At 38.2% G+C, this 57,671-nt stretch carries 59 protein-coding genes, 1 pseudogene and 2 riboswitches (2 of these 62 running past the window's edge); of the genes and pseudogenes, 9 read left to right on the forward strand and 51 right to left on the reverse strand.

Annotated features, from left to right (window positions below; genetic code table 11):
* The 4 genes in view from KJS36_RS04065 to truA are tightly spaced (at most 13 nt apart) and all read right to left on the reverse strand, a layout consistent with a single transcriptional unit that may run on beyond the window.
* Nucleotides 1-140, reverse strand: partial view of a TIGR01440 family protein gene (locus KJS36_RS04065; protein WP_213534587.1) — the beginning only. The gene continues 409 nt to the left of window position 1, outside the view; 140 of the gene's 549 nt are visible here — the first part of the coding sequence; it begins with the start codon at nucleotides 138-140; its stop codon lies off the left edge, out of view.
* Nucleotides 121-615, reverse strand: a complete 495-nt coding sequence (locus KJS36_RS04070) for an ECF transporter S component (RefSeq protein WP_213534589.1) — start codon at nucleotides 613-615, stop codon at nucleotides 121-123. The genes KJS36_RS04065 and KJS36_RS04070 overlap by 20 nt, the downstream gene beginning before the upstream one ends.
* A gap of 13 nt (nucleotides 616-628) precedes the next feature.
* Nucleotides 629-1,450 (reverse strand): pyridoxamine kinase, encoded by an 822-nt coding sequence (locus tag KJS36_RS04075; RefSeq protein ID WP_213534591.1) that lies wholly within the window; start codon nucleotides 1,448-1,450, stop codon nucleotides 629-631.
* Nucleotides 1,443-2,189 (reverse strand): tRNA pseudouridine(38-40) synthase TruA, encoded by a 747-nt coding sequence (gene truA, locus KJS36_RS04080; protein WP_213534593.1) that lies wholly within the window; start codon nucleotides 2,187-2,189, stop codon nucleotides 1,443-1,445. The genes KJS36_RS04075 and truA overlap by 8 nt, the downstream gene beginning before the upstream one ends.
* Before the next feature lie 154 nt (nucleotides 2,190-2,343).
* Between truA and recQ the strand changes: the two genes are divergently transcribed.
* Nucleotides 2,344-4,152, forward strand: coding sequence for a DNA helicase RecQ (recQ, locus tag KJS36_RS04085; protein WP_213534595.1), 1,809 nt, complete (start codon nucleotides 2,344-2,346; stop codon nucleotides 4,150-4,152).
* A 179-nt stretch (nucleotides 4,153-4,331) separates the two neighbouring features.
* Here recQ and pepT read toward each other — a convergent pair whose 3' ends face one another.
* The 7 genes from pepT to KJS36_RS04120 form a co-directional block, all read right to left on the reverse strand.
* Complete coding sequence (gene pepT / locus KJS36_RS04090; protein ID WP_213534597.1) at nucleotides 4,332-5,573, reverse strand: peptidase T; 1,242 nt, start codon at nucleotides 5,571-5,573, stop codon at nucleotides 4,332-4,334.
* A gap of 32 nt (nucleotides 5,574-5,605) precedes the next feature.
* A complete protein-coding gene (locus KJS36_RS04095; RefSeq protein ID WP_213534599.1) occupies nucleotides 5,606-6,364 on the reverse strand; it encodes a DUF1803 domain-containing protein in 759 nt (252 codons plus the stop codon).
* Nucleotides 6,364-7,308: a manganese-dependent inorganic pyrophosphatase gene (locus KJS36_RS04100; RefSeq protein WP_213534601.1), complete on the reverse strand. Its 945-nt coding sequence runs from the start codon at nucleotides 7,306-7,308 to the stop codon at nucleotides 6,364-6,366. Before KJS36_RS04100 ends, KJS36_RS04095 begins: the two co-directional genes overlap by 1 nt.
* 109 nt (nucleotides 7,309-7,417) lie before the next feature.
* Nucleotides 7,418-7,744 carry a hypothetical protein gene (locus tag KJS36_RS04105; RefSeq protein WP_213534603.1) on the reverse strand — a complete coding sequence of 109 codons (327 nt, stop codon included), beginning with the start codon at nucleotides 7,742-7,744 and terminating at the stop codon, nucleotides 7,418-7,420.
* A 107-nt stretch (nucleotides 7,745-7,851) separates the two neighbouring features.
* Entirely contained in the window at nucleotides 7,852-8,634 is a 783-nt protein-coding gene (gene pflA / locus KJS36_RS04110; RefSeq protein ID WP_213534605.1) for a pyruvate formate-lyase-activating protein, read from the reverse strand.
* Between the two features lie 178 nt (nucleotides 8,635-8,812).
* On the reverse strand, nucleotides 8,813-10,156 hold the full coding sequence (locus KJS36_RS04115) for a hemolysin family protein (RefSeq protein ID WP_213534607.1): 1,344 nt from the start codon (nucleotides 10,154-10,156) through the stop codon (nucleotides 8,813-8,815).
* A 105-nt stretch (nucleotides 10,157-10,261) separates the two neighbouring features.
* A complete protein-coding gene (locus KJS36_RS04120) occupies nucleotides 10,262-11,371 on the reverse strand; it encodes an AI-2E family transporter (protein WP_213534609.1) in 1,110 nt (369 codons plus the stop codon).
* 111 nt (nucleotides 11,372-11,482) lie between these two features.
* On the opposite strand from KJS36_RS04120, the gene KJS36_RS04125 reads away from it, so the two are divergent.
* The 3 genes from KJS36_RS04125 (at nucleotide 11,483) to KJS36_RS04135 (ending at nucleotide 13,674) form a co-directional block, all read left to right on the forward strand.
* Nucleotides 11,483-11,926, forward strand: coding sequence for a GNAT family N-acetyltransferase (locus KJS36_RS04125; protein WP_213534611.1), 444 nt, complete (start codon nucleotides 11,483-11,485; stop codon nucleotides 11,924-11,926).
* A 168-nt stretch (nucleotides 11,927-12,094) separates the two neighbouring features.
* Complete coding sequence (locus KJS36_RS04130) at nucleotides 12,095-13,276, forward strand: cysteine desulfurase family protein (RefSeq protein ID WP_213534727.1); 1,182 nt, start codon at nucleotides 12,095-12,097, stop codon at nucleotides 13,274-13,276.
* 53 nt (nucleotides 13,277-13,329) lie between these two features.
* Nucleotides 13,330-13,674: a DUF1831 domain-containing protein gene (locus KJS36_RS04135; protein ID WP_213534613.1), complete on the forward strand. Its 345-nt coding sequence runs from the start codon at nucleotides 13,330-13,332 to the stop codon at nucleotides 13,672-13,674.
* Between the two features lie 131 nt (nucleotides 13,675-13,805).
* Here KJS36_RS04135 and tuf read toward each other — a convergent pair whose 3' ends face one another.
* Nucleotides 13,806-15,002, reverse strand: coding sequence for an elongation factor Tu (gene tuf, locus KJS36_RS04140; RefSeq protein ID WP_213534615.1), 1,197 nt, complete (start codon nucleotides 15,000-15,002; stop codon nucleotides 13,806-13,808).
* A gap of 329 nt (nucleotides 15,003-15,331) precedes the next feature.
* Here tuf and KJS36_RS04145 point away from each other — a divergent pair, with 329 nt between their 5' ends.
* Together KJS36_RS04145 and KJS36_RS04150 are read left to right on the forward strand one after the other, a co-directional pair.
* Nucleotides 15,332-15,526, forward strand: a complete 195-nt coding sequence (locus KJS36_RS04145) for an SPJ_0845 family protein (protein WP_213534617.1) — start codon at nucleotides 15,332-15,334, stop codon at nucleotides 15,524-15,526.
* A gap of 71 nt (nucleotides 15,527-15,597) precedes the next feature.
* A complete protein-coding gene (locus KJS36_RS04150; protein ID WP_213534618.1) occupies nucleotides 15,598-15,714 on the forward strand; it encodes a DUF4044 domain-containing protein in 117 nt (38 codons plus the stop codon).
* A gap of 163 nt (nucleotides 15,715-15,877) precedes the next feature.
* On the opposite strand, the gene ileS is transcribed toward KJS36_RS04150, so the two are convergent.
* From ileS to glmU, 22 genes are all read right to left on the reverse strand, one after another.
* On the reverse strand, nucleotides 15,878-18,679 hold the full coding sequence (gene ileS / locus KJS36_RS04155) for an isoleucine--tRNA ligase (protein ID WP_213534619.1): 2,802 nt from the start codon (nucleotides 18,677-18,679) through the stop codon (nucleotides 15,878-15,880).
* Nucleotides 18,680-19,148: 469 nt separating this feature from the next.
* Nucleotides 19,149-20,006 (reverse strand): DivIVA domain-containing protein, encoded by an 858-nt coding sequence (locus KJS36_RS04160; RefSeq protein ID WP_213534620.1) that lies wholly within the window; start codon nucleotides 20,004-20,006, stop codon nucleotides 19,149-19,151.
* Nucleotides 20,007-20,027: 21 nt separating this feature from the next.
* Nucleotides 20,028-20,822, reverse strand: a complete 795-nt coding sequence (locus tag KJS36_RS04165) for a YlmH family RNA-binding protein (RefSeq protein ID WP_213534621.1) — start codon at nucleotides 20,820-20,822, stop codon at nucleotides 20,028-20,030.
* A complete protein-coding gene (locus tag KJS36_RS04170; RefSeq protein WP_213534622.1) occupies nucleotides 20,819-21,100 on the reverse strand; it encodes a YggT family protein in 282 nt (93 codons plus the stop codon). Before KJS36_RS04170 ends, KJS36_RS04165 begins: the two co-directional genes overlap by 4 nt.
* Entirely contained in the window at nucleotides 21,100-21,684 is a 585-nt protein-coding gene (locus KJS36_RS04175) for a cell division protein SepF (protein ID WP_213534623.1), read from the reverse strand. Before KJS36_RS04175 ends, KJS36_RS04170 begins: the two co-directional genes overlap by 1 nt.
* A 130-nt stretch (nucleotides 21,685-21,814) precedes the next feature.
* On the reverse strand, nucleotides 21,815-22,495 hold the full coding sequence (locus tag KJS36_RS04180) for a YggS family pyridoxal phosphate-dependent enzyme (RefSeq protein ID WP_213534624.1): 681 nt from the start codon (nucleotides 22,493-22,495) through the stop codon (nucleotides 21,815-21,817).
* A gap of 3 nt (nucleotides 22,496-22,498) precedes the next feature.
* Nucleotides 22,499-23,779 (reverse strand): cell division protein FtsZ, encoded by a 1,281-nt coding sequence (gene ftsZ, locus KJS36_RS04185; protein ID WP_213534626.1) that lies wholly within the window; start codon nucleotides 23,777-23,779, stop codon nucleotides 22,499-22,501.
* A 30-nt stretch (nucleotides 23,780-23,809) separates the two neighbouring features.
* A complete protein-coding gene (ftsA, locus tag KJS36_RS04190) occupies nucleotides 23,810-25,186 on the reverse strand; it encodes a cell division protein FtsA (protein ID WP_213534628.1) in 1,377 nt (458 codons plus the stop codon).
* Between the two features lie 145 nt (nucleotides 25,187-25,331).
* Nucleotides 25,332-26,198 (reverse strand): DegV family protein, encoded by an 867-nt coding sequence (locus KJS36_RS04195; RefSeq protein WP_213534629.1) that lies wholly within the window; start codon nucleotides 26,196-26,198, stop codon nucleotides 25,332-25,334.
* Between the two features lie 24 nt (nucleotides 26,199-26,222).
* Nucleotides 26,223-26,951: a 23S rRNA (guanosine(2251)-2'-O)-methyltransferase RlmB gene (gene rlmB / locus KJS36_RS04200; protein WP_213534630.1), complete on the reverse strand. Its 729-nt coding sequence runs from the start codon at nucleotides 26,949-26,951 to the stop codon at nucleotides 26,223-26,225.
* A 67-nt stretch (nucleotides 26,952-27,018) separates the two neighbouring features.
* A complete protein-coding gene (locus tag KJS36_RS04205; protein ID WP_244842630.1) occupies nucleotides 27,019-28,326 on the reverse strand; it encodes an LCP family protein in 1,308 nt (435 codons plus the stop codon).
* 199 nt (nucleotides 28,327-28,525) lie between these two features.
* Nucleotides 28,526-29,251, reverse strand: a complete 726-nt coding sequence (locus KJS36_RS04210) for an ABC transporter permease (RefSeq protein ID WP_213534631.1) — start codon at nucleotides 29,249-29,251, stop codon at nucleotides 28,526-28,528.
* Complete coding sequence (locus KJS36_RS04215) at nucleotides 29,248-30,057, reverse strand: ABC transporter ATP-binding protein (protein ID WP_213534632.1); 810 nt, start codon at nucleotides 30,055-30,057, stop codon at nucleotides 29,248-29,250. Before KJS36_RS04215 ends, KJS36_RS04210 begins: the two co-directional genes overlap by 4 nt.
* Nucleotides 30,054-30,428, reverse strand: coding sequence for a DUF3021 family protein (locus KJS36_RS04220; protein WP_213534633.1), 375 nt, complete (start codon nucleotides 30,426-30,428; stop codon nucleotides 30,054-30,056). Before KJS36_RS04220 ends, KJS36_RS04215 begins: the two co-directional genes overlap by 4 nt.
* Nucleotides 30,425-30,859: a LytR/AlgR family response regulator transcription factor gene (locus tag KJS36_RS04225; protein WP_213534635.1), complete on the reverse strand. Its 435-nt coding sequence runs from the start codon at nucleotides 30,857-30,859 to the stop codon at nucleotides 30,425-30,427. The genes KJS36_RS04220 and KJS36_RS04225 overlap by 4 nt, the downstream gene beginning before the upstream one ends.
* A 135-nt stretch (nucleotides 30,860-30,994) precedes the next feature.
* Nucleotides 30,995-31,348, reverse strand: a complete 354-nt coding sequence (locus KJS36_RS04230; protein WP_213534637.1) for a DUF1304 domain-containing protein — start codon at nucleotides 31,346-31,348, stop codon at nucleotides 30,995-30,997.
* Between the two features lie 92 nt (nucleotides 31,349-31,440).
* Nucleotides 31,441-32,754, reverse strand: a complete 1,314-nt coding sequence (gene pepC, locus KJS36_RS04235; RefSeq protein WP_213534639.1) for an aminopeptidase C — start codon at nucleotides 32,752-32,754, stop codon at nucleotides 31,441-31,443.
* An 82-nt stretch (nucleotides 32,755-32,836) separates the two neighbouring features.
* Nucleotides 32,837-33,502 carry a M50 family metallopeptidase gene (locus tag KJS36_RS04240; protein WP_213534641.1) on the reverse strand — a complete coding sequence of 222 codons (666 nt, stop codon included), beginning with the start codon at nucleotides 33,500-33,502 and terminating at the stop codon, nucleotides 32,837-32,839.
* 101 nt (nucleotides 33,503-33,603) lie between these two features.
* On the reverse strand, nucleotides 33,604-34,284 hold the full coding sequence (locus KJS36_RS04245) for a 5'-methylthioadenosine/adenosylhomocysteine nucleosidase (protein ID WP_213534643.1): 681 nt from the start codon (nucleotides 34,282-34,284) through the stop codon (nucleotides 33,604-33,606).
* A 65-nt stretch (nucleotides 34,285-34,349) separates the two neighbouring features.
* On the reverse strand, nucleotides 34,350-34,628 hold the full coding sequence (macP, locus tag KJS36_RS04250) for a cell wall synthase accessory phosphoprotein MacP (protein WP_213534646.1): 279 nt from the start codon (nucleotides 34,626-34,628) through the stop codon (nucleotides 34,350-34,352).
* The gene (locus tag KJS36_RS04255; protein WP_213534731.1) at nucleotides 34,621-35,202 is read right to left on the reverse strand and encodes an NUDIX hydrolase; all 582 of its coding nucleotides are present in this window, start codon (nucleotides 35,200-35,202) and stop codon (nucleotides 34,621-34,623) included. The genes macP and KJS36_RS04255 overlap by 8 nt, the downstream gene beginning before the upstream one ends.
* Before the next feature lie 30 nt (nucleotides 35,203-35,232).
* Nucleotides 35,233-36,609, reverse strand: coding sequence for a bifunctional UDP-N-acetylglucosamine diphosphorylase/glucosamine-1-phosphate N-acetyltransferase GlmU (gene glmU / locus KJS36_RS04260; protein WP_213534648.1), 1,377 nt, complete (start codon nucleotides 36,607-36,609; stop codon nucleotides 35,233-35,235).
* 176 nt (nucleotides 36,610-36,785) lie between these two features.
* Between glmU and proC the strand changes: the two genes are divergently transcribed.
* Nucleotides 36,786-37,577, forward strand: coding sequence for a pyrroline-5-carboxylate reductase (gene proC / locus KJS36_RS04265; RefSeq protein ID WP_213534650.1), 792 nt, complete (start codon nucleotides 36,786-36,788; stop codon nucleotides 37,575-37,577).
* A gap of 45 nt (nucleotides 37,578-37,622) precedes the next feature.
* Here the strand turns inward: proC and KJS36_RS04270 are convergent, their stop codons facing one another.
* The 12 genes and pseudogenes from KJS36_RS04270 to KJS36_RS04325 form a co-directional block, all read right to left on the reverse strand.
* Nucleotides 37,623-38,168, reverse strand: a complete 546-nt coding sequence (locus KJS36_RS04270) for a folate family ECF transporter S component (protein ID WP_213534652.1) — start codon at nucleotides 38,166-38,168, stop codon at nucleotides 37,623-37,625.
* Nucleotides 38,169-38,219: 51 nt separating this feature from the next.
* Nucleotides 38,220-38,311: riboswitch (THF riboswitch) on the reverse strand.
* Between the two features lie 154 nt (nucleotides 38,312-38,465).
* Nucleotides 38,466-38,735, reverse strand: coding sequence for a 30S ribosomal protein S15 (gene rpsO / locus KJS36_RS04275; protein WP_213534654.1), 270 nt, complete (start codon nucleotides 38,733-38,735; stop codon nucleotides 38,466-38,468).
* A 162-nt stretch (nucleotides 38,736-38,897) separates the two neighbouring features.
* Nucleotides 38,898-40,799 carry a Stk1 family PASTA domain-containing Ser/Thr kinase gene (gene pknB, locus KJS36_RS04280; protein ID WP_213534733.1) on the reverse strand — a complete coding sequence of 634 codons (1,902 nt, stop codon included), beginning with the start codon at nucleotides 40,797-40,799 and terminating at the stop codon, nucleotides 38,898-38,900.
* A complete protein-coding gene (locus tag KJS36_RS04285) occupies nucleotides 40,799-41,578 on the reverse strand; it encodes a Stp1/IreP family PP2C-type Ser/Thr phosphatase (RefSeq protein WP_213534656.1) in 780 nt (259 codons plus the stop codon). Before KJS36_RS04285 ends, pknB begins: the two co-directional genes overlap by 1 nt.
* Nucleotides 41,579-41,632: 54 nt before the next feature.
* Nucleotides 41,633-42,937: a 16S rRNA (cytosine(967)-C(5))-methyltransferase RsmB gene (rsmB, locus tag KJS36_RS04290; RefSeq protein ID WP_213534658.1), complete on the reverse strand. Its 1,305-nt coding sequence runs from the start codon at nucleotides 42,935-42,937 to the stop codon at nucleotides 41,633-41,635.
* A complete protein-coding gene (gene fmt / locus KJS36_RS04295; protein WP_213534660.1) occupies nucleotides 42,927-43,877 on the reverse strand; it encodes a methionyl-tRNA formyltransferase in 951 nt (316 codons plus the stop codon). The genes rsmB and fmt overlap by 11 nt, the downstream gene beginning before the upstream one ends.
* Nucleotides 43,878-43,906: 29 nt before the next feature.
* On the reverse strand, nucleotides 43,907-44,281 hold the full coding sequence (locus tag KJS36_RS04300) for a nuclear transport factor 2 family protein (protein ID WP_213534662.1): 375 nt from the start codon (nucleotides 44,279-44,281) through the stop codon (nucleotides 43,907-43,909).
* Between the two features lie 5 nt (nucleotides 44,282-44,286).
* Entirely contained in the window at nucleotides 44,287-46,668 is a 2,382-nt protein-coding gene (locus KJS36_RS04305) for a primosomal protein N' (RefSeq protein ID WP_213534665.1), read from the reverse strand.
* Nucleotides 46,669-46,952: 284 nt separating this feature from the next.
* A pseudogene (rpoZ, locus tag KJS36_RS04310) lies at nucleotides 46,953-47,264 on the reverse strand (DNA-directed RNA polymerase subunit omega); the annotation flags it as partial.
* 34 nt (nucleotides 47,265-47,298) lie between these two features.
* Nucleotides 47,299-47,907, reverse strand: coding sequence for a guanylate kinase (gmk, locus tag KJS36_RS04315; protein ID WP_213534738.1), 609 nt, complete (start codon nucleotides 47,905-47,907; stop codon nucleotides 47,299-47,301).
* A gap of 155 nt (nucleotides 47,908-48,062) precedes the next feature.
* Nucleotides 48,063-48,884, reverse strand: coding sequence for an ABC transporter permease (locus KJS36_RS04320; RefSeq protein WP_213534667.1), 822 nt, complete (start codon nucleotides 48,882-48,884; stop codon nucleotides 48,063-48,065).
* A 1-nt stretch (nucleotide 48,885) separates the two neighbouring features.
* Nucleotides 48,886-49,842 (reverse strand): ATP-binding cassette domain-containing protein, encoded by a 957-nt coding sequence (locus KJS36_RS04325; RefSeq protein ID WP_213534669.1) that lies wholly within the window; start codon nucleotides 49,840-49,842, stop codon nucleotides 48,886-48,888.
* 174 nt (nucleotides 49,843-50,016) lie between these two features.
* Between KJS36_RS04325 and KJS36_RS04330 the strand changes: the two genes are divergently transcribed.
* Nucleotides 50,017-50,658: a TetR family transcriptional regulator gene (locus tag KJS36_RS04330; protein WP_213534671.1), complete on the forward strand. Its 642-nt coding sequence runs from the start codon at nucleotides 50,017-50,019 to the stop codon at nucleotides 50,656-50,658.
* A gap of 152 nt (nucleotides 50,659-50,810) precedes the next feature.
* Here the strand turns inward: KJS36_RS04330 and rny are convergent, their stop codons facing one another.
* The 3 genes from rny to KJS36_RS04345 form a co-directional block, all read right to left on the reverse strand.
* Nucleotides 50,811-52,406, reverse strand: a complete 1,596-nt coding sequence (gene rny, locus KJS36_RS04335; protein WP_213534673.1) for a ribonuclease Y — start codon at nucleotides 52,404-52,406, stop codon at nucleotides 50,811-50,813.
* Nucleotides 52,407-52,714: 308 nt separating this feature from the next.
* Entirely contained in the window at nucleotides 52,715-53,908 is a 1,194-nt protein-coding gene (gene metK / locus KJS36_RS04340; protein ID WP_213534675.1) for a methionine adenosyltransferase, read from the reverse strand.
* Nucleotides 53,906-53,991: riboswitch (SMK box riboswitch) on the reverse strand. (Overlaps the previous gene by 3 nt.)
* A gap of 89 nt (nucleotides 53,992-54,080) precedes the next feature.
* Nucleotides 54,081-55,268 carry an SAM-dependent methyltransferase gene (locus KJS36_RS04345; protein ID WP_213534678.1) on the reverse strand — a complete coding sequence of 396 codons (1,188 nt, stop codon included), beginning with the start codon at nucleotides 55,266-55,268 and terminating at the stop codon, nucleotides 54,081-54,083.
* A 129-nt stretch (nucleotides 55,269-55,397) separates the two neighbouring features.
* On the opposite strand from KJS36_RS04345, the gene KJS36_RS04350 reads away from it, so the two are divergent.
* Complete coding sequence (locus KJS36_RS04350) at nucleotides 55,398-56,147, forward strand: biotin--[acetyl-CoA-carboxylase] ligase (protein WP_213534680.1); 750 nt, start codon at nucleotides 55,398-55,400, stop codon at nucleotides 56,145-56,147.
* Between the two features lie 171 nt (nucleotides 56,148-56,318).
* On the opposite strand, the gene KJS36_RS04355 is transcribed toward KJS36_RS04350, so the two are convergent.
* Both KJS36_RS04355 and KJS36_RS04360 read right to left on the reverse strand, forming a co-directional pair.
* Nucleotides 56,319-56,771 (reverse strand): PspC domain-containing protein, encoded by a 453-nt coding sequence (locus KJS36_RS04355; protein ID WP_213534682.1) that lies wholly within the window; start codon nucleotides 56,769-56,771, stop codon nucleotides 56,319-56,321.
* A 147-nt stretch (nucleotides 56,772-56,918) separates the two neighbouring features.
* A protein-coding gene (locus KJS36_RS04360; RefSeq protein WP_213534684.1) for a DUF4097 family beta strand repeat-containing protein crosses the window boundary here: on the reverse strand, nucleotides 56,919-57,671 show its 3' portion. Its footprint extends 357 nt past the window's final position; the window shows 753 of its 1,110 coding nt (coding positions 358-1,110); its start codon lies beyond the right edge, outside the window; its stop codon occupies nucleotides 56,919-56,921.

The raw sequence follows: 57,671 nt of genomic DNA on the forward strand, positions 1-57,671 counted from the left end.
CTATTTTTCCCAATAATCCCACCATTGACCTCCGAACTTGAAAGCCCCAGCACGAAAATCTGCCCCGCTTTAATTCCCGATTGTGTAATCACATCATCAATAATTATTTGAGTATCACTTTTAATTTTTTGCAAGTCCATGAAGAATACCTGTTCTTTCCAATAATTTTGCAATCAAAGCACCAACGATATATCCCACCGTTGTCTGGATGATATTCGGAATATTTGTCAAAGGATTGATTGCCGCTACAAAGCCATAAAGCAACCAAGTCGCCAAGAAATATCCTCCTACCATAATAACACCAGAAACAGACCAATTCAAGACACGATATTTAAAAAATGCCCCAAAATAACCCTGCAACCCATGAATCACCAGTGAAAATAACATCCATTGCGGATAACCACTTGTCAAATCCGAAAGAAAAGCAGCAAGACCACCAACAATCGCACCCTCTTTCTTACCAAAAGAAAGTGCCACAGTAAATATCCCAGCATCAAGCAAGGTCACATAACCATTTACCGCCGGAATAGGTATCTGTAAAAATCTGCCCAAAACAAATGTCGCAGCCGCCAACAATCCCAATAAAGCAATTTTCTGCGTTGTATATTTTTTCATATCATCTTCTCACTTAAAATTTCTTACTTGCCAGCACCTGTTCAAACTCAACGCCATAACGTTTATCCGCAGTTTCAGGTGTTGCCTTGATACTTTCAATCACAAAAGCCACAGCCGTCTTAGCTGCCTCAAAAAGTTCTTCTCCTGCGACTAACTTCGCTGTAAGAACCGAACCAAAAACATCTCCCGTTCCATGATAACTTCCAGAAATCTGCCGAGCAAAATAAGTTTTAATCTCTGCATTTTCTTCGCTCACAGCAATACCAACTTCTCCCGCAACATAAGTCACTCCAGTCAAAACAACAGATTTTGCACCTTTTTCTCGCAGTTTTCCAATAAGTTCAGCAATAAATTCTGCATCTTGCACTTCTCGATAAGCAGTATCCGTCAACAGACAAGCTTCCGTAATATTCGGTGTCAATACATCTGCAAAAGGAATTAACTCCGCCATTTTCTTCACAAAATCTGCATCAAAAACACCATAAAGTTCACCATTGTCCGCCATTACCGGGTCAACAACACTCACATTTTTTTTCGTCTTATACTCACGAATAATTCCTTTTAACACATCAATCTGCTCAGCAGATGCCATAAAACCACTATAAATACTATCAAAACTCAATTTCAAAGGTTCCCAAGCCTCCAAAATCTTCCGCATCTCATCTGTCAAATCAAGATAAGTAAAACCTGTAAACCCTCCCGTATGAGTTGACAAAAGTGCCGTTGGTAGCAAACGTGTTTCCACACCAAAACTACTAATAATAGGCAAAGCTACCGTCAAACTACAACGTCCAATACACGAAATATCATGTACCGCCAAAACATTTTTACTCAAAATAAATTACCTCCTTCAAAAATAAGCCCTCTGGTGCAGCCGTTGGACCTGCCAATCTACGATTTCCCGTCGCAAATATCTCATCAATTCTCTGAACAGGCATTCGCTCATTGCCAATTTTAATCAGCGTTCCCACCATATTTCTCACTTGTTTATACAGAAAACCATTGCCACGAAAAATAAACTTATAATGTTCCGCATCCAATTGCACAAGTTCCGCCTGAGAAATTACACGTACCTTATCATCAACCGTCGAGCCAGCTGCCGTAAAACCTGTATAATCATGTGTTCCCACAAGTAATTTAATTGCTTCCTGCATTTTTTCAACATCAAGATGATAGCGAAAATAAGCCCAATATAAACGATTAAATGGCGCACGCACCTGAGAATTTTCCAAATAATACTCATAAATTTTCTCATGAGGAGCAAAACGTGAATGCCAATCATCAGCAACAACATCCACAGATTTCACAGCAATATCTGCCGGACTTTGTGTATCCAAAGCAAAACGCAATTTCTCCAAATCACGCTGTCCATCCAAATCAAAATGAACCACCTGTCCCAAAGCATGAACCCCTGAGTCCGTCCGTCCTGAACCATGCAAAGTCACAAACTTGTGTGAGTTCAGTTTAGTCAGCACTTTTTCTAATTCTTCCTGAACTGTTCGTTGCTTTTCTTGCACCTGAAATCCCGAAAAATTCGTCCCATCATAAGCAATTATCGCTCTATATCTAGTCATAGCTATTATTATACCAAATTTTCAGTCACTTGACCTTTTCATTTTTTCATAGAGACTTTCAAAAATACAAAATACAAAATCATTTTACTTCCCTCTAAATTTTTGTAGACCAAAGCGTGATTTTTTGTCTTTTAAAACGTATAATAGAATGAGTATGAATTTAGAAAAAAATCTCAAAGAAATTTTTGGTTATGAGCATTTTCGCAAGGGACAAGAATCAATTATTCAGCAAGTCTTAGCACACACGGATACGCTGGGTATTTTGCCAACAGGTGCTGGAAAATCTATCTGTTATCAACTTCCTGCTCTTTTGCAGTCTGGTGTGACTTTGGTAATTTCCCCTTTGATTTCCCTCATGAAAGACCAAGTTGATGCTCTCAATGTTGCTGGTATTCCTGCAACCTTTCTCAACTCCACGATTGATGAGAGTGAAGCCAGTTTTCGGATGCAGCAGGTGGAAAATGGTACTACAAAACTTCTTTTCGTTGCGCCTGAACGTTTTGAGTCTGAAGATTTTATTTATTTTTTGCGACATTTACCACTGGAGTTGATTGCGATTGACGAAGCACATTGTATCTCGCAATGGGGACATGATTTTCGTCCCAGCTATGTGACTTTTGCCCAGTATTTGCACACTTTCCCAAGCTCTCCAACTATTCTCGCCCTGACAGCGACGGCGACACCGAAAGTCATGGCAGATATCCAACAACTTCTTAATATTTCCCCTGAAAATACTGTCACTACGGGTTTTCTTCGTGAAAATTTGTCTTTTGAAGTCATCAAAGGAATGGATAAGCATGATTTTCTAAAAAATTATCTGCGCCAACATCCTGAGCAGTCAGGTATTATCTATGCTAGTACCCGCAAGGAAGTTGAGGAAGTGACCGACTTTCTCAATAAAAATAATTTCCCAGCAACGCGCTATCATGCAGGACTTTCAGAAAGTGAACGCCAGCGCAATCAGGAAGCTTTTCTTTATGATTTCACACCGATTATGGTGGCGACAAATGCTTTTGGAATGGGCATTAACAAGAGTAATGTGCGATTCGTCATTCATTACAGTATGCCAGCAACGATTGAGAGTTATTATCAAGAAGCTGGGCGCGCTGGACGTGATGGATTAGATTCTGATGCGATTTTGCTCTATGCGCCTAACGATTTGCGGATTCGCAATTTTCTGATTGAGCAGAGTGAAGGCGATGAGACTTATAAAGCGCATGAGTACGAAAAACTCCGGCAAATGCAGGCTTACACGAGTTCTGAGACCTGCTTGCAACGCTATATTTTGCAGTATTTTGGCGATGAGGGTGACGATTGCGGAAAATGTAGCAACTGTTTGGATACGCGTGAACGAATAGATGTCACTATTGACACACAAAAAGTGCTTTCCTGCGTTATTCGTATGGGTGAACGCTTCGGGAAAACAGCTGTCGCACAAGTTCTCATTGGTTCAAAAAATAAAAATCTGACACGCTGGCATTTTGAGAAGCTCTCAACTTTTGGCATTATGAGTCGCCAAACACAAAAACAAGTTGGAGAATTGATTGACTTCCTCACGGCAGAAAATTATCTCAATGTTACGTCTGGAAAATTTCCTTTGCTTAGCGTTTCGCAGACTGGTAGCAGAGTGTTAAAAGGTCTTGACAAAGTCTATCGGCGCACTACACTGCTTACAGAAGCAAAAACAAGCACTTCGTCCGAACAAACAGCTGTGAATATGGCACTTTTTGAAGAATTACGATTATTACGTATGGAATTTGCAAAAACTGAAAATGTCCCACCTTTTATGATTTTTTCAGATGCCGCTCTCAAAGATATGACACGGATCATGCCAAACAACGCAGACGAATTTCTTCAAGTTTCTGGTGTCGGACCTGTCAAAGTCCAAAAATACGGTAGCGCCTTTATTGACAAGATTATTGACTATCAAAAAATAGCTGAAAACAGCACTAATACTTTATAAATAATTTTTGACGGTTTTGTCAAAAAAAATTGTGATGAAAAAATGAATTCTAAAAGTGAATTCATTTTTTCTTTCTATCAAAATATGGATAAATTGACTGAAATAATTTTTGACAGAACTAGGTCAAACTAGCCTATCCGTAAGTGAGCAAGCTCACAACGGCTTCGCTATGTCAAAAATTATTTTTCAACATTTTGGTTCAAACGCAAAATCTCAAGTAACACATCGACCCCTTTTTCCATAGATTGCAAGCTGACAAACTCATAACGACCGTGCATATTCTCGCCACCGGCAAAAAGATTTGGCGTTGGCAATCCCATAAATGAAATCTTAGAGCCATCTGTTCCACCGCGCACAGGCTCAATCACAGGTGTAATCCCGAGATTTTCCATCGCTTCTTTGGCAATGTCAATAATGCTCATATCTTTTTCAATAATCTGCGCCATGTTGTAATACTGGTCTTTCAGCGTCACTTTGACGCGTTCGCTACCCAGTTCAGCATTCATTTTCTCAGCAATTTCAAGCATTTTTGCTTTACGCGCTGCAAATTTCGCCTCATCATGGTCGCGGATAATGTACTGAACACGTGCATTTTCAACACTCGCTTCCATTTTTTCCAGATGATAGAAGCCTTCACGCCCCTCAGTCAATTCTGGACGTTCAGCAGCTGGTAACTCTGCTTGAAATGCCATTGCCAACAAAGCTGCATTAACCATCTGATTTTTCGCTGTTCCTGGGTGGACATTTTTCCCTTGAAATTCAACCACAGCTCCCGCCGCAGAAAATGTTTCATATTCCAATTCCCCCAAAGGACCGCCATCTACCGTATAAGCAAAATCCACATCAAAATCAGGCACATCAAACTTATCTGCACCTACACCGATTTCCTCATCTGGTCCAAAACCAATACGAATTTCGCCGTGTTCCAGCTCAGGATGCAAATTAATCAGAAAATCAGCCAGCGTGATAATCTCAGCGACACCCGACTTATCATCAGAGCCAAGCAAGGTTGTCCCATCCGTATGAATCAACGTTTGTCCCTGATAATTTTTCAAATGCGGAAATTCAGCAGGGTCAAGCACAAATTCTGTCTCTCCAAGTGAAATCACACTTTTGCCATCATAATTTTCTAAAACCTGCGGATTCACACCTTCGGCATTGAAATCCGCCGTATCCATGTGCGCGAGAAAGCCAATTTTGCGAACATTCTTCGTTGTTGTCGCAGGAATGGTTCCAATCAGATAACCGTTTTTTTCCAAATAATGAATATCCTGCACACCAATTTCGCGAAGTTCTGCTTCCAACTTGTGCGCAAAAGCAACTTGTGTCGCCGTCGATGGCGTTGTTGTACTATATTCATCAGAGCGCGTATTGACTTTCACATAGTCCAAAAATCGTGCTAATAATTTTTCGTATTTCATAAAATCTCCTCTTTTTTATTATTGTAAATTATTCATTCTCCCAAAGAAATAAAAGGAGCAATAGCGTTTTGTTGTTGAATTTGAGCCAAAACAAAATCTTCCGCTGTCTCAAATGTAACCTCAGGAATTTCCTGCTGAGAAAAATTCAGCAAACATCTATATTCCTGCTCAGAAATTTTTTCAATAACACCATATTTTTCAAGAACCATTACAAAAATATCTGAACGATTTTTAACAACTTCTTTTTTCAGAAATTTCAACAAGAAAGTAGTCATATATTTGAGCGCATATTCAATATCAACATCGCCCATCAACTGATAAATCTCCGTTTCCAACTCTGACAATTCCAAACCCTCAGCCACTTTATAAAAATAATTTGCCAAAGTCTCAGATTTTCTATCATAAGTCGAACAAAAATTCAATATCACAGCATTTGTATGATTTGCCAAGCTTTGAAAACGATAAGAATAGTCTAATGTCTCTGCCAATGTACTTTCTTTCAAAACAAAAAATGGCTGTGTATATTGATTGTGAGTTGCTTGTGCAGCTTTTTCATCCGTCAACAAGTCATCTGAAAGCACAGGTAAAGCAAGCATATAGCGCTTTTCTTGCCTTTTAACCAAACCAGCAGCAATAAAAATATCCAGTTGCCGGTCAAGATTTGCCACATCCGGAAAATCCCGATGAATTTCCCGCAATTTCACGTCCTCATGACTGAAAAGATAGTCAATCAACATTTTGAAAAAAGGCTGACGCGTCAGCCGATTTTCATTATACACTTTGATTGTCATTATTTAGAAAATTCTTCAGTAAGTTGAGGAACGACCTGTTTCTTACGTGATACAGCGCCAGCAAGGAAAGCATGGTCATCTTCAAGGCTAAAGTGGAAAGCCGCTTCAACCTTATCTGCGTGACTACCAATTTCGACAATTTCTGAGTTTGAATTGACAATATCTGTAATCATAAAGACGAAATCATCAAATCCACCCGCAGTCATATAGCTCTTGATTGCTTCTTTGACATCTGTCAAACGACCAAGCACATCATTGATATCTACAGTATTTACTTGAGCAATACGCACTTTTGAACCATTCAACTCAAAAGTTTTCGCATCAATATCAATCAATTCGTCTGCAGATTTAGAATCAAGATTTGTTCCAGCTTTCAACATTGCCATGCCGTATTCTTCAAGATTAACACCAGCAATTTTTGCCAAATCTTCAGCTACTTTAAAATCTGTTGGATGTGTCGTTGGAGATTTCAAAAGCAAAGTATCAGAAATCAAACCAGAAAGCAAAAGTCCGGCAATTTCTTTAGGAATTTCAACACCAGCTTCAAGGAATTTACGATAAACAATAGATGATGCAGAACCAACAGGTTCAACCGTCATAAACAAAGGTGCAGCCGTATTAAAATTTGCCACACGATGGTGATCTACCACACCAAAGATTGTCACATCTTCAATATCAGAAATTGACTGTTGGAATTCATTATGGTCTGTCAAGATAACAGTATCTACACCTTCTTCTTTGGCAGAAGTGACGATACGTGGCATTTTCACACCAAAATAATCAAGCACAAATTGTGTTTCTTCATTAGGTTCACCAAGTGCTACGACTTCCGTATTCAAAGCACCAACAGGACGATGATTGCTCAAATAAGAAAAACCATAAGATGAACCAATCGCATCAGTATCAGGTTTTTGATGACCAAAAACAAGAATTTTATCAGACATTTTTTTACCTCTTTTATTTTATATTCTCCCAAATTATACCAAAAAAAGCGTAAAAATTCACGCTTTCATCTTATTAACTTTTTTGACAAAACTGTCAAAATAAACAAATTTACAAAATACTATATTCTTTCTCAAATTTTTTCTCTGATACTGTCAAAAATTCGCCATCAACTTCTCGACGAATAAAATAATCTCCGACATAAGCTTTAATAAAAGTAGAAAATGCTGCACCACCGCTCTTAGATACCAAAATTTGAGAAACCAGTCCCAACTTTTCAAGATTATTACTTGGCTGAAGCGAAATTCTTCCCAAACTATCTTTTTTCCAAACCAACCGCTTCTTGTCCAATAATTCTTGAACCCAATCTTCTGGTTTCTCATCTCTCGTTACTTTCCAGACATCGCAATACACATCCATACCATATTTCGCTTTCATAAAAAGCACCTCCTTTTTCTGTTATATCTATTATAACCCGCTTTTTACTGGTTTTCCTTTTTGTTCCAAGCTTGAAACAAAAAAATCTGCTAATAGCAGATTTTTCATTATTTAATCCGTTCCAGATATTCCTGATAACTTTCCGTATCCATAATTTCTTTTGCATTATGCACACGGTCTTTTGTAGGAGGCTTAACTCCTTCAAGCTGATATTTCCAGCCCAATTCGCGCCATTTAAATTCTCCCATTGTGTGATAAGGCAGGATTTCAAACTTCAATACATTTTTCAGCGTTTTAACAAATTCCCCAAGTTCGACCAAATCCTCATCAAAATCACTTTCTCCGGGAACTAGGACATGGCGCACCCACATGGCATTGCCACGCTCAGAGAGATACTGAGCAAATTCAAGAATATTATCAACTTTATTTGCCGTCAACTCTCTATGACGTTCAGGATTGATTTCTTTCAAGTCGAGCAGCACTAAGTCTGTTACATCAAGCAATTCATCAATATGTTCGGTAACATAAGCATCTGTCTTATAAGGTTGCGCCGCTGTATCAAGCGTTGTATGAATACCTAACTCATGTGCATACTTAAATAACGCCGTTACAAAGTCAATTTGCAACATTGCTTCTCCACCAGAAACAGTAATGCCGCCTTTTTCACCCCAAAATCCTTGGAAACGTAAGGCTTCTTGCATCACATCTTCAACCGTGCGCTCCTCAGCTTTATCACTTTTCATTGCCCAAGTATCCGGATTATGACAATATTTACAACGCATCCGACATCCCTGCATGAATATAACAAAACGTACACCAGGACCATCAACTGTTCCAAAAGTCTCCGTGGAATGTATCAAGCCTTTTACTTGCTTATAATCTTCGACCATTTTAGTCTCCGTCTCTATTAAATTCTACTTTTAACAAAGCAAAACTTCAAAAAAATTTTAGTATTTTACACCTATATCATACCATAAATAGCTCATTTTATAAACTCTCATTCCTTTAAATTTTTCATTCAAAAAGAAAAAGCTATGTCATATAACAAATAGCTTTTTCATCGAAATATTAGTTTTTTGTATCTTCTTCTTTTTCTTTATTTTCAAATTCCACACGTAACTTCACAATTCGTTTTCCATCAATTTCCAGACTTGTCAAAGAGAAATGGTCTTCCTCATTATCTACATCACAAACAACTTGTTGTCCCCTTTCTGGAATTTTACCCGTTGTTGCTAAGAAATACCCCGCAATCGTATCTACATCATTACTTTCAAGATGGGTTTCAAATTCTTCATTGAAATCATTCAAAGTCATCTTGCCTTGAACAACATACATATTGTCGCCAATCTTATACACTTCTTTTTCAGCGACATCTGTTTCGTCTTCGATTTCACCAACGATTTCTTCAAGCATATCTTCAAGAGTTACAATACCAACCACACCACCGTATTCATCAAGTAAAACTGCCATTTGGTTGTGCGTTTTGCGTAGTTGGCGGATTAAATCATCGACGTTGATTGTTTCTGGAACAAAGAGTGGTTCTCGCAACATTTCATGAATATCAATATTTTCAAAACCATGCTCAAAACCAAATTTCAACAATTTTTTCGTATGTAAAATTCCGAGAATATTGTCTTTATCATCTTCATAAACCGGAACGCGCGAATAGGCTTCATTTAAAATGGCTGTGATATTTTCCTGTGTATCATCGTCAATATCAATCATAAACGCATCTGTACGTGGAACCATGATTTCACGTGCCAACAAATCATCAAGACTGAAAATACCTGCCATCATACTACGTTCTTCTTCATCGAGCGCTGTTTCATCTGTACTTACGAGATATTCCATCTCATCTCGTGTCATATTTTCATCTGAATTATCAAAGCGAATAGGCGTCAACTTCATCAATCCGTTGATAGAAGCTGTGAGCAACCAAATAAATGGTCGCAAAATAATACCAACTGTCTGTAAAGGACGTACTAAACGTAAAGCAGCTTTTTCTTTCAATCCTTGCGCAATTCGTTTTGGAAAAAGTTCGCCAAAGACAATCGTAAAGAAAGTTAGAATAACTAAAATAAGGATTTTCCCAACTGTTTGGGCAGCAGCAGTATGTCCGATAATGGGCGAAAGTTCTGCCGCTAAACTATCTGCAAGACTAGCACCAGCAACGATATTTAAGAAAGTTATTCCAACTTGTACAGTTGATAAGAAACGTGTGGGATTTTCAATAACGTTCAATAAATTTATATATTTCTTATCGCCTTCACTCGCTCTTTGTTCAATACGTGAGTGATTGAGTGACACTAATGCCATCTCACTTGCTGAGAAAAAGGCATTTAAAGCTGTAAGAAAGATAAGTAATAAAATCTGCGAAAGTACCTCAATACTTTCGGGATCAGGGTTTGACATTTTTACTCCTATGATTATTTTTAATTCAATTAGAATATTTCTGAATGTATCTTTTCAGAGATAAGTTAAAATTCAGCTATATGCTATTATATCACATTTTTCTACTTATTTTAATATCTCTTTTTGTTTGCGATGATTACGATAAAGTCCCGTTGCAAATTTGACAATTTCTTTGATGAGTGAATAGGCTGGAACGGCAATAATCATTCCGATAATTCCGTACAGACTTCCTGTAATCAACATCAAAATCATAACTGTTACTGGATGGATTTTTACTGCTGTTCCAATGATTTTAGGATAAATCACATTGCCATCTATTTGTTGAAGAACCAATACATAAATCACAGCAATCAGAGCTGTAATTGGATGATTAAAGGCTACTGCAAGTACCATCGGAAGAACACCAATATATGGACCTGCATAAGGAATAATATTGGTTATTCCGGCAAATAAGGCAAATAAGAACGCATAAGGAATGCCCATAATCGTATAGCCAATAAAAACTGTGACAAATACAAAACTTGCATCTATCGCAACTCCACTAATGTAACGCGAAATTGTTTTATTCATATTTTCTAATAAATCGAAAAGTCCCAAACGATCCTCAACAATAACGTGTTCACGCAAAAATGGAATAACTTTTTCGCCATCTTTGAGCATATAGTACAGCAAAATAGGCACTAAAATCATGACCATCACAATGCTCGAAATCACGCTCACAATGCTTCCAATACTTATCGTAATGCTGTTGAGTAAGTTGTGCAAAACATCTGTGTAAGAGATGTTTAAACGATTGATAAGGCTGTTTACGTCAATCTGCTCATAAATCGTATGGAATCTTGGATTTTTTGACATTTCTTCAATCCAGCGCCGGAGTTCTGGGAAAAGTTTTGCTGTTGTATTTATAAGACCTGTCAACTGTGAAATAATACTTGGGATAATCGAAGCAACGATTAAAACAATCGCTCCTAACAAGATAACAATAATGATTAAAGCACCGAAAACTCGCTTAATTTTTAACTTTTTTTCCATAAATAGAACAATCGGATGGAAAATATAATATAAAAATCCTGCAATAATAAAGGGAATAAATAGTAAAGTAAGTAGGGTTCGCAAGGGTTGAAAAATAAAGCCAATTTTTGTCAGTAAAAATACCAACAAGGCTACTGCTAAAATCTCTATTGTCCAGAAAAATAATTTACTATTTTTAAACATATATATTCCATTCTATTATTTACAAACTTTTGATAGTCCATTATTTAAATTTTGACTTGTTTATATTATAATAAAAACAAGGCGTTTAAGCAAACTTACGTTGGAGGAAGAATGGAAATAAAAATTACACGTGATACAATGTCAGATATTTATTTTGATGCACTAAAAATTCGCAATCAAGTTTTTGTCAAAGAGCAAGGTGTTCCTTATGAGCTAGAAGTCGGAAATTCTGTTGAGGAAGCGAGTTCTGTTCATTTTGTACTTTATGATGATGGGAAAGCAAGAGGAACTGTTCGTCTGCTTGCCGATATGAATAAACATTCAGCGCTAGTTCAACGAATGGCTGTTTTTGCCGAGGACCGTCATAAAGGTTATGCCAAAAGTTTGTTTAATGAACTCCTTCTTTTTTCAGAAAAATCTTACTTTACTACACTCACTCTCCATGCGCAGCTTAGTGCGCGCGGTTTCTATGCTCAATTTGGCTTTGAGGAAGTTGGGGAAATCTTTGAAGAAGCTGGAATTCAGCATATTGGCATGGAAAAAAAGTTTAATTGAGTTTTGAAATTATGTTGCTCATTCCTTTTTAAATTGAAAAGGGTAGAAATTGCAGACAAAATATGCAAAAGATGATAAAATAGACATAATCGGTGCTTATAATAAGTTATGAGTACAAATAATTTTGATATAAAAGATTAGAAAATATGTGAAAGGGAGAAAACGAATATTATTTATTTAGATAATGCGGCGACAACGGCGGTTTTGCCTGAGGTTGTGGCTGCTATGAGTGAAAGTTTGGCGACTACTTTCGGTAATCCATCAAGTTTGCATACAATAGGGCGCAAGGCGAGTCAAGTGTTGCGTGAAAGTCGCGAAACTGTGGCGAAAGCACTCAATGTCATGCCACGCGAGATTGTCTTTACATCTGGTGCGAGTGAAGCAAATAATACGGCAATCATTGGTTATGCTCTGGCAAATCGTTCCAAGGGAAATCATATTTTGACGACGGCGATTGAACATCCATCTGTATTGAATGCTGTGAAATATTTGCATGAACGTCATGGTTTTGATGTGACTTTTGTCAAACCTTTGGCAAATGGAAATTTTCCTGCAGAACTGATTTCACAAAATTTACGTGAGGATACGATTTTGGTCAGTATGATGGCTGCCAATAATGAAACTGGACAACTTCTTCCTGTGGCTGAGGTGGGTGAGATGTTGCAAGCCCACAAAGCTGTTTTTCATGTAGATGCTACGCAAATTATGGGGAAAATCCCTGCTCATCCTAAAGAAATCGGGGCTGATTTTTTGTCGGCAAGTGCGCATAAATTTCATGGTCCAAAAGGTGTTGGTTTTCTTTATCATGATGCTCTCAAATTTGATAGTTTAATTCATGGTGGTGAGCAAGAAGAAAAACGGCGCGCAGGCACGGAAAATCTGCATTCTTTAGTTGGTATGGCAAAGGCTCTGGAAATTTCATTGGAAAATATGGATGATAATTTTCATCATGTTGAAAATTTGAAAAAAACACTTTTGACAGAACTAGGTGAACAAACTAGCCTATCCGTAAGTGAGCAAGCTCACAACGGCTTTGCTATATCAAAAAATACTGCGCTTGATTTTTACCAAAATGAATTTGGAAAATCTATGCCTCATGTGGTAAATCTTGCTTTTCCTGGTCAAAATCATGATTTACTGCTGACAAAATTGGACATGGCAGGTATTGCGATTTCGACTGGTTCTGCTTGTACTGCGGGAACTGTTGAGCCTTCGCACGTGCTTGAAGCTGTCTATGGTACAGCTGCTCCACAGTTAAAAGAAAATATCCGTGTTTCATTTTCTGAGTTGAACACTTTTGACGAAGTTGTCAAATTTGCTGAAACTCTCAAAAATATTTTGATGAACTAAAAATATTTTTTGACAGTTCTGTCAAAAAATATTAAGATAAAAAAGGAGAAAAAATGGCTTTTGTGACTGAAAAACATCTTGACGATAGTAAATATGCTTATCGTCTGGCACCAACGGTGAAAAAATTCACTTTGAAAGACACGACATTTATACAGACGAAAGTTGGAAATTTTGAATTTAATCGTTTGTTGGAAGAAGTTCCAAATTCTGGAAATGGTTTTTTATTGAAAATCATTGTTGCTCCAGATTTATCAGGTTTTAAAATGTCAATCACTGATAAATCAGGCTTGCGCGCGGTTAATATTTTCAAGAATGCAAGTGATATTATCCAAGAAAAATTTTATTTTCAAATGAATGCGCTAGTTGACCGCGGTGTCTTTGTTGAAGTAAAAATTTAAAGTTCTCATATTTGAGAGCTTTTTTTATTTGACATTTTCCCTAAGAACAAAAAAGACTGTCAGTTTTGACAGTCTTTAGAGGTAATATTTTGTCCGACCTTTAGATCATATTACCTTAAAATTCTTTCGAATTATTTATCGATTGTAGCTACGATACCTGAACCAACAGTACGTCCACCTTCACGGATAGAGAATGTAGTTCCTTCTTCGATAGCAACTGGGTGGATAAGGTCAACTTCGATGTGGACGTTATCACCAGGCATTACCATTTCGATACCTTCTGGCAATTTAACTGAACCAGTTACGTCAGTTGTATGGAAGTAGAATTGAGGACGGTAGTTGTCGAAGAATGGAGTGTGACGTCCGCCTTCTTCTTTTGTCAATACATAAACTTCGCCTTCAAATTGTGTATGAGGAGTGATTGAACCTGGTTTAGCAAGAACTTGTCCACGTTCGATTTCTTCACGTTGAACACCACGAAGCAATACACCAACGTTATCGCCGGCTTGACCTTCTGTAAGAGTCTTACGGAACATTTCAACACCAGTAACGATAGCTTTTTTAGTTTCTTCTTTAATACCAACGATTTCAACTTCATCATTGATTTTAACAGTACCACGTTCGATACGTCCTGAAGCAACAGTACCACGACCAGTGATTGAGAATACATCTTCGACTGGAAGAAGCAAAGGTTTGTCAAGGTCACGAACTGGAGTTGGGATATATGTATCAACGATATCCATAAGTTCAAGGATAGCATCAACATATTTTTGTTCGCCGTTCAAAGCACCAAGTGCTGAACCAGTTACGAATGGGATATTGTCGCCATCGAAGTCGTATTCTGTCAAAAGATCACGAACTTCCATTTCAACAAGTTCCAACAATTCATCATCATCAACAAGGTCAGCCTTGTTAAGGAAGACGATAAGATATTTAACACCAACTTGACGTGAAAGCAAGATGTGTTCACGTGTTTGAGGCATTGGTCCATCAGTTGCAGCAACAACGAGGATAGCACCGTCCATTTGGGCAGCACCAGTAATCATGTTTTTAACGTAGTCCGCGTGACCTGGTGCGTCGATATGCGCATAGTGACGTGCTGGAGTTTCGTATTCAACGTGAGCAGTGTTGATGGTGATACCACGTTCGCGTTCTTCAGGTGCAGCGTCGATAGAAGCGTAATCTTTTACAACGTTTGTATCTGAAGGGTATTTTTCAGCAAGCACTTTAGTGATTGCAGCAGTCAAAGTAGTTTTACCATGGTCAACGTGTCCAATAGTACCAATATTAACGTGTGGTTTACTACGATCGTATACAGCTTTAGCCATTTTTAAAAATGTCTCCTTTTAGAAAAAATAGTTTTTAATAGGCAGGCTGTGTTGCCACAATCTACCGTTCTTGACTATTATAGCTGATTTCATCTAAAAAAGCAAGTAAGACTTGCGTTTAGTTTACGTTTTTCCTTATTTTTATGGCAAATATTCTAAGAATTTGGCTAGAAATTCCTTAATTTTTTCATCAGAGATTTATTTTAGTATTTTGTCATATTTTATAAAATAATTTCATTATAAATCTAGCATTTTTTTCTTCCTTGTAGTAAAATATAAAGCAAGGCATTCTTTTAATGAATGTATTTAAATGAAAACGAGGAAAAATCATGGGACTTACTTTCAAAAAACGTGATGATTTTGATGAATTGATGGATGGTTTGGGCGTCTCAACAGTTGATTTAGTAACAAACGATGATGATAAAGATAAGGGAGATGGTAAGAAAAAAGACCCATTTGCCAAATTTTTAGCGCCAGAAACTGACAAAAATTCGACTGACAAGGCAAAGGCAGACAAGCAATAATTTAAGTTTAAACTTGTAAATTATAACTTTTCTTGCTAAAATAATACAGAAATACATTTATCGAGGATATCATGGCATATAAGAAAAAACAAAAAAGTACTTTCCAAAAAGTAACACTCATCTTTGTTTGGGTAATGGTTATATTGACCCTTGTGTCTGTCATTGCTTCTATGGCTGGTGCTTTTTAAAAAACTTTCCAAATTTGGAAAGTTTTTTTGTAGATTTTTTTGACAGAGTGACACTAAAGCATCTCCCCCCTTGGGCAGTTCTGTCAAAAAATTTTCTAATAAATTCTAGCTGATTTTCAGTAAAAAAAGTTTTTGACAGAGCTGTCAAAAACTTTTTTCCTTACTATTCTTCAAAACCAGCTGTCAAAACTTCTGGAAATTCAGCAGTGATAATTTCTGCACAATGCGCGCAGAGATGTTTCAAATGTTCATTTTCATTTGTACCAACGGTCACATCTGTCCGACGGCAACGGTCACATACTTCTCCTTCGGCGTGTTCCACAAGAATTGCCATGTCGTCAAACTTGGTGGCATTCTCAGGAGCAGCTTTTGACGAAACTGTCAAATCTGATACAATCAAAAGTTGCGCAACATTTTCATCCAAAACAGACAAAAGTGTTTTGACAACTTCGTCAGGATAAACCGTCACGTGCGCTTCCAGTGATTTCCCAATCAACTTGGCTTCTCGCGCTTCTTCAAGAGATTTTAGCACCTTATCACGGAAATCAAAGAACGCTTCCCAATCACTCAAAAGTTCATCTGAATCAGAGAAATCCTGAACTTCTGGCATTTCTGCCAAATACGCATAAGCTTCTTCTTCATTTTCCAGATAAGTCCAGATTTCCTCTGTCGTATGTGGCAAGATAGGTACAAGAAGTTTCGTCAAGCCAACCAACATCTCATACATCACGGTTTGCATACTGCGACGTTCTTGTGAATTTGCCGCTTCGATATAAACAACATCTTTGGCAAAATCCAGATAAAAGGCAGACAAATCATTCGTCAGGAAATTCACAACCTGTTTGTAAACATTCATGAAACTGTACTTATCATAAGCAGTGCGGACTGATTTGACCAGTTCATTGAATTTCACCAGCATATATTTGTCAACGCCACGCAAATTTTCATAAATAATCGCATCCGTAGATTTATCAAAATCAGCAGTATTGGCAATCAAGAAACGCATGGTATTGCGGATTTTGCGATAAGCTTCTGATGTTTGCTGGAGAATATCCATTGACACACGAACGTCATTTTCATAATCCACAGAAGCGACCCAAAGTCGGAGAATATCCGCACCAAATTTCTTCGTCACATCACTTGGCAAGATTGTATTTCCCAGTGATTTCGACATTTTCATGCCTTTACCGTCCAAAACGAATCCTTGTGAAAGCACAGATTTGTAGGGTGCTTTGCCATTAACCGCAACAGAAGTTGTAATCGAACTATTGAACCAACCACGATATTGGTCAGAACCTTCCAGATAGAGGTCCGCAGGATAGCTGAGTTCATCGCGTGTATTAAGCACACCATTCCATGAAGAACCTGAGTCAAACCAAACATCCATGATGTCCTGCTCTTTAGTAAATTCGCCATTTGGTGAACTAGGATGCGTGAAGCCTTCTGGCAACAGCTCTTTTGCCTCATGTGTGAACCAATAACCAGAACCATTTTCTGCAAAAAGCTGCGCCACGTGTTCTGTCGTTTCAGGTGTGATGATTGGTGTGCCATCTTCACCGTAGAAGATTGGTAATGGCACGCCCCAAGCACGTTGACGTGAGATGACCCAGTCACCGCGGTCACGCACCATATTGTAGAGACGCGTTTTCCCCCAAGGAATGACCCAGCCCACTTTTTCAACTTCGTCCAAGATATTTTGACGGAAGTCATCAATCGACGCAAACCATTGTGGTGTCGCACGGAAAATAACCGGTTTTTTTGTTCGCCAGTCATGCGGATAGCTGTGTGTGAAATGTTCAACATGAAGCAATCTACCTGTCGCACGCAATTTTTCAAGGACATCTTCTTCGACATCATCATAAAACTTACCTTCAAAACCAGGCGCTTCTTCCGTGAAATAACCTTGTCCATTGATATCTTCAATCACTGGCAATTTGTATTTCCGGCTGTATTGATAGTCATCTTCACCATGGTTAGGAGAGGTGTGAACCAATCCTGTTCCAGAATCCAGTGACACATAATCCGCATTCATCACGAGCGATTCACGGTCATAAAATGGATGTGTCGCTTTCAAATTATCAAGCTCAGAACCTTTAACTGTCTGCAAAATTTCTGGATTTTCCCAGCCGACTTTTTCTGTGACAGATGCCAACAAATCTTTGGCAATCAAGAATTTACGTGCTTTACCGTCAAGGGTTGCCGCAACGACAATATAATCATAATCTGGATGTACAAAGATACCACGATTACTTGGGAAAGTCCACGCAGTTGTCGTCCAGATAACAAACTCAGTATCATCAGGAATCACACCTTTGGTATCGCGCGCTTTAAAGGCAACAAAAAGTGAAGGAGATTTCACATCATGATATTCGATTTCTGCTTCCGCAAGCGAACTCTCTGAACTCCAAGACCAGTAGATAGGTTTTGCACCACGATAAATATAGCCTTTTTCAGCCATTTTTCCAAACACACGGATTTCTTGCGCCTCAAATTCTGGCAAAAGTGTGAGATATGGATGTTCCCAATCTCCCAACACACCGAGCGATTTGAAATCACGACGTTGCATATCGACTTGTTGCAAGGCATATTCGCGACATTTTGCAAGATATTCAGCACGATCCATTTCCTTACGTTTGATACCTGCTTTCGCCAGTTGCTGCTCGATTGGCAAACCATGTGTATCCCAACCAGGAACATAAGGTGCGCGGAAACCTGTCATTGACTTATAACGCACGATAATATCTTTTGAAACTTTATTCAATGAATGACCGATATGGATATTTCCATTTGCATACGGAGGACCATCATGTAACATGAATGATGGTTTTCCTTCATTGAGTTCCTGACGCAATTTATAAAGTTCTGCATCATCCCAGCCTTTTTGCCAATTTGGTTCTTTGTTTGGTAGACCTGCGCGCATTGGAAATGCTGTCTTACCAAGATTTAATGTATCTTTGATTTTCATTCTATTCTCCTTTTTTAAATTCTAACATTTCAAACTTTTTGACAGAACTGTCCAAGTGGCTAAATGCTTTGGCACCACTCTGTCAAAAATTTTTTTAGTATAAAATACAAAAAAACGGCTTTCGCAAAGGACGAAAAACCGTGGTACCACCTTTATTTTCTCAAATTATTTTTGACATAGCAAAGCCGTTGTGAGATTGCTCGCTTGTCAGTTCCAGTTCGCCTGTGGCTTTTTTTAGCCACATGATGCGAACGGACAGCGGAGCGGAGATACGGATAGGCTAGTTTGTTTACCTAGTTTTATCAAAAATAATTGAAACTCTTGTCACGTAACGTGTGACTATCGTTTGAACTTACTTTGTTCAGTTCAAAAATTTCTACAGCTGATATAGAAAAAAAGAGTGATTGCAGTCTCTCACCAACGCTGCTCGCTGTAAATATCATTTTTTTCCACTTGTTCTGTACAAAAATTATTCGTGATTTTCCAAACTATTTAATTCATTTCCCAAATCAATCGTTGCTTGACTGTCCAATGAATTATCTCCTTCTGGATTTTCACTAGTTGTTTCTACTGAAACTTCTGCTTCAGATGACTGTTCTTCATTTTCATGTTGCTCAGTTTCTGGAGTATTTTCAAAATTTTCTGCTTCTGGTTCAGCTTTTTTTTCTACATTTTCTAACATTTCATCAGGAATTGTCTGAATTGCTTCTGTATCTCCCGAAACAGCTATTGGTGTATTCAAATGCACATCTAAGATTTCTTGCAATTTTTCTTCAGGATTTGTCCCCTCAGTGCTCTTTGCAGCAAACATCTCTTTCCAATCATCTGATTGCAAATTAGTCACTTGCGCTTCTGCCAAGGCAACTGCACGTTCGTGATAGCTCCGCATTCTACGACGCAAATTATCACTTTCACGTATCAATTTACGCGCATCCTCAGAAGCTGTATGCAAGATTGAACCTGCTTCTTTCTTAGCATCATCAATGATAGACTGACCACGACGTCTTGCATCTTCTGTAATATTATCTGCATCTTGCTGTGCTTGTTCCAGACGTTTCGTTGCTTCTTCTTGTGATTGACTGCTCAATTTATCTGCTGCACCTTGTGCAACAACAAGTGATTTATTCAATGTATCTTTCATATCGTCAAAATATTTCACTTGCTCACGGAGCGATTTCAACTCAACTTTTTGACTTTTGATAGTTTGTGAAAATTCATCGTAATCTCTCACAACGATATCCAAGAACTCATCAACTTCCTGTTTATTGAATCCGCGCATTTGTGGATTAAACCGCTTGTTTTGAACATCTAAACTATTCAATGTCATATTCTTCTCCTCGTAGCTATTCTACATTTTTCTATGATTTCTAATTATTTCAACTTCAACTCTCTGCTTACCTTTTTTGGTCATGCCAAGGATATCCAAAATTTTGATACGCCCAAAACCACGAACACTGATTAAATCATCTTTATTCACAGAGAAATCTTTTTTCTCTACTTCAAAATAATTAATTTTAACCTTCTTAAATTTTAACATATCTGTCGCAATATTGCGAGAAAGATTAAAACAAACTGAGATTATTTTATCAATTCTAAGAGATGAGAGTAAAACAACTTCTCGTGTCGCAGTGTTATCAACTTCCAAAAGATTAGAAAAATCTATCTCTCTAATCTGAACTGTCGCTTTAGCAATCTTTTCGATAGTTTGAAATGTCTCAAGCAAATGATGACTCACAAAAAGCTGAACTTTTTCATCCGTGACAAAAATATCACCCAATTCCTGACGTTTTACACCAGCCTGACCAAGAAAAGTTCCCAGAACTTGCGAATGAGTCAAATGATAAAATTTCGCCGGATAACGAATTTCAAGCAGACTAATATCAAAATCTTGTTCATCCAGCTCATAAAAAGTTGGTGCTAAGATAAGTTTACTCAACTCAGTTGCCGCAAAATCCTGACTAGAAAAAATCTGTAGCTCTCGCTTATTTACTAGACTCTGGAGAATTTGGACTTCTCTAGGATTTAAAAAATAAGTAGTAATCACAGAAAAATTATTTTCAACCTGTTCTATCCAGTCCAAACAGCGCTCAATAAAATATCGCTCATCTGCATGAAAATGTTGATAGAGTACTCCATTACTCATATTCCAAATATCCAACCAATAACAATGCGGATAAATTGTTGAATTAACTGAAGTGAAATCATTGCAAACAAGACAGAAAAATCGAGCCCAGCAAATTTTGGCAATCTTTCAAATAAACTCACATAAGGATGACTGATTTTTACAATAATCTGTCCAATCTTCGTCCCATAAAGTCCAGGAACCCAGCTCATCAGAGCATATGCCAATAGAACAAATGAATAAATATTCATCAGGTTAAAAAGCCAGCTGATAATTCTAAAAAATAGTATTATTCCCATTAATATAAGTCGTAACTTTCAAAGTTTTGTCCAGCCAAAACGCTCATTTCTTTCGCTGCATCTACTGTGATATTAGCAGGTGTCATCAAGAAAATCTGTCCACCGACATTTTGAATATCGCCATCCAAAGTAAAGGCAACTCCTGTCATGAAATCAATACTACGGCGCGCTTGATTATCGCCCATAAATTTGAAATTCACAAGTACAGATTCACCATTCTTTATAATACGTGCAGCTTCCATGATGTCTGCATAAGCACGAGGTTCTTTGATAGCAATGCTTGAAATAGCTGTATTCACAGTTGGCATAGGATTATTCACTTTTTCTGTTGTAGTTTTTGTATTTGGTACAAATGTCCGTTTAGGCATTGTTTGACGTACTTGTGTTTTTGGTGCTGTAGAAGTGTTCTGTGTCCGATTTGTGTTAGGCACAACCGAACTTTTTCTTTCTTCAGTAGCTGCTTTGGACGTATTAGGTACTACTTTGGGTTTCATTTCTTGTGTTGGACGTTTAGGTTCATCAAAATCCTCATCATCCTCTACAAAATATTCTCTGATACCATTTACCCAATCTTTAAAGGCCATTTTATCCTCCGATTTTAACGTGGTTTTCTCTCATATCAAGAGAGAAATATCTGTAAACTCTGCTGAAATATTTTAAAATTTTATTTCAAGATGTTCACTTTATCTAACTCTAAAATTTTTGAATCAAAAATTACATTTCTCCTTGGAAAAACTCATGTCCAATACGAACAAATGTTGCTCCTTGCCGAATTGCACTTTGATAATCTCGACTCATTCCCATACTAAGTTCCGTACAAGGAATATTTGAACGATTTTCAGCTGCAATTTTGACCTGAAGATTTTTCATTTGTTCAAAAAGAACATCTGTCTCTTCTTCTGTCGCCTCGAAAGGTGCCATTGTCATCAATCCAACAATTTGAATATTTTCCAACTGCTCAATATCATCCAAAACATCAGAAAGTTCATTGACTGAAAAACCATGTTTACTTTCTTCACCTGAAATGTTCATTTCCATAAAACATTTAATCGTGTGTTCTGCACGTTTATTGATTTCCTGCGCTAGTTTTATAGAGTCAAGAGCATGAAAATAATCAACCAGATTTATCACATCTTTCACTTTACGTCGTTGGAGATTTCCAATCAAATGCCAAGTTAAATCCAAATCTTTTAAAGCTTCATATTTTTCAAGAAAAAGTTCCGTGCGATTTTCTGCAATATTGGAAATTCCGCAATTTAAAACTTCACGTGCTTTATCTGCTCCAACATATTTAGTCACAGCAATTACCATAACGCTTTGATTAGAATAAGAAGACGTAGCTTTTGCCACATCCACATTATTCAATATTTTACTTACGTTTTCTTTAATTGTCATTGCTTAACGTTTGCGAAAAAATGGTGGTGTATCAAGGTCTTCATCTGACGATGGAACACCTGTAAAGCTTGTTACTGGTGATGTCTCACGTGTGCTAGCATTTGAAGTTTGTCTTGGTGAAGTTTCACGACGAATATCCCAATCACCAAAAGCAGAAGGTGCTGCTGTTTGACCTTGATTTTGTGTTTGGTTTTGACTTGCATTGTTATTGTTCATGCTAGGACGATTCACTGGTGTATGTGTCAAGTTTGCATTGTTGACATTACGTGAAAAGTTCTGATGACGTGGTTCTTCAACATTATTTCGTCCAAGTGCTTCATTAGCTACATCTTTTGAAACGCCTGTTGCAACAACTGTGACACGGATTTCATCTTTCAAGTTCGGGTCAAGAGAAGTTCCGAGCAAGATATTTACATCCGTTCCTGCTGCTTGGATAACAATTTCTGAAGCATCTTGTGCTTCAATCAAACTCATATCCATACCACCAGTGACATTCAAAAGTACATTTTCAGCACCTTCGATAGTTGTTTCAAGTAATGGACTGTAAATTGCTTTACGTGTTGCTTCCATCACGCGGTCTTCACCAGAAGCAACTCCAATTCCCATGAGTGCATCGCCTTTATTTTCCATGACTGTTTTCACGTCAGCAAAATCAAGGTTAATCATTCCAGGGTTGGTAATCAAATCAGTTACACCTTGAACGCCTTGACGAAGAACATTATCTGCTTCACGCAAAGCTTCTGTCAATGGTGTTTTCTTGTCAACAATTTCCAACAAGTTGTTATTTGAAATGATGAGCAAAGTATCTACGCTTGCGCGCAATTCTTCAATACCTTCTGTGGCAAAATAGCTACGTTTTGAGCCTTCAAATCCAAATGGACGAGTCACAACAGCAACTGTTAAAGCTCCAAGGTCTTTTGCGATTTGAGCAATGACAGGTGCTGCACCTGTACCAGTTCCTCCACCCATGCCAGCAGTAATGAAAATCATATCTGAGCCTTCAAGCGCTTGTGAAACAGTTTCTGCTGATTCTTCAGCGGCACGTTGACCAACATCAGGTACTGAACCTGCCCCAAGTCCACGTGTGAGTTTTGGCCCAAGTTGAATGACTGTGTCTGCTTTTGAACTACGAAGTGCTTGTACATCTGTGTTTGCTGCGATGAACTCAACGCCAGAAACACCTTCTTCAATCATGCGGTTGATGGCATTACCTCCGCCACCGCCAACACCGATAACTTTAATGACAGCGCCAGTTGTTAAGTCTGTATCAAATGAAAATTCCATGTTATTCTTTCTCCAATTATTGTGATGTCTTTAGTCGAAAAGATTTCCGAAGATATTGCGAACTCTGCCTACAATTCCTTCTGTCTCTTCTTCTGGTTCTTGATTTGCAGCTGGAGTAACAGGCGCTTGATAATAAGCAGGCTCATTTACTTCAGTTGTTTGCTGAGAAGCAACTACTTCTGACTGTACGGCAGGAGTTGTATAAGTTGTTTGTTCTTGATAATCCGGTGCTACATAGCTGTAATCGCTAGAAACAGCATGCGATACAAGAACATCAATATCACTTCTATTCCCTATGTAATTTACAATGCTAATCACTTGAGCAAAAGCCGGATTTCTCAGTCCCATTTCACCTGGTACAAAGAGACGTGCATTAAGTTTAAGCACTCTTGTCGCCAAATCTACAACACCTGGCATCGCAGAAGTACCACCTAATAGCACAACACCTCCAGGGGCATCTAAGCTATGTCCATTATCCAATTCTTGATTGATACGTGTGAAGATTTGGGTAAGACGTGCTTCGATAATTTGTGAAAGGTAATATTCTGTGATTTGTTCAGGTTCAGTCTGACCAACGACATCAACGAGAAAATACTCGTCTGCACTGGCACGCTCTGTACTTGCTTCACCGTAATTGACTTTCAAATCTTCTGCAGCTGAAAGTGATGTATTGAGAACAGTCGAAATATCCTTTGTCACATAATCTCCACCTTCTGGGCTTGTATGTGTCAAAACAAGAGTTTGATCTTTCACAAGACTCACTGTTGTTTGTCCTGCACCAAGGTCAATCATTACTGTGCCAAACTCACGTTCACCTTCTGAGAGAACGTAATGAGACATAGCTACAGGAGCGATTACAATATTTTCAGTCGCTAATCCTGCACGTTCAACTACTTTGCGGATATTGTGAATGAGAGTTCTTGGGCCAGTGTAAACCAAGCCACGCATTTCAAGACGCACTCCAAACATACCACGAGGGTCAGAAATTCCTGTAAATCCATCTACTGTAAACTCAGTTGCTTCAACAGTAATAATCTCACGTTCAGGTACGATACCACGCATCAAAGCGTTAGAAACAGCTTGAAGAACATCATTGTCAGTAATTTCTTTTGTATCGCCAACGATAGGTACCATGCCTTGGCAAGGTTCCATCTCGAGTTGGTTCGCCGGAATACTAACATTGACTTGTTCAATCGTAATACCGGCACGTTCTTCTGCTGCGTTTACAGCTTTGCGTAAAGCTGTCGCGACTTTCTCTATATCAACGATGATGCCGTTTTTTAGCCCATCACTTTTGGCATTTCCAATGCCGATTATATTCATTTCACCAGAGACGTATTCGGCCACTAACACTTTTATCGTGTTTGTTCCAATATCAACGCCTGTATAAAGTCCACTTTTTGCCATAAAAGCGACTCCTTTCTTCGCACATCACAATCATTTTTTATTTTACTATTTCAATTTTGAGTTTTACACTCAATACTTATTTTAACATAAAATCACAGTAAAACAATAGTAGAACTGTGATTTTTTTGTTTTTTTTCTAAAAATGTTATCGTTTTTCTAAAGAAATTGAAAAAAGTGCGATTGTTCCATCTCCTGTATGCGTTACAATCGTTGGGCTGAGAGGGCGAATTGCTATTTCTTTGACAATATTTTTTTCAAGAATTTGTTCTTTGACTTGTTCGGCAATTTCGTTTGAACCTGAGTAAGCGATGATGACTTTGGGATAATTACTGTCAATGTTGTCAAGTGTATTGTCAACCAAAGTCTTTAATGCTTTTTTCTTCCCTCGAACTTTGCTTACTTGGCGCAGTTTTCCTTCTGTGTCAACGTCAAGAACTGGTTTGATATTTGCCATCGTCCCAACAAGTGCAACGGCTTTAGGAATTCTGCCACCACGTGCAAGATGGTTGAGGTCATCAACCATAAACCAGCTCCGCAAACGTTTTGACAGGTCTGTCAAAATTTCTAAAGTTTCTGACAGACTTTTTCCTGCATCACGAAGTTTGACAACTTCTTCCACAAGAAATCCTTCGCCAGATGCAGCTGCGAGTGTGTCAAAAACAGTGATTTTTGCCTCAGGTATTTCTTCTAAAACCATATCTTTGGCAATAACTGCGGACTGATAAGTTCCTGATAAACCTGATGAAAATGCGAGATAAAGAACTTCTTCGCCATTTGAAACTGCTTTTTTAAAGAGTTCGGCAAATTGTCCAGAGTTAATCTGTGAGGTTTGAACTTTTTTCCCTTGCTTAATTTCTGAAAGAAGTATTGCATTATCAAGCGCTTCGGCGCCAATCGTTTCGTAAGTTTTTTCTCCAATGGTAACAGTCATGCCAAGAGTGGCGATATGTTGCGCATCAAGATAGCTTTGACTCAAATCTGCGGTTGAATCTGTAATGATTTGAAAAGTCATAATTCTCCTTTTTCTGTTAAATGTTTACTTTCTATTTCTAAAAATCTCATACATCAAAATACTGGCGGCAACGCTGGCATTGAGTGACTGAACGTGTCCAGTCATTGGAATTGTAATCATTTCGTCCACTTGTTTTTTCAAGGCTTGGCTAATTCCCTTGCCTTCATTGCCAATAATCAGTGCGACTTTACCCGCTGTGTTCCACTTACTGTAAGTGGTACCTGCCATATCTGTCCCAAAAATCCAAAAACCACTTTCTTTCAATTTTTCAAGTGTTTGTGAAAGATTGGTGACACGAACGACTGGAACGTGTTCAAGCGCACCCGTACTGGCTTTGACAGCTATCGGCGTGATACCTACAGCGCGATGTTTTGGAATGATAATCGCGTCAACACCTGTCGCATCAGCTGTTCTGGCAATACTTCCAAGATTATGTGGGTCTGTCAATTCGTCCAAAATCAATAATGTTGCTTCAGATTTTTTTGACAGTTCTGTCAAAATATTTGAAAGCTCTGCATAGGCAAACTCGGAAACGCGTGCAACAAATCCTTGATGTACACCCTTGTCTGTCATTTTTGACAGCTCTGTTTTTGGTGTCCAACTTATCGCTACTTTTTTGTCACGAGCAATTTGTTTGATTTTGTCAACATTTTTTCCGCGCAAATCTTCTTGAACATAAAGTTTATTGACTGTGCCTGCTGATAATGCTTCTTCAATAGCATGAAGGCCATAGATGATGTCCGTATTTTCCATGTGTTTATTATAACATACCTTGGCGAAGAAAAAACCACCTTAGGGTGATTTTTCATGAATTTAAATTTTACTGGCTTCCGTTTGAGACGGCTGAACCTGTGGTACTAACGTATTCTCCTGCGTTATTGCTCGTTATTCCGACCAAACTTCCGTCTGTATTGACACCATAAACTGTCGTTCCTGTTTTTCCTTTTTCAGTCACTGTAACAGAAGGCATAAAGTAAGTATCAGGTGTTGTGTCAAAATAGCTTTCATAAGTAATCATATTGGAGTTAAGCGTTGTGATTGCTGATTCTCCAATAGATGTCCGCATGACATTTTGGACTGCAAGGTCCACATTATTTGGCATAAACTGATAAGAAGCTGAAAGTCCATCTGAGCCTGCAGCTGTTTCGCCAATTCCTTGATACTGAATCGAGACGACTTTGTCAAAACAATCTTTGTAGTTGCTAAGTGCGGCTATATTTGAAGCGCTGACTGAGATATTTGTTTTAAAATCTGCTGAAATATCATTCAGGAATTTTTGATATTTCAACACACTGTTTAAGCTCAACATTTTTTGCAACACTTGCTCAATCACTTCACGTTGATGCGCTGTACGTCCATAATCGCCATTCGGTAAGGTATCTCTATCACGCGAGAAGACCAAAGCTTGTTCTCCGTTGATATGCTGTGATTTACCAGCGCCAATATAAGGCACGGTCGCTGTGTATTCTGGTTCCGTATTGGCAATCGTAATCGTTGAACCTGAGTCGTTGACGACGTTAATCCCACCAACATCGTTCACCAGATTGACCAGTCCATCCATGTTCATCACGAGAAAATTATTGATTTTAAGTCCCGATTGTTCGCCGATTGTGTTCATCGCATATTCGACAGCGCCTGAAATTCCTGACGCATTGTAACCAGCTGGATAAGCGGCATTCATTTTTTGTGTACTGACGATATTATTGCTATTGTTCAAGATATTCGTCATCGTATCGCGTTCCATTGACACCATCGTGGTTGTCTTCGTCTTTGGATTGAGCGTGATAACAATCTGCGAATCAGAATTTCCATCCCATGAATTTGCATCTCCGCGTCCGGCGCCTCCTGTGTCCACTCCCATCAAGAGTAAGGTTAAAGGTTTATCTGCTTGGATTGTACTTGTCGTCCCTTTTGTAGTGATGTATGTTTTTTTCAAACTGTGCTGAGCGTTGCTATACAAATAAAACAGTCCACCAGCTAAAACAAGGATCAGCACCAGCAAACTTATAGAAATCCGTCTGAGCCAATGCTTTTTCTTTTTGTTAGAGCGTCCATATTCTTCTTGCTCTCTGCGTTGACTTCTTTGATAATCTGCCATTTTATCCAATCTTTCGTTGTGTGCAAACATACAACATTTTTTTATAAAATATTCTTTATCTTACATTTCCTGACTGAACTGATACTTAAAATCTTATACTTAACTTTTTCCATTCTGAAATTTTTTATCCGAAAGAGCGTTCCCACAGCTAATAAATAACGATAAAAAAGTCTGAAATTACTCTCAAACTTTATCAAATTTATGTAAACAGAATTTTAAATTATGTAAATCAAATTGATTTTCGATAGCTTAACAGTGCAAGAATGAGCAAAATAAGGACACTTTCAGCAATCAACGACCAGTTTGGCACAATCGTGTAATTCCCCGTCAACGTATGTGTCAAATCTGACAAGAGTTGCGTCAGGAAAAAATGATTAGCAATATGACGAATATTTCCAGAAAGTTCTGCCAGCGGCACCATCATTCCTGCTAGAAAATAAGAAATAAACATCACAGGTAGCGCAACTGCACTCGCTGTCGCCGAATTTTTCACACGCATGCCAATAATCATGGCAATGAAATAAAATGGCACTGCGTAAAGATAAAGTTTGCCGTAGAAAATGGCAAGCGTTGTGATGTCTGGAAGCTCGTAGCTATAAGCCAGGTGCGCCACAAGCAGCACTGCGAGCGTTGACAAGAAAATAATCAGCATGAATGACAGAATTTGCGCCAATACATAAGTCAGCCGTTTAATCCCACGCTGGCTGAACAGTTGGTAAATCTTGCCCGACTGATATTCGGCAATTTGCACTGACAGCGAGGGAATTGCCGCTGAAAGCACACCGTAGAACATAATTGTCGCGATATTGCTCTCAATATAATGCGGTATTGACTTGCCAAAAGAGCTGGCAAAGGCAACCATCAGAAAAAGTGGAAAAATGAAAATAAAGAAAATCTGTGCTGGATTGCGAAAACGCAAATGCAGCTCAAACAAGAAATAACTGACAAATGTCATGATAAAAGTCCCTCCAAATCAAGTGTAAAATCACGTTTATAGCTGACAATATTTTTTGACAGGTCTGTCAAAATTTCTTCTGCCATGTTTTTTGGCAATTTATAAGTCTTATCAGCTATCAAATAGTTGTCAAATTTTTTGACAGGTCTGTCAAAAATTATTTCCGAAAATTCATCTGAAATCAGGTCATTTTTTGTCAAATCAGCAGCGATTTTTCCATCTTTAAGAATGATAAATCGCTCGCAAAGTTGCAATGCTTCTTCCATATAATGTGTGACTAGCACCGTTGTTGCCTGCTTGACCGCATCATTTTCTGAGAGAAATTCAAAGAGTTCTGTCCGACTTTCACTGTCCAGTCCAGTTGTGATTTCGTCAAGGAAAAAATAATCAGGCTGATTTTGCAGAGCAGAAATCAGGAAAAGTTTCTGTTTTTGTCCCCCTGAGAGCTGGCTAATTTTTCGTGTGATGAAGTCTGTCATCCGAAAGTTTTTGACCAGTTCCGCACCTTTTGCGACAGCAATTTTGTCATGAGCGAAAAGTCGCATGATTTCTATCCCGCGTGCATCACTTGGTAAAGTCATATTTTGCATGATATAGCCCGTGTTTTCTGGCGTCAAATGCATCTCGCCGTAGCTGATTTTGCCTGACGTTGGCGCTAAACTCTGATTGATAATGTTCATCAGCGTGGATTTTCCTGTGCCATTTGAGCCAAGCAGGGCGATTTTCTCACCAGTTTTTATCTCCAGCGAAATGTCCTTTAAAACTTCCGTTTTTCCGTAAGATTTTGTGATATTTTCAATTTTCATTTCTGCATCTCCTTCAATTTCTCATTGATATCGCGCGCCATCCGATGATTGCATCGGTAAAAATAAAGAAAAACCAAACTAAAAACGATAAGCCAGCTGATTGACATTGGCAAAAGCGGAATTATACCTTGCAGTAGCAACGCTGAAATCAAAACCAGCAGATAACTTCCGCCTGCGTGTATCAGAAATTTCCCCAGATAAGGCAAGCCCAAGCGTTCTCTGTAAATCGCTGGCACAATCAAGCCCTGCGCCACACCCATCAGCAAAATCACCAGCAACGTTTTTCCACCAAAATAATTCACCGCATTCAGAACCAACAAAAAGCTCGCAATCCCTAAGCCAATAAATATTGAATCAATATAAGCTCTCACATTTCCACCTCTTTTTCTTCGATTTTTTTATAAATATTTTTCAGATAACTTTGTGAAATCGGAACTTTAAAACGCTCCACACGTGCCACCATCCCATTAACCAAATCTGCCTCCACCGATTTCAGCCGCTCAAAATTTATCAAATAAGAACGTGCGACCTGCACAAAATCAGCACCCAGCAACTCTTTCATCTTGTAAAGCGGCAAGCGCACCGTCAAAAATTCATTGTCCGTATAAATTTCCAGATAATTTCGCAAACTCTCGACATAAATCACCTCCGAACGCTTGAGAACACGCAGTCCATCCGTCGTTTTCACTGTCAAATTCTCATCAAATTTTTTGACAATCCTGTCAAAAATTTTTTCATCATAAGTTTTGACAAAAATCTCTGTTTCCGTCAAATTCGGATTGATTTCTTTTCTAAATTTCATGTTTCTATTTTATCAATTCTTTTTTATTTGGCAAATACTTTTGGGACAAATGCCTTATTTTCAGGGACGAAAAAAAAGCTGTCAAAAAATGACAACTTTCTTCCCATTATATTTTTGACAAAACTGTCAAAAAATTTACACGAAAAACAAAGCTACGATAGCTACAATCAGAGCTGGCAAGGCTTGTACCAGCCAAATCGTGCGTGTTACTGTCGCACCACCGTAAATCCCAACGACAACGACAAAGCCCATCAGCAAAATCGTCACTATCACCGGAAAATCAAGTAGCGCCACAAGAGCAATCAACACGCCCAAACTCAGATTGTAAATTCCCTGATTGGCAAGCGCCAAACGTAAATTTTTATTTTTCAACTCCGCCACCGGAAAACCAAAAGCCTTACTCTGCAGCTCTGCTTTTCCAAACATCTCCACAATCCCAAAAAGCAAATGCTCCACAGCAATAATTAGGGAAAAAATAATTAACAACATTTCTCCTCCAACAATCCATAAATTTTTTCACGCAGATAACAAGAAAATCAAAACTTTCTTCCAAGCGAGATTTCCAGCACCCAAGTCAAGTTTTAAGCAAGAGCACCCATTGGGTCCCAAGGCAAGAGCACTTGTGGTTCAGCAGCATAAGCTGCCAATTCTTCCTCCGTCAACAAATCCTTACGGACAACGATTTGATAAGTATATTCATCCATCCAAGCATCTGAAGCCACGAAATAACCATTAAATTCGCCAGCATCCTTGCCCCAAGAATTTTCAACTTTCCATTGTGTAGAATTGCCATTTTCATCCAAATCCACACCAGCAAGCACCATCGCGTGCGTCATCAAACTCTCGCCGTAATCCAAACGACCAGCTTTATCTTGCGTAAATTCAATATCCAAAGCTGTTTCAAAATCATAAGCATCAAGTGTCAACAAACCAGATTTACGATTAGAAACCTGACCCACATCACAGCCAAACCAGACTGTTTCACCTTGTTGCATTTGCGCAATCGCCAATTTCTTGAAACGAGACATATCCACATTCAAATGTTTCACATCACGCGCACCGACAACATTTCCAAGAAATTCCACTGTGTAGCTCTTATTATAAGGTTTATCCGCCGTTGGTGCATTGATGATTGACACATAATTATCCAAATCCACAGCGACAAATTGGTCATAAAATTCTTTTGGTGTTCCAGAGAATTTCACAAGTTCTTTATCCTTATTGCGGAATGCAAAATCAAATTCTTGTGGTGGCAAGCCCAATGTTGCAGCCAAGAAATTAAAGATTTCCTGCAACAAACTTTCCTTCAAAGCAGCAACATCTTTGCCAGCTTTCACAGCATCAAGCAAAAGTTGCGCATCTTGACGGAGCAATTTATTCAAATATTGGTTCAGCTCACGACTTGTTGAAGAGGCACTTGACTCAGGATAAGCCGCTTTGGGCATCACACCATATTTTTCAAAAATCGCCACAATCATATCCCATTGTCCGCCATCTTGTTGCGGTGTTTGCAACAAAAATTTCAAACGACGGTCATCCATCTCAGAATTTTCAATCAACTGCTCAAAGAACCAATTTGATTTTTCATATTTATCCCAAAAATAAGGATAGGCTTGCGACAACTCAAAATTTTCCAATTTAAAATTATTAATCACTTTGTGACGGAAAGTATTCATCGCCGCAAACATCCAGCAACGTCCCGACTGTTTTTGGTTCGTCACAGGGTCGCTCGTCAAATCAATCGAAAATTCAGGCAAGTTATTTGCGTGAGAGCTACGCGCTTCCAAAGCATTGAGCAAGCCATTTTTAGTTGCTGCATTTTCAACCGCACGAAATTTTGGATTTTCAGCAAAATTTTCATACAGTTTTTGAGTAAAATCATTTGTTAAAGTCATTTATTCCTCCTAAAATATTATTACTTTTCATTATAGTGCAAATTATCAAAAAAGTCAGCAATCAAAATTTAAAAAGAAAATCTCAGACCAACAATTCCCAAAAAATCCTAATAATTTCAAGTGTTATAAAGCAAGCGACCAAAAAGAAGAAAATCTTCCAAATCATCGCATGAAAACCGCGCAACTGCTGACTTAAAATATCCGCATCAGACACACCATGATAATGGAGAAAAAGCACAAAAATATCCTTCATTCCACCCATAACCAATATCATAATCAAAAAAGCCGTCAACGCAAAATTCACAAAAGCAGTTGCATAAAGAATAGCCAAAACACTCACCAGCATCACCACAATCACACTAAAAAATCCCCAAGCATTGCGCAAATGAAACAAAATATAAAACCCAATCAAAATCAAAAAAACAAAAGTCAGTTGAGGACGTCCCCACTTTATCAAAAAGCTCAGCAGCAAAGCAAGTAAAAATGGCATTGGATAGCCCGACAAAGTCGCAAAAAAACCACTCACACCAGTCTTAACCTCTGTACTCCCCGAACTATCATGGTTTATCCGCATCCGATAAACCTTTCCAAAAGTCAATCTAGCAACCAGCGCATGACCAAACTCATGCACAATCGTCACTACATATTTCAAAGGAGACACAAAAACATGAGCAAGCATACCAACCAACAAACCAGCAACCACCACCCAAACCTGCAAATGATAACTCTGAGTAAAAAAATCAATCATATTTTCATTTTACCTCAAGTTTACTAAATGAAACTGTATCATCTAAAATGATATTCGCAAGACTATAAAAAAAGCTATCCCTAGACAGCTTTTCTTTATTTTCAGACCATCTTTTCCAACAACTTAATCAGCGTTTGTGCCGATTGTTTACCTGCTTCAAGAATAAATTCATCAAATTTCACATTGGCATCATGGTCTGCTGTATCAGAAATCGCACGGATAATGACAAAAGGTTTGTTCAGCGCAGTTGCTGCTTGTGCAATACTTGCGCCTTCCATCTCAACCGCCAAATCATCTGGAAAATGTTCTTTGATTTCAATAATTTTTGTCGGACTGGAAATAAAACTATCCGAACTTGTGATTAAGCCAACTTTTGGATTGTCAATGACTTTTTTGAGTTCAGAAACAAAGTATTTACTACTTTCAAAGTACAAAGGCTGTTGTGCCATTTGTCCAAAAGCATAGCCAAAAACTGTCACATCAATATCATGATAAGCGAGTTTATCCGCAATCACAACATCACCGATTTTGAGAGATTTATCAATGGCACCTGCAGAACCAGTATTGATAATTCCATCAACATCAAAAAGTTCTACCAATAGCGCAACAGCAATCGCCGACATAACTTTTCCAATTCCAGATTGTACCAGTACAACTTCATGACGTCCGATAGAGCCTGTATGAAAAACAAGTCCATGACGTGTTTGCTTACCGGCATTTTCCAGATTTTCAATTAGTACACGGATTTCCTCGTCCATGGCACAGATAATTCCTAACTTCATATATAATCCTTCTTTTTCTAAATAATATGTCTCCAGGGTAAACTACATTGTGAAAATTTCATCACTCAAAAATAGTACAAAATAAAGGCAATGAGGAAAATTACAACAATAATTGTCACAATTAAAAGCCACTTGTTAATCAACTTACTTCGTCTTTGCTGCTTAACATTTTCAATACGACGACTTTTATAGACAGCTTGTTTGGACAAATCTTGCTCAATTTTATCGTATTTCTCAGAAATTTCACGGTCATTTTCCATTTCCCGTTGTAATTCTCGTTCGATACGTTCTTTATCTTGCTTTGCTTGCTCAATAATCTCGTCTGTTAAAAGTGGTCTAGGCATTGCTTTCCCCTGCTTTCAACTGTTGGATTTCCCAGTACTGGATAGCCATGATTGTTTTTGCATCACTGATTTTATGCTCTCTCGTCAGTTTTTTCGCTTCATCCAATGTCACAAAGATACTTTCCAAAAATTCATCATCATCTTGTGGACGAGGATTGTCAACTTTTTCTAATTCTGAAGAAAAATACAGATAAGTAATTTCAGATGTACAACCTGGTGAAACATAAAATGGTGCGATTTCAATCAAATTTTTTGTAGAATAGCCTGTTTCTTCTTCAAGTTCACGCAAAGCAGCTGCTTTCGTATCTGAATTTTCACCTAGTTCTAATTTTCCAGCAGGAATTTCATAGATAAATTGTTCAATCGCCTTACGATATTGTCCGACAAGCAACATTTTATCCCCAATAACAGGCGCTACTGCTACACCACCATTATGAAATACAAGCTCACGAAAACCTGTGTTCCCATCAGGCAAACTCACCTTATCACGCACAACTTGAAAAATCTTCCCATCAAAAATTTTTTCACGAGATAGGGTTTTTTCTTCAAATTTTTTTGTATCAAAATCCAATATCTGTCCTCCAATAGCTTATTGTCAAATTTTTTATTTTCCACGATAATGTGGCAATTTTCTTGCACGTCCAAGTTTATTGACTTGGCGACCGCGTCCGATTTCGACGGCTTCATCTGGAACATCTTCTGTGACGATTGAACCTGCAGCAGTCAGTGCATTTTTACCGATATGAACGGGAGCAATGATAGTTGAGTTTGAGCCTACAAATGCAAAATCATCAATTTCTGTATTAAATTTATTTTTTCCATCAAAGTTAGCAGTGATTGTTCCCGCACCAAAATTGACTTTTTCGCCAACAGTAGCATTGCCGATATAGGTCAAATGTCCTGCTTTTGTTCCCTTGCCAAGCGTTGAGCCTTTCACTTCAACAAAGTTACCAACATGAACTTCTTCGCTCAATACTGTTCCTGGACGAAGATGTGCATAAGGACCACAGTTACTTCCAACACTCATCCGACTTCCCTCAATCGTTGAATTACGCACTTCACAATCCGAATGAATTTCAGAATTAATGATATAACTTCCATTTGTGATGACAACATTTTTACCGATAAAAGTATTTCCTTTAATCGTAACATTGCCTTCGATGACTGTGCCTTCTTCAATCGTGACATCTGCTCCAATGTAAGTTGTTTCAGGGTCAATCATCGTAACACCATTCATCATGTGTTTTTTGTTAATTCGTAGGCGCATCGTTTTTTCTGCTTGAGAAAGTGCCACTCGGTCATTCACCCCAAGACTTTCATCAAAATCTGCTAAAGTATATGCAGCAACAGTATTTCCTGCTTTTTTGAAAATTTCGATGACATCTGTCAAATAATATTCGCCTTGTGCATTGTCAGTTGTTACTTCTTTGAGCGCCTTAAACAGTGCTTTATTATCAAAAATATATGTTCCTGTATTTATCTCTTTGATTTCTTTTTCACTATCTGAAGCATCTTTTTGTTCAACAATTTTCTCAACAGAGCCGTTTTCTCCTCGCACAATACGTCCATATCCAGTTGGATTAGGTGCAATTGCTGTCAAGATTGTTGCCGTAGCTTTTTGAGCGAAATGATAATTAAAGAGCGCATTGAGCGTTTCTCCGCTAATGAGTGGTGTGTCTCCTGCAATAACAAGTGTTGCTCCGTCTTCATTTGCCAATAAATCTGCAGCAATACGTACAGCATGTCCAGTACCAAGTTGCTCTGTTTGCTTCACAAAATTTGTACCCTTGGGAAGCGTTGCGATAACTTTTTCTGCTTCATGTCCGACAATAACAATACGTTTTTGCATATCAACTTCTGAAACATGATTGAGTACGTGAGCAAGCATCGTTTTCCCTGAAACTTCATGTAACACCTTTGGTAAGGCTGATTTCATACGTGTCCCTTTGCCTGCCGCTAAAACAATCGCAAATTTATTCATGTTCTTCCTCCAACATATTTTTACTCGTTTTACTTTGTTTTTATATGAGCAAAAAATTATCAAATATCACTTAGATTATACCACAAAATGCTCAAAAAGCGGTGAAGCTTCTTTTCTATGGTAAAATAGATGAAAAGCTTTTACTATAATTTAATTTTTAAGAAAAGGAAAGTATTATGAAAACTATTGGATTTATCGGTGTTGGAAAAATGGCAACCGCGATTATTTCTGGGCTTGACAAACAAAAATTTGATATTTTGATTTCTGGACGTGATTTTGAAAAAACAAAAGGAGAAGCAAGCGAACTTTCTGTAACTGCTGTAAATGCTCACAAAGAATTAGTAGAAAAATCAGATGTGATTGTTTTGGCAATTAAACCGCAGGTTTTACCTACTATTTTATCTGAAATTGCTCCAGTATTAACTCCAGAAAAGACACTTTTGTCTATCGCAGCGGGCTTTACTCTGAGCGATTTGAAACATTTGACAAAGGCTGAAAGTATTCCAATTATCCGGGTGATGCCAAATATAAACGCTCAAATTCAAAAATCTACTTCGGCCATCGTTCGTAATGAATATGTGACCGACGATATTTATGAGTTTGCTAAAACAATTTTTGCTAGTGTTGGAACGGTACATGAAATAGCTGAGAAAGATTTTTCTGCATTCACAGCTCTTGCTGGCTCAAGTCCTGCTTATATCTATATGTTTATTGATGCACTGGCACGCGCCGGTGTTTTGCATGGTATTCCTAAAGCAACAGCAACAAAGATTGTCGCCGAGACAGTTGCTGCTTCAGCTGATATGGTTTTGACTTCTGATGAAAATCCTTGGTCATTAGTTGATAAAGTTTCTAGTCCTGGTGGTACCACAGTTGCTGGTGTTGTGAGTTTAGAACAAAACCGTTTCGTTGGAACCGTCATTGATGCGATTACAGCAACGATTGATAAAGAGAAAAAACTGAGTTAAGTTTTTTCAAAAAAATTCTTGAGGGGATGGCTCAAGAATTTTTTATTATGATAATATTTTATTTAATGTTTTAATTTTTTGTAGAGTTGGAACAATGAGCATGATAACAACTGTTTTTATTGGAATTTGTATGAGTAAGAACAGTCTTAATTTAAAGAGAACTTCAAAGCTGTGCCATGTGTGCGTTGGCATAATCATCCAAATCCACAGCGTATCAAAAGTTGTCGTCTCAACAAACATAAGTATAATAAAGGCAAAAAGTGTGTAAAGCCAATCTTGCCAACGATTGATGTTTAGTTTCTTTTTAAAAAAGAACCCTCCATAGAGCAGCCCAACCAAAAATGCTGAGAAGGTAAATCCAGGAAAATATGCCGCTCCGGAAAACAGAACACCAATAATATCTCCAAGTGCCAATACAATCCCTGACCAAAGTGGTCCAGCAACTGCACCAATCAATACATTTGTGACAAAATTGGGACTGACACGTACCAAGCTATTTCCAAGACTAAAACGTCCTAGCACAATACCTGCTGCAAGCAAAATTGCCAAAAGAACAAACGTCCTAAGGCTAATTTTTAATCTAAAATTCATGTTAATCTCCTTTTATTTTAAGGTAGAGTAACACTGTTTGTGACAACCACAAACAGCGGATGCAGAGTTGTACCGCGGGTTTTCCCTTCGTTTGCAAGCGACATCCCATCTTGCAACACTTAACGCACAACTCCTACTCTGTTTTGATGTAATTTTTTATTACTTTTCTAATATAACACACATTTTTGCTTTTGACAATTCTGTCAAAAATAAAAAAATAGTTCTGTCAGATTTGACAGAACTATCAAAATGTTAAAAATAAGATTTTCACATGAAAATCTTATCTGAAACTTCTTATTAACGACGAAGTCCAAGTGATGCAATCAATTCACGGTAACGTGGTACATCTTTTGTACGAAGGTAAGCCAAAAGATTACGACGGTGACCAATCTTTTTCATCAAACCACGATAAGTTGCGTGGTCTTTTTTGTGAGTTTTGATGTGGTCGTTAAGGTGGTTGATTTCCCAAGTGAGTACAGCGATTTGTACTTCAGGTGAACCAGTATCGCCTTCTTTGCGTGCGTATTGAGCAATGATTTCTTGCTTCTTTTCTTTAGAAATAGCCATGAGTTTTTCTCCTTTAAATTTAATGCTCAGACTGAGCAAACTGCTGGCAAAGCGGTAAGCCAAGTATGAGTTGTAAAAAACTACATTTTTATCATACACTATTTTTATGATTTTAGCAAGTTCGGTTAAAAAAAATCTGTCAATCCTGACAGATTTTTTTAACTATTGTGCTTTACTTGAACTTGATTGTGTCGTTGTTGAAGCTGGTTGAGAACTACTATTTGTCGTTGTTGCTGGTTCAGAAGAACTTGATGACTCTGGACTTGAACTTTCTTTCGCTGTAGTACTTGACTCTGTTGTTGATGATGATTGTGGTGTTGCTGGTGCAACATAAACACTGTAAGTTACAACAATTTGTTTACTTGGATCAACTTCTTGTCCAACATCTGGATTGACTTGCCATACATAACCATCCCATGATTGGTTACTTGACTCATTGACTGGGTCAAGTACAACATTTGTAAAGCCGGCGGCCTCCAAAGTTGCTTTATAAGCAGTATAAGTCTGGTGCGAAAAGTCTGGTACAGCAACAAGTTTACCAGCAGAAACTTCAAAGGTGATTACATCATCTCCTCCAAGAGTGATTGTTTTTCCCTTCCCTGGTGTCTGCTTGATAATCGTTCCTTTTGGTGCATCACTTGAAACAGAGTTTTCTACAATTTGTTCATCTGCCACACCAGCTTGTAAGAGCTTCTGATAAACATCATTATATTTCTTACCAACATAATTTTCTAGGGTAAACTCATCTGGATTTCCTTCAGATTCATAAATATCTACTGAACTATTTGTCCGAACTTGTGTTCCTGCATCTGGATTTGTTTTGATAACATCCCCAGTATTAACAGTGCTACTACCTTGCTTTTCAACACTTCCAACTTTGAGATGAGCATCTCTTATTTTTGCTTCTGCTTGTGACACTGTCATTCCTGCAACATCAGGAACTTTTGTATTATGCGGTGTTAGCATGACCCATGCAGTAGCAGAACCTGCAACAACTAAGAGAATGACTATCAGAGCAGCGATAAGTCCTTTTTTGGACTTTTTATTCTTAGTTTTTTTGTGCTTGTCATTAATATCTTGATTTTCTGAAAGATTTTCTGCCTGCGTTTCATCGCTTTTAAGTTCATCTTTCTTATCAATCAATGGTTTTGTGTCATAAGGATTGATGAGATTTGCTGGCATAATTCGTGTGGCATCATTATCTTTTTTGAAGATAATTTTTGTCTCGCCACGACGGTCAAGACTTGTTGATGTCGCAAGGTCGTTCATCATTTCCGTGACATCAGGATAACGATTTTTTGTATCCTTCGCTGTTGCTTTGATAACGACATTTTCTAATGCTTGAGGGACGCTACTATTAAGATTGATGATGCTTGGGATATTTTCTTGAAAATGTTTAAGGGCAATCGCGACAGCAGAATCACCGTCAAATGGTATTTGACCTGTTAATAGTTCAAATAAAATAATTCCAATCGCATAAATATCAGATTGAACCGTTGCGTTGGCTCCTCGTGCCTGTTCAGGCGAGAGATAATGAACAGAGCCAAACATTGTATTTGTTTGCGTTAAGCTTGTTTCTGATAAGGCTTTGGCAATACCAAAATCCGTTACTTTCACTGTGCCATTCAGCGCAACCAATACATTTTGCGGTTTTAAATCGCGATGAATAATTCCATGAGAATGCGCCATCTCCATTGCCGAGAGAATTTCCATGGTAATCTCAATGGCTTCATCGTTTGATAAAGGAGCATTTTCATTGATATACTGCTTCAACGTCATGCCTTCAATATATTCCATGACGATATATTGTTGCGTTTCAAACTCTCCGACGTCTGAAATACCTACGATATTAGGATGAGAAAGCTCTGCCATCGCAAATGCTTCACGCTGAAAACGAGCAATAGCAATATTGTCATTTTCAAAATTTGAACGTAAAACTTTAATTGCAACCTGTCGATTACCTAGGAAAGTGTCTTCCCCTTGGTAAACGTTTGCCATCCCGCCTCTGCCGATTTCTTTGATAATCCGATAACGATCGGCGAAAATTTTTCCGATTTGAATCATCAATTTTCCTCCTGAGGCGAAATTTCTTGATTGTTTTCTTCTGCTACGAATTGAATTAAAACGACTGTGATATTGTCCAGACCACCATGTTCATTTGCCAATTTGACAAGAGCTTCTGCTTTGCTATCCAAGCTCATATCGTCTTGTGACAGGATATCCAAAATCTCCGCTGTTGAGACCATATTTGTCAATCCATCAGAATTTATCAAAATAATATCGCCTTCTTGCAATGGAAAATTTTGAATGTCTGCTTGAACTTCCGTTGTTTGCCCCAAGGAACGTGTGATGATATTTTTGTTTGGATGAACTTCAGCTTCTTCTTCGGTAATCTGCCCTGCATCAACAAGTTCTTGGACGAGAGAATGGTCAACTGTCACTTTTGTAAGCTGTCCATCACGAATAAGGTATGTTCTACTGTCCCCAACGTGAGCTGAAATTGCTTCCTCATCCTTAATTAACAAGGTTTCAAGCGTTGTTCCCATACCATGATATTCATCAAGTTTTCCGAGATTTGCAATATTTTCATTTTCGTTGCGGATTTGGTTACGAAGCCAAGTCTCAACTGTTTCTGTTGAAGTTGTGCCATCAAAAAATGACTCTGACCAGAGTTTTCCGAGGTCTTCAACTGTGAGACGGCTTGCGACATTTCCTGCCTTGTGTCCGCCCATACCATCTGCAAGCAAAAAGAGACGGTAACCTGCACGATTGACAAAACTATCGGCATAGTCTTGATTGGTTGTACGTTTTGAGCCAATGTCAGATAAAATACTGTATTTCACTTTTTCTCCTTACAAGAATAAAGTTGTTAATGAATGAGTCAAAAACTCGCTTATTCATTTTTTCTTGAATTTTGCGATAAAAAATCCGTCTGTATGATACATATCTGGTGTGATAAATACACAGCCTTTTGTGATAATATCAGACTTTTCATGCGCAATCTCTACCTGTTCGAAGTCGGAATGTGTTGCAAGAAATTTCTCGACAACATCAAAATTCTCCTCATCGAATATTGTACAGGTACTATACACCATTATACCACTTTTTGTCAAATGTTTTGCAGCACTGTCGAGAATTTCGAGTTGGATATTTTGCAAATTGGTAAAATCCGAACTTTCTTTACGGTAACGAATATCTGGTTTGCGACGAATAAGTCCAATCCCTGAACAAGGTGCATCAACTAAAATACGGTCAAATTCTTTTGTGAAATGTTCAGAAATTTTTGTTGCATCGCATTTTTCTGTGATAATTTTATCAGCAACTTGCAGGCGCCGTGCATTTTGTTCAATGAGTTTGAGCTTGTGGTCATAAAGGTCAAGTGCTGTGATGTGACCTGTTGTGAGATAAGTCGCAATATGTGTTGTCTTTCCACCCGGTGCTGCGCAGGCATCTAAAATTTCTTCTGTCCCCGTGATATCAAGCTGTGGTGCGACAAGCTGGCTTGTCTCATCTTGCATGGTAAACCAGCCAGATTTGAATTCTAGGGTTTTAGCAAAATTTCCACTATCAGCAACAAGTCCAACTGGAGAAAGTTCGGATTTGACAAGTTTGTCAAATTTCATTTGGACATCATCAACTGTTGCAACTGCTGTATTGACACGCAAACTTGCCTTACTTGGCTTGTCCAAACTTTCTAAAATTTTGACAGTTCTGTCAAAATCAAATTGCTTGATAAATTTTTTGACAAGAAACTCTGGCATACTATATTGTATGGATAAACGCTCATTTTTGCTCTTAATCTCGTCAAATTCTCTGAGTGGTGTGCGTGAAAAATTGCGAAGAACACCATTGACAAATCCTGCTAAACGTGGGTCTCCCTGCTTCTTAGCCAATTTTACCGCTTCATCAACTGCTGCTGATGTCGGGATTTTGTCCATATAAATCATCTGATAAATCGTCAAAAGTAAGAGATTTTTAACCCATTTCTTAGATTTTTTGACAAAAGGTTTGAGATACCATTCTAAAGTTATTTTCTTGGAAATTGTCCCATAAACCAGCGCTGTAACAAGGTTTCTATCAATTTCTGAAAGTCTGGATACGACTAAATTCTCATCGAGCGCAATATTGGCGTAAGCCTCGTCATTAAAGACGGCATTCAATGTGTTCAACGCGACACGACGCGGATTATGTTCATTCGCCAAGTTTTTCACCTATTTCTAATTTTTGTCCTAAACCATTCAGAAAGCTAACAATATCCATTTTAGGCTTTCCTGCTGGTTGGACTGTAAGGAGTTCTAATGCACCATTTCCAGTTGCAATTTTTAGAGTTTTCTTTGTTTTTTCTAAGATTTCTCCCGGTTGAGCTGTGAGATTATCTGTTTCTGTCATTTTACTCTCATAAATTTTAAATCGTTCATTTTGCCATGTCGTATGTGCAACTGGAAATGGGTTCATACCGCGAATTTGATTAAAAATTTCCAGATTTGTTCGTGTCCAATCAATTTTTTCTTCTTCCGATGAAATGTTCGGAGAAAATGTGACCTGACTTTCATCTTGTGCCACTGGTATTACCTCGCCAGATAAGTATTTTGGCAATGTTTCCAGTAATAAATCACGTCCAACAATCGCTAATTTTCCGAACATTGTACCAACATTATCCTCAGGTAAAATCGGAATTGCACGCTGTGAAATCATATCTCCAGCGTCCATTTTTTTCACCATTTCCATGATTGTCACACCAGCTTCTTCATCCCCATTCATGATTGCATAATGAATAGGCGCACCTCCACGATATTTTGGAAGTAACGAAGCATGCGTATTGACTGCAAATTTCACGGACTCTAGCAATTTTGTCGGCAAAAATTGTCCAAATGCAGCTGTTACAATCCCATCTGCACTCAATGCCATAATATCCGTCATTTCCGAACTTCCCGATAATTTTTCAGGTTGAAAAATAGAGAGATTTTCAGCAAGTGCAAGTTCCTTTACCGGTGTCATATGTAACTGTTGTTTCCGTCCTACTTTGCGGTCTGGCTGCGTTACAACTGCTAAAATCTCATAATCTTGGCTCTCAATCAGTCCTTTTAAGACCGTTGCCGCAAAATCTGGTGTTCCCATAAATATAATTTTTGTTTTTGTCATTTAATATCCTCCTTATTTTTATCTCATTTTTAAGAGTTGTATGGACGAAATTTCTCATGTTTCATTTCATACTCTTTGATTTCTCTTATTTTATCATCTTCAAATGTAACAACTGAAATTCCATCAAAAATATCTGACTTTCCTTTATAAATATAGTCAAAAGTCCATGTGAAAAACGCTATATTCCCGTCAAAATAGCTATTTATGACTTCCCATTTTTTGACAGAATTGTCAAAAGCTCCTGTCCAATCTAAAAACCATTTTTCAGCTTCTGTTCTTCCTTGATATTGTGCGCCAAAGCATTCCGTCACCGTAATATTTTTTGACAGAACTGTCAAAAATAAATTCACATCTTTTTTTAGCCAAGCTCTTATATAACTTTTAAAAATTTCTTCTTTTTTCATATTGTTCACACAAAATTCTGAGGTTCACTGTCAATCATAATCCGTAAATCCTTATTTTCTCTCTCTTGTGTTAAATCAAGAACTTGATTTAATGTAGCTTCCAAGTCATCTTCAAAACGATATTTCACCAAAATCTGATAATGATATAGATTATGTGTACGAGCAATCGGACGCGCTGTTGGTCCTAATATTTTTGCCTTTTCAGATAAATTTGCTCTGAGCAAGCTGGCAATTTCATAAGATTTTTTCACAACAACTTCTTTATTTTTATGAGAAACAAGAACTTGAACTGTGAAATAATAAGGTGGATATGAGAGAGTTCTCCGAAAATTCATTTCTCTCTCATAAAACTTCTCATAATCTTGTTCCTGAGCAAGCTGAATAGCATAATGTCTCGGATTAAAAGTTTGAATCAGAACCTCACCTTTTTTATCTGCACGTCCTGCGCGCCCCGCTACCTGCATTAACAACTGAAAACTTCGTTCACTTGCTCGAAAGTCTGGTAAATTTAATCCTGTATCAGCATTGATAACTCCAACCAAAGTAACATTAGGAAAATCTAATCCTTTTGCAATCATTTGTGTTCCAAGTAGAATATCTGCTTCGTAAGATGAAAATTTATTTAGAATTTTCTCATGCGCATTCTTTGTTTTTGTCGTATCAACATCCATTCTCAAAACACGCGCTTCTGGCAAAAGTTCAGCTAATTCTTCTTGAATTTTCTGTGTCCCAGAACCATAATAACGAATTTTCCGCGATTGACAATTTGGACAAAGCTGTGGAATAGCTTCCTGATGCCCACAATAATGACAATTCAACGTACGAGTGTCCATATGCAAAGTCAATGAAATATCGCAATTTGGACATTCTACAACATAACCACATTCACGGCACATCACAAAACTAGAATAGCCACGTCGATTCAGCATCAATATGATTTGCTCATGCTTTTCTAGTTTTTCTCTCATTTTATCCAACAAAAGAGTTGAAAAATTTGCTGATTTATCATTGATTTGCTCACGCATATCAACAATTTTTACCTCTGGTAAAAGAGCGCTGGTATTTGCTCTCTTAGTCAAACGTAAAAGCTGATAAACACCACGCATCGCCCGCGCACGACTTTCCAAACTTGGAGTTGCGGAGCCTAAAACCAAACAAGCATCATGAAACTTTGCACGCAACAAAGCAAGGTCACGCGCATGATAGCGCGGATTTGAGTCCTGCTTATAACTTGTTTCATGCTCCTCATCAATAATAATGACTCCGATATTTTCCATAGGAGCAAAAATCGCTGAGCGCGCACCAACCACAACTCGCGCCTTACCAGACCTGATTTTACGCCATTCATCGTACTTCTCACCATCAGAAAGTCCGCTGTGCATAATCGCAACTTTTTCTCCAAAACGAGCAATAAAACGATTCGTAATCTGAGGTGTCAGCGAAATTTCAGGCACCAACATTATCGCTGTTTTCCCTTTTTTCAAAAAATGCTCAATGACCTGCAAATACACTTCTGTCTTGCCTGAACCCGTAATTCCTTCAAGCAAATATGGCTTTTCTGAACTGGTAATAATTGTTTGAAAAGCCAACATTTGTTCATCATTTAACTCTTTAGCCTCATCAAAATGAATTGCATCAAAAACCGACTGTGTCCGCGAAGTCTCAACTTCTGATATTTCAAGAAAATCATTATCAATAAAATATTTCATCACTTCCCGCGAAAATGGAAAATCTTTCTGAGAAATTTTCCCATTTAACTCTAACAAATATTGACGACATTCTTCTCTTTTTTTAGCAGCTTTAGAAATTTCTAAGTTTTTTAATTTTTCTCGATTGATAACTGATAAAAATTTAATAACTTTTTTATTTTCTTTTGATTTGGCAATGTAAGTCACCGTCATCTCACCAGATTTAACCTGTTTCATTACATTTATTTTTTCATTTTCTGTAAGTTGAGACCAATAACTTTCATCACCATTAGCCGCCGTTAAAAGCTTATCATAACTAGAATTAAGCAGACTAGGCAGCATTGCTTTCAAGCAGGAAATCTTATAAGAAAAAACTGAATGTCGCATCTCATCAGCCAACCACAACTGCTCCTCAGTCAATACAGGTTCTAAATCCAGCACTTCTGCTATCTCTTTGAGATTTTCAGATATTTTTGACATAGGCACAGATAGACTCATTTGTTTATCTGCTTCTGCCAAATTTTTAGTATCCTCAAAATCAATAATAATCCCCTGAACCAATCTATTTCCTTTACCAAAAGGCACGTGAACACGCATTCCAATAGCGACTAAATTTTCTAAGTCAGTAGGCACAAGATAAGAAAATGCTTTGTCCGTCTGCATCAGAGGAATATCAACAATAACCTTAGCAATTTTCATTTTTTTAATCCTCCTCACATCTTTTAAATAAGTTTCAGCGCATTTCTAATCGAACTATTATCTCTTTATAATTTTTGGCAAAACTAGGTAAATAAATTAGCCTAGTTCCGACAAAAAACAATCAAACTATCTTTCTATTATAACAAAAAGCGCTTCATCGTGCGCTTTTTGCTTTTATTTTATTCTTCTGCTTCAGGCGCTTTTTCAGTAGCCGTTGTATCTTCTGTTAAAACTTCAGCAGAAGCTTCTTCAGCAGATTCTTTCGATGCACGCGCACCTTTTTGTTTTGCTTCCTCCTCAGCTTCTTCTTTAGCAATCTGTTCTTTAATGAGTTTTTCTCTCATCTTAGCTTGCAAACGTTCAAGTTCACGTTTCTCAACCAAAGTCTTGCGTTTTGCTTCTGGAGCTGGATGAATGCTCACCGTTCCATCTGCAATTTCTTCCAATGCCCGCAAAGTATTTTTTACAGACTTAAATTCTTTTGTAGGACGTTCTCCGTCATGCAACTCATGTGCCCGTTTTGATTCCAAAATAACCAAAGAATATTTTGAGTCAATCTTTTCCAACAATTTATCAATAGATGGTTCTAACATCATAATGCTTTACCTCTTTTTATTTTCTAATCTTATTTTAATCAATCATGTGTCGATAACGACCAATCACACGATCTACACGATAATGTTCTGCTTCAATAATTCGCTTTACCCGCTCAGCAGCAAGTGCAACTTCATCATTAACCACAGCATAATCATATTCACTCATCAAACGAATTTCTTCTTTTGCCTTAGCAATCCGCGAGTCAATCACATCGACGCTCTCCGTCCCACGACCAACCAGTCTATCACGCAATTCCACCAAATCAGGCGGTGTCAGAAAAACAAATACACCATCTGGCACTTTCTCTTTAACCTGTAAAGCACCTTGCACCTCAATCTCAAGAAACACATCGCGCCCTTGGTCAAGTGTCTGATTGACATAAGTCAATGGCGTTCCATAATAATTCCCCACATATTCCGCATATTCCAACATCTGCCCTTGGCGAATCATTTCCTCAAATTCCTCGCGTGTCCGGAAATAATAATCCTTTCCATCTACCTCGCCAGGTCTTTGTTTACGCGTTGTCATCGACACTGAGTACTCAAATTTATTTGTTTTATCTTCAAAAATCTTTGAACGAACCGTTCCTTTTCCAACACCAGAAGGTCCAGAAAAAACGATCAATAAGCCACGTTCAGACATCATTCACTCTCCTATCTTTAAATCCAATTTTATCAGAAAGCACAAGTAAAGTCTATTCTTTGTAACAAAAAAGATATATTTAGTTTAATTATTTTAGTAAATAAAAAATCGCTTAATTGCGATTTTATTAGACTCAAGTAATTTTATACCTTGTTTTAACCTTTTTTCTTATAAGTCATATAAGTCAGCGGTACAAAGATAATCAAAATCACTGCTGCTGCAACCAACGCTCCCCAAAAGTTTCCATCAATCGTCCCTTTTTCAAGGATATGACGTACCGCAGAAACAGCATAAGATACAGGATTGATGTGATTGGCAAAGAATTTCAAGGCACTTGGTAATGTATTTGTTGGTACAAAGGCATTTGACAGAAAACTCAGCGGAAACATAATCAACATTGCTGTCGTCGAGGCTGCTGTTACAGACTTGACTGACATAGCAAGAAAACTAAAGAGCCAAGAAAGACACCAAGCAATAATCATCATAAAGAGAATACTGACGATGACTGCACCAATTCCTGCCGCTGGACGAAAGCCCAGGATATAGCCCATCCCAAAGACGATAATCCCTGCCACTGCATAACGCACAAGGTCAGCGGTTAAAGTCCCCACGAGTGGCGCCATCCGTGAAATCGGCATTGACTTAAAACGATTGGAAATGGATTTATCCGTGTCTTCACGCAGATTTGTTCCCGCCGTTCCTGTTGAAGTCACAAGCGTTTGAATCAAAATTCCCGGAATAATCGTAGGTAAATAAGCCTTGATTGAACCCGCAATTGCCCCACCAAACAGATAAGTAAACAAAAGCGTAAACATAATCGGCATAATCGTAATATCCATCCAAGTTTCAGGATTATGAATCGTTTTGAGTAAGGCACGATAAGTAAATGTCAGTGCATTTTTTACAGTTAAACTAAAACTGATATGATTTTTTAAATTCCGCTCTGTTGCAGGAATGATTTTTGCTGTATTTTCCATTTTAATTTTCCCCCTTGTTATTACCAGTTAAGGCAAAGAATACTTCATCAAGACTTGGTTGTTTGACAGAAGTTTCTGTCAGTTGAATATTGGCCTCTTTCAAAGCAATCAAAACATCTGTCAGCTTATCTGTATTGTGCATTGGCGCACTCAAACGTGTAACATCTTGAACCTGCACTGTTGCTTGAAGTTCATTTTCGATAATCTCTGTCGCCTGCTCCACTTGATCAGCATTTTTGACTGTCAATTGTAAGCTAGAACTACCGACGGATTTTTTTAATCCTTCAGGCGTGTCATTAGCAACCACTTTCCCATTATCAATGACGACAATCTGGTCAGCAAGTTGGTCAGCTTCGTCCAGATATTGTGTCGTGAGTAGCACCGTTGAGCCATTTGCCACCAGCCTGCGAATGGTATCCCACATCTGCGTGCGTGTCCGAGGGTCAAGTCCCGTTGTTGGCTCATCAAGGAAAATCAATGGCGGATTACTAATCAAACTCGCTGCCAAATCAAGACGACGTCGCATTCCACCTGAGAAATTTGCCAGTGATTTTTTCGCCGCATCTGTCAGTCCAAATTCTTCTAATAAATCTGCCGTTTTTTGTTTAGCTGCTGCGTGTGAAAGTCCATGAAGTCTGGCAAAAATTCGCAGATTTTCTTGCGCAGATAAACTTTCATCAATCGAAGCAAATTGCCCTGTCAGTCCAATCAACTGACGGACTTTCATCGCCTCTTTTTGAATATCATAGCCAAAAATTTTAGCTGTCCCACCATTTGGCTTTGACAATGTCGCAAGCATATTGATTGTCGTCGTCTTGCCTGCCCCATTTGGTCCAAGCACACCACAAATCCTTCCTGTTTTAATCTTCAAATCTACACCATCTACTGCACGATGATTTCCAAAAGTTTTTACTAAACCATGTGCTTCAACAGCTAGAACTTCATTTGTTGTTGTCATATTATTTTCTCCTTAACATCGTTAAATTTCTTTACAAAAATAGTTTAACACTGTTAAAGAGAATTGTCAAGCAAAAACTTTAACAATGTTAAATTGAAATATTAAATTTCAGTTACAAAAAGTAGAAAATTGAACAGCGTTAAATTTTTTCTTGAAACGTGTTATAATGAAAGTATGAAAAAGATAGAATTTAGCAAGCGGCAACTAGAAATCGTCAAAGCAGCCATCGAATTACTTGATGAAAAAGGCTACAATGAGCTTTCTTTGCGTGATATTGCAAAAAAACTGGACGTCAAAGCACCAGCAATTTATTGGCATTTTAAAAATAAAGCCCTTCTCGTGGACTACATCGCAGAATATCTCTTGCAACAAACCTTGGGAGACTTGCAAGTTCGTAAACCAGACGAACCTTGGCAAGATTGGCTCAAAGAAAACATTTTACAGCTGCGTAAGGCAATGCTATCAGTTCGTGATGGCGGACGAATTGTAACTGGCGCCCATTTTTACCCAGCCATCACACTCGCTTACTTGATAGAATATTGTCTAGTTTCTCTACGCTCAGCAGGAATAAATAATAAAAATTCTCGTCTCATTGTTATGACTGCTATTCATTATACTTTCGGTCATGTCATTGAGGAACAATCAGGCACCGATACACTTGATGAGGACACTCCTCCAGATTCCTTTTTTATTTTTGGAAGTCTGCCCAATTTACTTGAAATTTCAGACCCGACCATTACAGAAGAAAGTTTATCTGACGAAGGAGAATTCCTCGCAGGTTTACAGTTGATAATTGATGGTGCAAGTCAAAAATAAAATGCTCTCAATTTGAGAACATCATAAATTAACAAAAAATCCTTCTTTCAATAGAAGGATTTTTCAGTATCAATCACTTTTTTAGCTCCTTCTTCAACCGTTATATTTATTACACAAAAAAACTTTCCAACGCAAAATTGGAAAGTTTAATATTATTTAGCATAATCAATCGCACGTGTTTCGCGGATAACTGTTACCTTGATATTTCCGGGGTAATCCATTTCGCTTTCAATGCGATTTTTGACATCACGTGCCAAAATTACAATCTGATCATCTGTGAGTTTATCAGGTTTTACCATCACGCGCACTTCACGTCCAGCTTGCAGAGCGAAGGCACTTTCAACACCATCAAAGCTTGTGGAAATATTTTCCAAATCACGTAAACGTTTGATGTAGTTTTCAATAGATTCGCGACGCGCTCCTGGTCTTGCTGCACTGAGTGCATCAGCTGCTGCAACTAAGACTGCAATAACAGAATTTGGTTCTGTATCATTGTGGTGGCTCGCGATTGTGTTGATAACAACTGGATTTTCCTTATACTTACGTGCAAGTTCTGTACCAATCTCGACGTGGCTTCCCTCAACTTCATGGTCAAGTGCTTTTCCGATATCATGTAAGAAACCAGCGCGTTTAGCAAGAGAAACATTTTCTCCCAGCTCAGCAGCCAAATTTCCTGCAATTGAAGCAACTTCCACAGAGTGGTCTAAGACATTTTGTCCATAAGAGGTACGGAAATGTAAGCGTCCCATGATTTTCATCAAGTCCGGATGAAGGTTATGTGCCCCAACCTCAAAAGCTGCTTGCTCCCCATATTCACGCATCTTATGATCCAGTGCTTTACGATTTTTCTCAACAAGTTCCTCGATACGCGCTGGGTGAATACGTCCATCTTGTACGAGTTGTTCAAGCGTCATCCGTGCGATTTCTCGACGAATAGGGTCAAATCCTGATAATACAACTGCTTCTGGTGTATCATCAATAATCACATCAATCCCCGTCAGAGCTTCAAAAGTACGAATATTACGACCTTCACGTCCAATAATCCGACCTTTCATACCATCATCTGGCAAGTTCACAACAGATACTGTTTGTTCAGCGACTGAGTCGCTAGATACACGTTGAATGGCAAGTGAAATAATATTTTTAGCACGTTTATCAGCTTCAGCTGTGGCTTTTTCTTCACTTGCACGAATCATCTGTGCCATTTCTTTTGTCAATCCATCACGAGTTTCTGACAAAATAATGTCACGCGCATCATTCATTGATAACTGGGAAATGTGTTCCAGTTCTTGCTGTTTTTTCTCTTCAATATTTGAAAGTTCTTGCTCGCGCTTATTGAGAGTATCAGTCTTTTTACCGAGATTTTCTTCTTTGGAATCTAAGTTTCTTTCTTTTTTAGTAAGGGTATCATCCTTACGGTCCAAGACTTCTTCACGTTGGGTTAGGCGTTGTTCAGTTTCTTTTAACTCCTTACGTTCTTGCTTAAATTCATTTTCGATTTCACGACGTTGCTTTTGTTCTTCTTCTTTGAGTGTGAGTTGCGCCTCTTTTTGGAAAGTTTGCGCTTCTTTTTTCAAAGTGTCTGCTTCACGTTTTGCTTGTGCCGTTATCTCATTTGCTTTATTTTCCGCTTCACTGAAAAGCGACTCTGCATCATGGTGATTTTTCCTGACATTTTGAGCATAAAAAATAAAAGCAATAGCTAATACAATCACTAAGACGATTAGAACAATACTTAAAATGTTCATACGTCTCCTTTTTAAAGCCGAAACTGTTGCGGTTCAACAATTTTAGCGGTCTAATAGGTATCCTGTTATACAAGATACTTTCTTATTGTACCATTTTTCATGATAATTTTCAATTAAGGGTTGAGCGTTTTCATTTTATGACTTTTTATTATAAAAAAATGACTTTTTGATATTTTAAAAAGTCATTTTTGTTTTTTTATTGTTTGTAAAATGGGTACGTTTGTTCAAAAATTTATACTCGTCCACATCATTTTAGGTTAAATTAAAAAATCAGACAAAAGGTCTTGAATAAACAAGACTTTTTTATTTTATTTTCCAAGAACTGCTTTGAGTTCAGCAACTTTATCTGTATGTTCCCAAGGCAAATCAACATCTGTGCGACCGAAGTGACCGTAAGCTGCTGTTTGTCCGTAGATTGGACGGAGCAAGTCAAGCATTTTGATGATTCCTGCTGGGCGAAGGTCAAAGACTTTGCGGACAGCGGCGAGAAGTTCATCATCTGAAACTTTGCCTGTGCCGAAAGTTTCAACATTGATTGATGTTGGTGTTGCTACACCAATCGCATAGCTGAGCTGGATTTGTGCTTTGTCTGCAAGTCCAGCGGCAACGATATTTTTTGCGACATAGCGCGCGGCGTAGCTGGCTGAACGGTCAACTTTTGTGGCATCTTTTCCTGAGAATGCACCTCCACCGTGAGGCGCATAGCCGCCGTAAGTATCAACGATAATCTTACGTCCTGTCAAGCCTGAGTCACCTTGAGGACCTCCGACAACAAAACGGCCTGTTGGATTGATGAAATATTTTGTTTCATCATCGAGAAGTTCAGCTGGAATGACTGCTTTGATGACTTTTTCAATCACGTCACTGTGAATTTGTTCTGCTGTTGCTTCGGCAGCGTGCTGTGTTGAAATAACGACAGTATCAATGCGTTTTGCTTTGTCATTTTCATCGTACTCGACGGTAACTTGTGACTTTGCATCTGGACGGAGATAGCTGATTTCACCTGATTTGCGGAGGTCTGCAAGTTTTTTCACGAGTTTATGACTGAGTGAGATTGCAAGTGGCATATATTCTGCGGTTTCATTTGTTGCGAAACCAAACATCATACCTTGGTCACCAGCACCAATCAGGTCAAGTGGATCTTTATCTTCTTTGCCACGTTCTTCGAGGGCATCATTGACACCTTGCGCGATGTCGGGAGATTGTTCAACGAGTGAGACGTGAACACCGACGGATTTATAGTCGAAGCCGTTTTCGCTATCTGTATAGCCAATCTTTTTGATGGTATCGCGGACAACACCTGCAATATCAACGTAAGCTGTGGTTGAAATTTCGCCAAAGACATTGACTGTTCCTGTGTAAACGACTGTTTCGCAGGCAACGTGTGCGTCTGGGTCTTGCGCGACAATCGCGTCAAGAATAGCATCTGAGATTTGGTCAGCGACTTTGTCTGGATGACCTTCGGAAACGGATTCTGATGTGAATAAACGTTTTTCTGACATTTAATTTTTCCCCTACTTTCTTATTTTCGGTTACAGGAAACCGTTATCTGGGAAGACAACGACCTTCGGAAATTGTAACTCTTATATTTTATCACAATTTGTAATTTTTTTGTTTTGACAGTTCTGTCAAAAACTTTTTTAGCTGGTTTATTTTTTGACAAAGCTGTCAAAATTAATTTTTGTACATATAGTCGCGAGTCAATGGCAGATTTTGCCCTGAAGCGCCTTTTGTCACGAGAAATTGGATGACGTCAATATTGCCTGCTTCAAAACTTGCGGCACAGGCGAGTAAATATAAATCCCACATCCGTGCAAAGGGTTTCCCCATGTCTTTGACAACTTCGTCAAAAACTTTTTTATAGTTGGCATCCCAGATTTCCAGTGTTTTTTGGTAATGACGGCGAAGTGGTTCCAAATCATCCAGCTGCAAACCGGCTGTCATGATATGATTGACCTGCTCAGCGACGTTGGGAATGTAACCTCCAGGGAAAATATATTTTTCGATGAATGGGTCAACACCTGCACCATAATGCTGTCCTGTAATTCCGTGAATTAAGGCGCGCCCATTTGGTTTCAAGTAGTCATAAACTTTTTGGAAATACATTCCGAGATTTTCTTTGCCGACGTGCTCGAACATCCCGACAGAAGTGATATAGTCAAAATCGCCATCTTTCAAATCACGATAATCTGTCAGATAAACTTTTATTTTATCCTCTAAACCAAGGTCTTCAACGCGTTTGCGTACAAAATAATATTGTTCTTCGGAAAGTGTGACTCCAACTGCTTCAAGACCGTATTCTTGAGCTGCTGTGATGATGAGCGTTCCCCAGCCACAGCCAATATCCAACAAACGTCCGCCTGTTTGGCTGTTTAATTTGTCCAAAATATGATGAACTTTAGCTTTTTGCGCATCTTCAAGGCTTGTATCTTCCGTTTCAAAATAAGCACACGAGTAAGTCATCGTTGGGTCGAGCCATTTTTTATAGAAATCATTTCCGATGTCATAATGACTGTGAATATCTTCACGTGTTTCTTTTTGTGAATGTCCGTGCATCAGTTTTGAGAGACCTTTAAAACCGCTCTGATCCGTCAAAAATGAACCAGATTTGCGATAAGCGGAGGTAATCAATGCCTGAACATCGCCCTCAATATCAATGTCTTCATTCATGTAAGCTTCCGCAAGAAAGAGCGTTGGCATTCCCATGAAATCCGTTAAAGAGAATTTTTTATTCAGTTTAATGTGCGCTTGTGGCAGTCCTTCGCCGTAGTTTTCTGTTTTTCCATTCCAATAAGTGACGCTGACAGGAATGTCAAAGGCTTGTGACAGCGCGCGATTTAAAATTGCTTTTTCTAATACCATTAGAGATTTATTCGTTCCTTTCATTCTTTTCCAATTTTAGTTATACGCCACTTTGACAGATTTGTCAAAGACTTGCTACCGAAATACGCTTTGCTGTAAATTTTCTGTCAATTTTGCTATAATTTTTTTATGGAAAAATTAGATAAAGATTTGATTTTGATGAGAAATCCTTGGCTTACTGATGTGAAAATTACCGAGGAATCTGTTTCCACGCAAATGGACGCAAAAGCTGATAATCATGAAAATACGCTCTATATGACCGAAAATCAACTGGGAACTTACGGACGTTTTGGCAGGCGATATTTTGCGACAGACACGGGCGGTATCTACATGAGCCTGCTTCTCAAAGCTTCTAGCAGACTGAGCGAGCTTCCCGAATACACGCTGTTGACCGCTGCAGCTATCGTTACAGCTATCGAAAAACTGACTAACAAGCAGCCACAAATAAAATGGGTCAACGACATTTATCTGGACAATAAAAAGTTCGTCGGCATTCTCGCTGAGTCTTCTGTCAGTTTTGACAGTTCTGTCAAAATTATTATAGGTGTTGGAATTAACTTTTCAATCACGGATTTTCCTATTGATTTGCGTGAAAAAGCAACGTCACTTTTTACAGAAAATCCTCCCACGATTTCGCGCTCTGAGCTGGTTGCTGAGATTCTATCAGAGTTCCATCGTTTAGAAAATGACGACTTTTACAACATTTACAAAGCGCATTCATTCATTTTGGGCAAGCAAGTCGAGTTTGAACAAAATGGTATTCATTATGAAGGACAAGCTGTTGATTTGACGGAAAATGGCGAACTGATTGTTCATTTACTTACCGGCGAAGAAAAAATTCTTTCTAGTGGCGAAATTTCATTAAAAAAATGGACTTGAATGAGTCCATTTTTTTACAATTTATTATTATTATTATTATTTAGGAGGGCAGTTTAAGGTGATACCGCACCAGATTATTAAAAATTTATGTGAATTCACTTTTGACAAAGCTGTCAAAAATGATAATTATGAGAATTTGTTTTTGACTGTTCTGTCAAAATAAGATTTATATTAAAAATCAGACCAATCTTCTTCTTTTTCTTCAGCAGGTTCTGCTTCTTTCATTTTACGACCTGTATTGTCTGAATCTTTCCAAGAAGTATTCCAGCTATCATTTGAACGTGTTTCATTCCATGAGCCTGACCATTTATCTTCATATTTACGTGCTTTTTCTTCAAATTTGCGATTCCATTTTTCAGCTTTACGATTAATTTTATCTTCCCATTTATTTTCTGAGCTTTGGTAATCTTGACGATAATTCCGCCGACCTGCACTTGGCATAATCCAGCTCGCTACAAAATAAATCAGAATCAAACTTCCCATACTACTGAAAGCCAAAATAACATAGAGGATTCGCAGAATTGTTACCACATCTGATCCCCAGCCAAAATATTCACAAATTCCAGCAATGACACCACTCACCATCCGATTATCGGATGATTTTGTTAATTGTCTTGAATTCATTTTCTTAGTCCTTTCTAATCAAATTTTAATTTCCGCTAGGAATTATCAAACGAGCAATGATATTCTTCCAGTCCCCCAACCGAAGAATATATCCAGATATTAGATTTTACTAATTTTTTATCATCAAGAATAGTGGATATTCTCATTTTAATCAATATCTTTCAACCAAATAGTACCTGATTTTGTTTCAAGTTCAAAAGTTAAAGTATTTTCACCAGAACGGACAACAGCAGCACCGTTGCGACCAGCTTCAAAAGGATTATCCAAATTCAAACGTGTTTTATAGCTTCCAAAGATTGTCCGAACGTGACCAACAAGCCCCAGAGCTTCCGGCACAGACACTTTGATATCGCCATTCACATTTTTCACATTGAGTTTGCGCGCACCAACAGAAGACTCAGTAACTAGAATATTCCCATTAACCAAGCTCAAATCCGCTGTTTCAAAGTCATTGGTCACACGGAAATTTCCATTGATTGAGTTCAAATTCATCTCTGTAGAACGTCCGTCAATAGCCTTGATTTCGCCATTTTTAGTTGTCACGGTCAAGCTTTTACTTGTCGTTTCTTTCAGCTCAACATCACCATTGACCTGGCTGACTTCAATCACATCTGCCACCAATTTCTCAACTTCGATTTCGCCATGTAAGACATTTAACGCAACTTTATCGTATGATTTTTCAGGCAAATAAAGTTCAACCTCTGCGGAAATACGACCAGAAGTTGTGATTTCCAAAATATTATCAATCACTTCAAGCGTTGTTTTTTCAGCAACATAAGCATCAACATCGCCATTTTCAACAGCACCATAAACTTTATATTGCACTTTTACGTGCGCATTTTCACCTGGTTTTACAGCTATCTTACCATTTTTAACGTCAAGATTAACCGCTGAAAATTC

Source organism: Lactococcus nasutitermitis (genome assembly GCF_018403765.1).
GTDB lineage: Bacteria > Bacillota > Bacilli > Lactobacillales > Streptococcaceae > Lactococcus > Lactococcus nasutitermitis.

What these genes read in the sequence shown, in the direction of transcription:
- KJS36_RS04070 (WP_213534589.1), bottom strand. Translation starts at nt 615, where the DNA reads ATGAAAAAATATACAACGCAGAAAATTGCTTTATTGGGATTGTTGGCG.
- truA (WP_213534593.1), bottom strand. Translation starts at nt 2,189, where the DNA reads ATGACTAGATATAGAGCGATAATTGCTTATGATGGGACGAATTTTTCG.
- recQ (WP_213534595.1), top strand. Translation starts at nt 2,344, where the DNA reads ATGAATTTAGAAAAAAATCTCAAAGAAATTTTTGGTTATGAGCATTTT.
- pepT (WP_213534597.1), bottom strand. Translation starts at nt 5,573, where the DNA reads ATGAAATACGAAAAATTATTAGCACGATTTTTGGACTATGTGAAAGTC.
- KJS36_RS04095 (WP_213534599.1), bottom strand. Translation starts at nt 6,364, where the DNA reads ATGACAATCAAAGTGTATAATGAAAATCGGCTGACGCGTCAGCCTTTT.
- KJS36_RS04100 (WP_213534601.1), bottom strand. Translation starts at nt 7,308, where the DNA reads ATGTCTGATAAAATTCTTGTTTTTGGTCATCAAAAACCTGATACTGAT.
- KJS36_RS04105 (WP_213534603.1), bottom strand. Translation starts at nt 7,744, where the DNA reads ATGAAAGCGAAATATGGTATGGATGTGTATTGCGATGTCTGGAAAGTA.
- pflA (WP_213534605.1), bottom strand. Translation starts at nt 8,634, where the DNA reads ATGGTCGAAGATTATAAGCAAGTAAAAGGCTTGATACATTCCACGGAG.
- KJS36_RS04115 (WP_213534607.1), bottom strand. Translation starts at nt 10,156, where the DNA reads ATGTCAAACCCTGATCCCGAAAGTATTGAGGTACTTTCGCAGATTTTA.
- KJS36_RS04120 (WP_213534609.1), bottom strand. Translation starts at nt 11,371, where the DNA reads ATGTTTAAAAATAGTAAATTATTTTTCTGGACAATAGAGATTTTAGCA.
- KJS36_RS04125 (WP_213534611.1), top strand. Translation starts at nt 11,483, where the DNA reads ATGGAAATAAAAATTACACGTGATACAATGTCAGATATTTATTTTGAT.
- KJS36_RS04135 (WP_213534613.1), top strand. Translation starts at nt 13,330, where the DNA reads ATGGCTTTTGTGACTGAAAAACATCTTGACGATAGTAAATATGCTTAT.
- tuf (WP_213534615.1), bottom strand. Translation starts at nt 15,002, where the DNA reads ATGGCTAAAGCTGTATACGATCGTAGTAAACCACACGTTAATATTGGT.
- KJS36_RS04145 (WP_213534617.1), top strand. Translation starts at nt 15,332, where the DNA reads ATGGGACTTACTTTCAAAAAACGTGATGATTTTGATGAATTGATGGAT.
- KJS36_RS04150 (WP_213534618.1), top strand. Translation starts at nt 15,598, where the DNA reads ATGGCATATAAGAAAAAACAAAAAAGTACTTTCCAAAAAGTAACACTC.
- ileS (WP_213534619.1), bottom strand. Translation starts at nt 18,679, where the DNA reads ATGAAAATCAAAGATACATTAAATCTTGGTAAGACAGCATTTCCAATG.
- KJS36_RS04160 (WP_213534620.1), bottom strand. Translation starts at nt 20,006, where the DNA reads ATGACATTGAATAGTTTAGATGTTCAAAACAAGCGGTTTAATCCACAA.
- KJS36_RS04165 (WP_213534621.1), bottom strand. Translation starts at nt 20,822, where the DNA reads ATGAGTAATGGAGTACTCTATCAACATTTTCATGCAGATGAGCGATAT.
- KJS36_RS04170 (WP_213534622.1), bottom strand. Translation starts at nt 21,100, where the DNA reads ATGGGAATAATACTATTTTTTAGAATTATCAGCTGGCTTTTTAACCTG.
- KJS36_RS04175 (WP_213534623.1), bottom strand. Translation starts at nt 21,684, where the DNA reads ATGGCCTTTAAAGATTGGGTAAATGGTATCAGAGAATATTTTGTAGAG.
- KJS36_RS04180 (WP_213534624.1), bottom strand. Translation starts at nt 22,495, where the DNA reads ATGACAATTAAAGAAAACGTAAGTAAAATATTGAATAATGTGGATGTG.
- ftsZ (WP_213534626.1), bottom strand. Translation starts at nt 23,779, where the DNA reads ATGGAATTTTCATTTGATACAGACTTAACAACTGGCGCTGTCATTAAA.
- ftsA (WP_213534628.1), bottom strand. Translation starts at nt 25,186, where the DNA reads ATGGCAAAAAGTGGACTTTATACAGGCGTTGATATTGGAACAAACACG.
- KJS36_RS04195 (WP_213534629.1), bottom strand. Translation starts at nt 26,198, where the DNA reads ATGACTTTTCAAATCATTACAGATTCAACCGCAGATTTGAGTCAAAGC.
- rlmB (WP_213534630.1), bottom strand. Translation starts at nt 26,951, where the DNA reads ATGGAAAATACGGACATCATCTATGGCCTTCATGCTATTGAAGAAGCA.
- KJS36_RS04205 (WP_244842630.1), bottom strand. Translation starts at nt 28,326, where the DNA reads ATGTTTGCACACAACGAAAGATTGGATAAAATGGCAGATTATCAAAGA.
- KJS36_RS04210 (WP_213534631.1), bottom strand. Translation starts at nt 29,251, where the DNA reads ATGACATTTGTCAGTTATTTCTTGTTTGAGCTGCATTTGCGTTTTCGC.
- KJS36_RS04215 (WP_213534632.1), bottom strand. Translation starts at nt 30,057, where the DNA reads ATGAAAATTGAAAATATCACAAAATCTTACGGAAAAACGGAAGTTTTA.
- KJS36_RS04225 (WP_213534635.1), bottom strand. Translation starts at nt 30,859, where the DNA reads ATGAAATTTAGAAAAGAAATCAATCCGAATTTGACGGAAACAGAGATT.
- KJS36_RS04230 (WP_213534637.1), bottom strand. Translation starts at nt 31,348, where the DNA reads ATGTTGTTAATTATTTTTTCCCTAATTATTGCTGTGGAGCATTTGCTT.
- pepC (WP_213534639.1), bottom strand. Translation starts at nt 32,754, where the DNA reads ATGACTTTAACAAATGATTTTACTCAAAAACTGTATGAAAATTTTGCT.
- KJS36_RS04240 (WP_213534641.1), bottom strand. Translation starts at nt 33,502, where the DNA reads ATGATTGATTTTTTTACTCAGAGTTATCATTTGCAGGTTTGGGTGGTG.
- KJS36_RS04245 (WP_213534643.1), bottom strand. Translation starts at nt 34,284, where the DNA reads ATGAAGTTAGGAATTATCTGTGCCATGGACGAGGAAATCCGTGTACTA.
- macP (WP_213534646.1), bottom strand. Translation starts at nt 34,628, where the DNA reads ATGCCTAGACCACTTTTAACAGACGAGATTATTGAGCAAGCAAAGCAA.
- glmU (WP_213534648.1), bottom strand. Translation starts at nt 36,609, where the DNA reads ATGAATAAATTTGCGATTGTTTTAGCGGCAGGCAAAGGGACACGTATG.
- proC (WP_213534650.1), top strand. Translation starts at nt 36,786, where the DNA reads ATGAAAACTATTGGATTTATCGGTGTTGGAAAAATGGCAACCGCGATT.
- KJS36_RS04270 (WP_213534652.1), bottom strand. Translation starts at nt 38,168, where the DNA reads ATGAATTTTAGATTAAAAATTAGCCTTAGGACGTTTGTTCTTTTGGCA.
- rpsO (WP_213534654.1), bottom strand. Translation starts at nt 38,735, where the DNA reads ATGGCTATTTCTAAAGAAAAGAAGCAAGAAATCATTGCTCAATACGCA.
- pknB (WP_213534733.1), bottom strand. Translation starts at nt 40,799, where the DNA reads ATGATTCAAATCGGAAAAATTTTCGCCGATCGTTATCGGATTATCAAA.
- fmt (WP_213534660.1), bottom strand. Translation starts at nt 43,877, where the DNA reads ATGACAAAAACAAAAATTATATTTATGGGAACACCAGATTTTGCGGCA.
- KJS36_RS04300 (WP_213534662.1), bottom strand. Translation starts at nt 44,281, where the DNA reads ATGAAAAAAGAAGAAATTTTTAAAAGTTATATAAGAGCTTGGCTAAAA.
- KJS36_RS04305 (WP_213534665.1), bottom strand. Translation starts at nt 46,668, where the DNA reads ATGAAAATTGCTAAGGTTATTGTTGATATTCCTCTGATGCAGACGGAC.
- gmk (WP_213534738.1), bottom strand. Translation starts at nt 47,907, where the DNA reads ATGTCTGAACGTGGCTTATTGATCGTTTTTTCTGGACCTTCTGGTGTT.
- KJS36_RS04320 (WP_213534667.1), bottom strand. Translation starts at nt 48,884, where the DNA reads ATGGAAAATACAGCAAAAATCATTCCTGCAACAGAGCGGAATTTAAAA.
- KJS36_RS04325 (WP_213534669.1), bottom strand. Translation starts at nt 49,842, where the DNA reads ATGACAACAACAAATGAAGTTCTAGCTGTTGAAGCACATGGTTTAGTA.
- KJS36_RS04330 (WP_213534671.1), top strand. Translation starts at nt 50,017, where the DNA reads ATGAAAAAGATAGAATTTAGCAAGCGGCAACTAGAAATCGTCAAAGCA.
- rny (WP_213534673.1), bottom strand. Translation starts at nt 52,406, where the DNA reads ATGAACATTTTAAGTATTGTTCTAATCGTCTTAGTGATTGTATTAGCT.
- metK (WP_213534675.1), bottom strand. Translation starts at nt 53,908, where the DNA reads ATGTCAGAAAAACGTTTATTCACATCAGAATCCGTTTCCGAAGGTCAT.
- KJS36_RS04345 (WP_213534678.1), bottom strand. Translation starts at nt 55,268, where the DNA reads ATGGTATTAGAAAAAGCAATTTTAAATCGCGCGCTGTCACAAGCCTTT.
- KJS36_RS04350 (WP_213534680.1), top strand. Translation starts at nt 55,398, where the DNA reads ATGGAAAAATTAGATAAAGATTTGATTTTGATGAGAAATCCTTGGCTT.
- KJS36_RS04355 (WP_213534682.1), bottom strand. Translation starts at nt 56,771, where the DNA reads ATGAATTCAAGACAATTAACAAAATCATCCGATAATCGGATGGTGAGT.